General features: G+C 51.0%; 50 protein-coding genes (1 of these 50 running past the window's edge). 42 read left to right on the forward strand and 8 right to left on the reverse strand.

All coding sequences use genetic code 11. The annotated features are described in order from the left end of the window. The 3 genes from ABEW34_RS02285 to ABEW34_RS02295 all read left to right on the forward strand — a co-directional run. Nucleotides 1-288 carry the 3' portion of a hypothetical protein gene (locus ABEW34_RS02285; protein ID WP_046230588.1) on the forward strand. It extends 150 nt beyond the left edge of the window, so the window shows 288 of its 438 coding nt (coding positions 151-438); the start codon falls outside the window, past its left edge; it ends in the stop codon at nt 286-288. 159 nt (nt 289-447) lie between these two features. Further along, a complete protein-coding gene (locus ABEW34_RS02290; protein WP_341282344.1) occupies nt 448-1,359 on the forward strand; it encodes a selenium metabolism-associated LysR family transcriptional regulator in 912 nt (303 codons plus the stop codon). Between the two features lie 11 nt (nt 1,360-1,370). Then, entirely contained in the window at nt 1,371-2,234 is an 864-nt protein-coding gene (locus ABEW34_RS02295; RefSeq protein WP_430154486.1) for a PHP domain-containing protein, read from the forward strand. A 147-nt stretch (nt 2,235-2,381) separates the two neighbouring features. Here ABEW34_RS02295 and ABEW34_RS02300 read toward each other — a convergent pair whose 3' ends face one another. Further along, the gene (locus tag ABEW34_RS02300) at nt 2,382-4,175 is read right to left on the reverse strand and encodes an Rqc2 family fibronectin-binding protein (protein WP_430154487.1); all 1,794 of its coding nucleotides are present in this window, start codon (nt 4,173-4,175) and stop codon (nt 2,382-2,384) included. A 189-nt stretch (nt 4,176-4,364) separates the two neighbouring features. Between ABEW34_RS02300 and ABEW34_RS02305 the strand changes: the two genes are divergently transcribed. The 16 genes from ABEW34_RS02305 (at nt 4,365) to ABEW34_RS02380 (ending at nt 22,770) form a co-directional block, all read left to right on the forward strand. Next, nucleotides 4,365-7,157, forward strand: a complete 2,793-nt coding sequence (locus ABEW34_RS02305; RefSeq protein WP_430154489.1) for a calcium-translocating P-type ATPase, SERCA-type — start codon at nt 4,365-4,367, stop codon at nt 7,155-7,157. Nucleotides 7,158-7,277: 120 nt separating this feature from the next. Further along, a complete protein-coding gene (gene dapF / locus ABEW34_RS02310; protein ID WP_430154490.1) occupies nt 7,278-8,108 on the forward strand; it encodes a diaminopimelate epimerase in 831 nt (276 codons plus the stop codon). Between the two features lie 13 nt (nt 8,109-8,121). Beyond that, nucleotides 8,122-10,017, forward strand: a complete 1,896-nt coding sequence (locus ABEW34_RS02315) for a bifunctional homocysteine S-methyltransferase/methylenetetrahydrofolate reductase (protein ID WP_430154492.1) — start codon at nt 8,122-8,124, stop codon at nt 10,015-10,017. A gap of 435 nt (nt 10,018-10,452) precedes the next feature. Further along, a complete protein-coding gene (gene remA, locus ABEW34_RS02320) occupies nt 10,453-10,713 on the forward strand; it encodes an extracellular matrix/biofilm regulator RemA (protein ID WP_005548256.1) in 261 nt (86 codons plus the stop codon). A 13-nt stretch (nt 10,714-10,726) separates the two neighbouring features. Further along, nucleotides 10,727-11,344: a guanylate kinase gene (gmk, locus tag ABEW34_RS02325; protein WP_430154493.1), complete on the forward strand. Its 618-nt coding sequence runs from the start codon at nt 10,727-10,729 to the stop codon at nt 11,342-11,344. Between the two features lie 15 nt (nt 11,345-11,359). Continuing rightward, nucleotides 11,360-11,569, forward strand: coding sequence for a DNA-directed RNA polymerase subunit omega (gene rpoZ / locus ABEW34_RS02330; RefSeq protein WP_341282351.1), 210 nt, complete (start codon nt 11,360-11,362; stop codon nt 11,567-11,569). A gap of 163 nt (nt 11,570-11,732) precedes the next feature. Next, on the forward strand, nt 11,733-12,665 hold the full coding sequence (locus ABEW34_RS02335; RefSeq protein WP_430154495.1) for an alpha/beta fold hydrolase: 933 nt from the start codon (nt 11,733-11,735) through the stop codon (nt 12,663-12,665). Between the two features lie 249 nt (nt 12,666-12,914). Continuing rightward, nucleotides 12,915-14,984 carry a bifunctional aldolase/short-chain dehydrogenase gene (locus ABEW34_RS02340; RefSeq protein WP_430154497.1) on the forward strand — a complete coding sequence of 690 codons (2,070 nt, stop codon included), beginning with the start codon at nt 12,915-12,917 and terminating at the stop codon, nt 14,982-14,984. A 22-nt stretch (nt 14,985-15,006) separates the two neighbouring features. Beyond that, nucleotides 15,007-15,378, forward strand: a complete 372-nt coding sequence (locus ABEW34_RS02345) for a sensory rhodopsin transducer (protein WP_341282353.1) — start codon at nt 15,007-15,009, stop codon at nt 15,376-15,378. A 32-nt stretch (nt 15,379-15,410) separates the two neighbouring features. Next, nucleotides 15,411-16,631: an L-rhamnose isomerase gene (rhaI, locus tag ABEW34_RS02350; RefSeq protein WP_430154499.1), complete on the forward strand. Its 1,221-nt coding sequence runs from the start codon at nt 15,411-15,413 to the stop codon at nt 16,629-16,631. Continuing rightward, nucleotides 16,628-18,094, forward strand: coding sequence for a rhamnulokinase (locus ABEW34_RS02355; RefSeq protein ID WP_430154501.1), 1,467 nt, complete (start codon nt 16,628-16,630; stop codon nt 18,092-18,094). Before rhaI ends, ABEW34_RS02355 begins: the two co-directional genes overlap by 4 nt. A gap of 26 nt (nt 18,095-18,120) precedes the next feature. Next, nucleotides 18,121-18,879: a DeoR/GlpR family DNA-binding transcription regulator gene (locus tag ABEW34_RS02360; protein WP_430154503.1), complete on the forward strand. Its 759-nt coding sequence runs from the start codon at nt 18,121-18,123 to the stop codon at nt 18,877-18,879. 162 nt (nt 18,880-19,041) lie between these two features. Further along, on the forward strand, nt 19,042-19,770 hold the full coding sequence (locus tag ABEW34_RS02365) for a (Fe-S)-binding protein (protein ID WP_430154505.1): 729 nt from the start codon (nt 19,042-19,044) through the stop codon (nt 19,768-19,770). Then, complete coding sequence (locus ABEW34_RS02370) at nt 19,767-21,293, forward strand: LutB/LldF family L-lactate oxidation iron-sulfur protein (RefSeq protein WP_430154507.1); 1,527 nt, start codon at nt 19,767-19,769, stop codon at nt 21,291-21,293. Before ABEW34_RS02365 ends, ABEW34_RS02370 begins: the two co-directional genes overlap by 4 nt. Beyond that, entirely contained in the window at nt 21,286-22,014 is a 729-nt protein-coding gene (locus ABEW34_RS02375; protein ID WP_430154509.1) for a LutC/YkgG family protein, read from the forward strand. The genes ABEW34_RS02370 and ABEW34_RS02375 overlap by 8 nt, the downstream gene beginning before the upstream one ends. A 54-nt stretch (nt 22,015-22,068) precedes the next feature. After that, entirely contained in the window at nt 22,069-22,770 is a 702-nt protein-coding gene (locus ABEW34_RS02380) for a FadR/GntR family transcriptional regulator (protein WP_430154605.1), read from the forward strand. A 628-nt stretch (nt 22,771-23,398) separates the two neighbouring features. Here ABEW34_RS02380 and ABEW34_RS02385 read toward each other — a convergent pair. Further along, entirely contained in the window at nt 23,399-24,304 is a 906-nt protein-coding gene (locus ABEW34_RS02385) for a J domain-containing protein (protein ID WP_430154510.1), read from the reverse strand. Nucleotides 24,305-24,644: 340 nt separating this feature from the next. Here ABEW34_RS02385 and coaBC point away from each other — a divergent pair, with 340 nt between their 5' ends. The 12 genes from coaBC (at nt 24,645) to spoVM (ending at nt 38,035) form a co-directional block, all read left to right on the forward strand. After that, nucleotides 24,645-25,868, forward strand: coding sequence for a bifunctional phosphopantothenoylcysteine decarboxylase/phosphopantothenate--cysteine ligase CoaBC (gene coaBC / locus ABEW34_RS02390; protein ID WP_430154512.1), 1,224 nt, complete (start codon nt 24,645-24,647; stop codon nt 25,866-25,868). Beyond that, a complete protein-coding gene (priA, locus tag ABEW34_RS02395) occupies nt 25,865-28,360 on the forward strand; it encodes a primosomal protein N' (RefSeq protein ID WP_430154514.1) in 2,496 nt (831 codons plus the stop codon). The genes coaBC and priA overlap by 4 nt, the downstream gene beginning before the upstream one ends. A 27-nt stretch (nt 28,361-28,387) precedes the next feature. Continuing rightward, on the forward strand, nt 28,388-28,873 hold the full coding sequence (gene def, locus ABEW34_RS02400; RefSeq protein WP_430154516.1) for a peptide deformylase: 486 nt from the start codon (nt 28,388-28,390) through the stop codon (nt 28,871-28,873). A 4-nt stretch (nt 28,874-28,877) separates the two neighbouring features. Further along, nucleotides 28,878-29,855: a methionyl-tRNA formyltransferase gene (gene fmt, locus ABEW34_RS02405; protein ID WP_430154518.1), complete on the forward strand. Its 978-nt coding sequence runs from the start codon at nt 28,878-28,880 to the stop codon at nt 29,853-29,855. After that, nucleotides 29,852-31,456: a 16S rRNA (cytosine(967)-C(5))-methyltransferase RsmB gene (gene rsmB / locus ABEW34_RS02410; protein ID WP_430154520.1), complete on the forward strand. Its 1,605-nt coding sequence runs from the start codon at nt 29,852-29,854 to the stop codon at nt 31,454-31,456. The genes fmt and rsmB overlap by 4 nt, the downstream gene beginning before the upstream one ends. A gap of 104 nt (nt 31,457-31,560) precedes the next feature. Further along, on the forward strand, nt 31,561-32,607 hold the full coding sequence (gene rlmN / locus ABEW34_RS02415; RefSeq protein ID WP_430154522.1) for a 23S rRNA (adenine(2503)-C(2))-methyltransferase RlmN: 1,047 nt from the start codon (nt 31,561-31,563) through the stop codon (nt 32,605-32,607). 6 nt (nt 32,608-32,613) lie between these two features. Further along, a complete protein-coding gene (locus ABEW34_RS02420; RefSeq protein ID WP_430154524.1) occupies nt 32,614-33,396 on the forward strand; it encodes a Stp1/IreP family PP2C-type Ser/Thr phosphatase in 783 nt (260 codons plus the stop codon). Continuing rightward, nucleotides 33,383-35,587 (forward strand): Stk1 family PASTA domain-containing Ser/Thr kinase, encoded by a 2,205-nt coding sequence (gene pknB, locus ABEW34_RS02425; RefSeq protein ID WP_430154526.1) that lies wholly within the window; start codon nt 33,383-33,385, stop codon nt 35,585-35,587. The genes ABEW34_RS02420 and pknB overlap by 14 nt, the downstream gene beginning before the upstream one ends. Further along, on the forward strand, nt 35,508-36,512 hold the full coding sequence (gene rsgA, locus ABEW34_RS02430) for a ribosome small subunit-dependent GTPase A (protein WP_430154528.1): 1,005 nt from the start codon (nt 35,508-35,510) through the stop codon (nt 36,510-36,512). The genes pknB and rsgA overlap by 80 nt, the downstream gene beginning before the upstream one ends. A gap of 7 nt (nt 36,513-36,519) precedes the next feature. After that, nucleotides 36,520-37,164, forward strand: coding sequence for a ribulose-phosphate 3-epimerase (rpe, locus tag ABEW34_RS02435; protein ID WP_430154530.1), 645 nt, complete (start codon nt 36,520-36,522; stop codon nt 37,162-37,164). Between the two features lie 125 nt (nt 37,165-37,289). Next, entirely contained in the window at nt 37,290-37,571 is a 282-nt protein-coding gene (locus ABEW34_RS02440) for a hypothetical protein (RefSeq protein ID WP_430154532.1), read from the forward strand. A 383-nt stretch (nt 37,572-37,954) separates the two neighbouring features. Continuing rightward, on the forward strand, nt 37,955-38,035 hold the full coding sequence (gene spoVM, locus ABEW34_RS02445; RefSeq protein ID WP_040711006.1) for a stage V sporulation protein SpoVM: 81 nt from the start codon (nt 37,955-37,957) through the stop codon (nt 38,033-38,035). Nucleotides 38,036-38,142: 107 nt separating this feature from the next. On the opposite strand, the gene rpmB is transcribed toward spoVM, so the two are convergent. Continuing rightward, nucleotides 38,143-38,331, reverse strand: coding sequence for a 50S ribosomal protein L28 (rpmB, locus tag ABEW34_RS02450; RefSeq protein ID WP_046230617.1), 189 nt, complete (start codon nt 38,329-38,331; stop codon nt 38,143-38,145). Between the two features lie 395 nt (nt 38,332-38,726). Between rpmB and ABEW34_RS02455 the strand changes: the two genes are divergently transcribed. The 10 genes from ABEW34_RS02455 to ABEW34_RS02500 all read left to right on the forward strand — a co-directional run bounded on the left by ABEW34_RS02455 (nt 38,727) and on the right by ABEW34_RS02500 (nt 52,174). Then, nucleotides 38,727-39,086 carry an Asp23/Gls24 family envelope stress response protein gene (locus tag ABEW34_RS02455; protein WP_046230618.1) on the forward strand — a complete coding sequence of 120 codons (360 nt, stop codon included), beginning with the start codon at nt 38,727-38,729 and terminating at the stop codon, nt 39,084-39,086. Nucleotides 39,087-39,104: 18 nt separating this feature from the next. After that, nucleotides 39,105-40,904, forward strand: a complete 1,800-nt coding sequence (locus ABEW34_RS02460) for a DAK2 domain-containing protein (RefSeq protein WP_430154535.1) — start codon at nt 39,105-39,107, stop codon at nt 40,902-40,904. 56 nt (nt 40,905-40,960) lie between these two features. Beyond that, entirely contained in the window at nt 40,961-41,815 is an 855-nt protein-coding gene (locus ABEW34_RS02465) for a DegV family protein (protein WP_430154537.1), read from the forward strand. A gap of 12 nt (nt 41,816-41,827) precedes the next feature. After that, entirely contained in the window at nt 41,828-43,879 is a 2,052-nt protein-coding gene (recG, locus tag ABEW34_RS02470) for an ATP-dependent DNA helicase RecG (RefSeq protein WP_430154607.1), read from the forward strand. Nucleotides 43,880-43,950: 71 nt separating this feature from the next. Then, a complete protein-coding gene (locus ABEW34_RS02475; protein WP_430154538.1) occupies nt 43,951-44,238 on the forward strand; it encodes a stage VI sporulation protein F in 288 nt (95 codons plus the stop codon). Between the two features lie 151 nt (nt 44,239-44,389). Then, the gene (locus tag ABEW34_RS02480; protein WP_430154540.1) at nt 44,390-45,724 is read left to right on the forward strand and encodes a DUF2515 domain-containing protein; all 1,335 of its coding nucleotides are present in this window, start codon (nt 44,390-44,392) and stop codon (nt 45,722-45,724) included. A gap of 324 nt (nt 45,725-46,048) precedes the next feature. Beyond that, nucleotides 46,049-48,322, forward strand: a complete 2,274-nt coding sequence (locus ABEW34_RS02485) for a helix-turn-helix domain-containing protein (RefSeq protein ID WP_430154542.1) — start codon at nt 46,049-46,051, stop codon at nt 48,320-48,322. 350 nt (nt 48,323-48,672) lie between these two features. After that, the gene (locus tag ABEW34_RS02490; protein WP_430154543.1) at nt 48,673-50,295 is read left to right on the forward strand and encodes an extracellular solute-binding protein; all 1,623 of its coding nucleotides are present in this window, start codon (nt 48,673-48,675) and stop codon (nt 50,293-50,295) included. A gap of 43 nt (nt 50,296-50,338) precedes the next feature. Beyond that, on the forward strand, nt 50,339-51,250 hold the full coding sequence (locus ABEW34_RS02495; RefSeq protein WP_430154545.1) for an ABC transporter permease: 912 nt from the start codon (nt 50,339-50,341) through the stop codon (nt 51,248-51,250). Nucleotides 51,251-51,274: 24 nt separating this feature from the next. Further along, the gene (locus ABEW34_RS02500; protein ID WP_430154547.1) at nt 51,275-52,174 is read left to right on the forward strand and encodes a carbohydrate ABC transporter permease; all 900 of its coding nucleotides are present in this window, start codon (nt 51,275-51,277) and stop codon (nt 52,172-52,174) included. A 117-nt stretch (nt 52,175-52,291) separates the two neighbouring features. On the opposite strand, the gene ABEW34_RS02505 is transcribed toward ABEW34_RS02500, so the two are convergent. From ABEW34_RS02505 to ABEW34_RS02515, 3 genes are read right to left on the reverse strand one after another with little or no spacing between them, the layout of a single operon-like run. Continuing rightward, nucleotides 52,292-52,786, reverse strand: coding sequence for a hypothetical protein (locus ABEW34_RS02505; protein WP_430154549.1), 495 nt, complete (start codon nt 52,784-52,786; stop codon nt 52,292-52,294). Next, nucleotides 52,783-54,051, reverse strand: coding sequence for a DNA polymerase IV (locus ABEW34_RS02510; RefSeq protein ID WP_430154551.1), 1,269 nt, complete (start codon nt 54,049-54,051; stop codon nt 52,783-52,785). The genes ABEW34_RS02505 and ABEW34_RS02510 overlap by 4 nt, the downstream gene beginning before the upstream one ends. Next, complete coding sequence (locus ABEW34_RS02515) at nt 54,048-54,419, reverse strand: hypothetical protein (protein WP_430154553.1); 372 nt, start codon at nt 54,417-54,419, stop codon at nt 54,048-54,050. Before ABEW34_RS02515 ends, ABEW34_RS02510 begins: the two co-directional genes overlap by 4 nt. Before the next feature lie 231 nt (nt 54,420-54,650). Between ABEW34_RS02515 and ABEW34_RS02520 the strand changes: the two genes are divergently transcribed. Further along, a complete protein-coding gene (locus ABEW34_RS02520) occupies nt 54,651-55,865 on the forward strand; it encodes an MFS transporter (RefSeq protein ID WP_430154554.1) in 1,215 nt (404 codons plus the stop codon). A 187-nt stretch (nt 55,866-56,052) separates the two neighbouring features. Here ABEW34_RS02520 and ABEW34_RS02525 read toward each other — a convergent pair whose 3' ends face one another. Further along, nucleotides 56,053-57,027 (reverse strand): aldo/keto reductase family protein, encoded by a 975-nt coding sequence (locus ABEW34_RS02525; protein ID WP_430154556.1) that lies wholly within the window; start codon nt 57,025-57,027, stop codon nt 56,053-56,055. Between the two features lie 56 nt (nt 57,028-57,083). Then, nucleotides 57,084-57,638 carry a helix-turn-helix domain-containing protein gene (locus ABEW34_RS02530; protein ID WP_430154558.1) on the reverse strand — a complete coding sequence of 185 codons (555 nt, stop codon included), beginning with the start codon at nt 57,636-57,638 and terminating at the stop codon, nt 57,084-57,086. Nucleotides 57,639-57,671 lie beyond the last annotated feature (33 nt).

Here is a 57,671-nt window from a genome sequence, read left to right on the forward strand (position 1 = left end):
ATCGCAGAATTTTTGTGGGAATGCTTGAAGCAGGGCAGAATCGAGTCGTATTACCGCAATGAACAGGATGTTTATTTAATTGACAATGATTTGGTGTTCGTAGCCGAATTTTCGCCTTCCCTGACAGATACGGACATCTTGGGGAACCCGCTGCACAAAATGATTATCGTGACATTTCTTGGCCGCATGTCGGAGACGATGGAGCTTAGAGATTTGAAATCCTATTATTCCTGGCTGCGCCATTCCCGACGAATGACGCTCGTTAAAAATAGCCGCAAGAAAAAATAATCTGGCCCTTAAACTTAATTAAAAATGAAAGCGCATCTTCGATTCACAAGCATGGTGAAGCAGCAGCTAGCCGTGCGATGAACGAGAGCTGCGCTTTTTCGTGCGTTTTGGCCTAGCCATATAGTATAATATAGGGCAAAGGAAAGGGTGGTCGGCCAGATGGCGCTTAATTTTCATCAACTGCATATTTTTTATACCGTCGCGGAACGAGGCAGCTTTTCAGCTGCGGCGCAAGCGCTCCATATGACCCAGCCAGCCGTGACCATGCAGGTTCAGTCGCTGGAGGATTATTTTGGCACGAAGCTGCTGCTGCGTTCGACAAAGCGAATCGAGCTGACGGAAGCGGGGCAGGAGCTGATGCCGTATGCAAGACGCAGCATTGAGCTAATTAGAGATACAGATCAAGCGATGAGCTTGTTTACGAAGCAATTAAAGGGACGGCTGCTGCTTGGTGGCAGTCTGACGATAGGTGAATACATACTTCCGCGGCTGCTTGGCCCTTTCGGTCAAGCTTATCCGGACATTGCCATCAGCATGAAGGTGATGAATACGGCGCAAATTATGGAGGATATCATCAATCATCAGCTGAATTTTGGACTCATTGAAGCGCCCGTCAATCATCCGGATATGCAGATGGAGGCCGTCATGAGCGATGAGCTGCATCTCGTAGTGCCGCAGGGCCACCCGCTAGCGGGGCGGACGGATGTGACGCTGACTGAGGCGGCAAGCTATCCCTTTGTGCTGCGTGAGCAAGGCTCTGGAACGAGGCTTGTGATGGAAGAGCAGTTGAAGCGCAAAAATATTGATCCTGCAGGTCTTAAGGTCGTTATGGATCTTGGAAGCACCGGTGCGGTAAAATGTGCGGTAGAAGCGGGATTAGGCATTTCTTTTCTGTCCTCCTCATCGACCAAGCATGAAATTGCGCTTGGCTTGCTGCATAGCGTGCCGATTGTAGATACGAAGTTTAAACGGCAGTTTTATTCGATTTATTTAAAATCCGCGCTGCTGCCGATTTCTGCGGTCACTTTTTTAACATTTCTTAGAGAAAATGATTTGAGAAAATGGCTATGAGGAGCAGTGAGATGAGACAAGCTGATTTGCATACACATACGACGGCTTCCGACGGTACAGGCTCTCCAAGCCACAATGTGCAGCTAGCAAAGGCAGCAGGGCTGGCAGCTATTGCGATCACCGACCATGATACGATGGCTGGGGTGGAAGAGGCGCTGGCGGAAGGCGAGCGATTAGGCATCACGGTGGTGCCAGGAGTAGAGCTAAGCACGGTCGCAGATGGTCAGGATATACATGTGCTCGGCTATTATGCGAATTGGCGGGATGAGTTGTGGCAGCAGCGCCTTACGGAGCTGCGTTCAGTTCGTGACAAACGCAATGAGCTGATCGTTGCCAAGCTGGTAGAGCTGGGCATCGACATAACGCTGGAGGAGGTTACAGCGGTCGCGCTGGAGCACTCTGGCGATGTGGCGGGCGGGAAGACGGTAGGCCGTCCGCATATTGCGGAGCTGCTCATTCGTAAAGGGGCAGTTTCCACCATGCGGGAGGCGTTCGACCGTTATCTGGCTGCGGGAAGCGCAGCCTATGTCAATCCGCCCCGCGTGAATCCTTATGAAGCGATCACGTGGATCAAGGAAGCGGGTGGCGTGAGCGTACTGGCTCATCCAGGCTTATACAGCAACGATGAGCTGGTGGAGGAATTGATCCGCAGTGGCGGCGTTCAGGGCATTGAGGTTTATCATTCCGATCATGGCCCGCAGGAGGAAGCGAGATATTTGCAGCTTGCGGAGCAATACGGCTTGATTGTATCCGGAGGCTCTGATTATCACGGTGAACGGGAAGGCAAAGTATTTCACGGCGCAATTGGCAGCCGGACGGTGGATGCGGGCGTCTTGGAGCAATTGAAATCTGGATTGAACGATGTGAGTTCGTAAAGATAGGTCTTTTTAAATGAAAAGGACGTGACCAGCTGTGCTTAGCAGCGGGTTCACGTCCTTTTTATGGCATGCAGGCAATTTAGGCCATGTAGGGAAGGTCAGGTTGTACAGATGAGGCTGGCCTTTTGAAGCCTACTGCTTTAATTAGGTGATTTTTGAAGGCAGTGCTTTAATGCGCTGTTCGTCTGGCGTAATGAAAAGCGTCTTCTGATGATCATAGATGACGAAGCCGGGCTTGGCGCCGCTCGGCTTATGCACATGGCGAATCAACGTGTAGTCTACCGGAATCATGCTGGACGATCTCGCCTGACTGTAATGCGCCGCGAGCATAGCCGCCTCTTCAAGTGTAGCATCGCCAAAGCTGCCGCCGCGAATGACGACATGCGAGCCCGGGATGTCCTTCGTATGCAGCCAAGTATCGGAGGATGAGGCGAGACGGTTCGTCAAATATTCGTTTTGCGTATTGTTTTTGCCTACGTAAATCGCAATATTTTCCGAAGAGGTGTAACAGAGCAGAGAAGGCTGTGCCGCTTTTTTGCGTTTAGGTCCGCGCTTGCTGCTGCGATCCCGCAGATAGCCCTGCGCAACGAGCTCCTCGCGAATTTCCTCCGTGTCGGCAAGCGACGCATTGTCGAGCTGCTGAAGCAGGGAGGACAAATAATCAATTTCGGCCTTGGCCAGCTCCATCTGCTCGCCAACGACAGCGATGCTGTTCTTATGCTTCGTATAGCGGCGGAAATAGCGCTGCGCATTGTCAGACGGTGTGAGCTGCGGATCAAGCTCTATCGTGACCGTCGCTTGATTTTCATCATAAAAGTTAACCAATGTCGCTACCTTATCCCCACGCTGGATTTGATGCATGTAGGCGGTAAGCAGTTCACCAAGGACGCGGTATTTATCGGCATCATGCGCGTCAACCAACGTTTCTTCCAGCTTGTCGATTTTTTTAATGTTTTTGGCTTTTTCGTTTTGCACAAAACGGATTAGATCGGAGGCGCGCTGCTTCACCGTATCCCGCTCGGCTTTATCGCCATAGAACGCTTCGAGCATTTCGCTGACGTTAGGGAAGCTTGCGGTTTCCCCTTCCAAATGAGTGAGCGCCGTGATGGAAAAATAAGCTTTGCCTTTAGCGTTCGTTACGATGGCGGGCTCAAATTCTCCCCGCTTTGCTTTGTCCATCAAAGCAGAAAAGCTCGGCCATAAGGCATCTGCTGATTCATTAGCGCGGTATGCAATCTCCTTGGCAAGCAGCGGACTCAAACCGCTGAAAGCTTCTACAAGCTGCTGAAAAACGGGAGTATCTGCACTAGCTTGCTTCTCTATTGCTGGTGTGCTGTCAGCTTCATCGCCAGCTGCTTCCGTATGAGCCGTCTCCGGCTTGCGAAGCGCTTCGTGGAACTGGTTCTCTTCGTTAATAGCAAATGGATCAAGCTTTCCTTGGTCAGGGGGAGAGACGTAGCTGCTGCCCGGCATGACGATGCGGAAGCTGCTGATGGAAGGCGTGACATGATGGATGCCGTCATGGATGATGCCGGTAGCCGGATCCAGCAAAATAATGTTGCTGTGCCGCCCCATAATTTCAATAACAATGCGTTTCAACGATAAGTCGCCGAGCTCGTCGCGGTGCCGGATGTCGATATGTATAATTCGTTCCCGTCCGATTTGGCTGATTGCTTCAATGACGCCGCCCTCGCAGTATTTGCGCAGCAGCATGCAGAACATCGGGGCTTCCATTGGATTGACGTATGTGCCCGTCGTCCAATGAAGCCGCGGATAGGTAGGATTGGCGGACAGCAGCAGCTTGCCGCTCATTCCGGCTCCACGAATACTGAAGATGAGGTCGTTTGCAGTGGGCTGATGGATTTTATGAATGCGGGCGCCAATGCAGCGCTGCAAATCATCGGTAATTGCATGTATGACGATGCCGTCTAAGGCCATAATTTGCTAGCTCCTTTATGTTTCAGGTCACTGAAGGGCTCCTGAAATCGGTACGTATCTCTCTATCATGCCATAGTTGAAGCAAAAACTTAACCCCTTGTTGGGATATTTTGCGGGTTGTCCGAATACATTTAGGCTTGAGAGGCTGTCCGAGGGGCGCTGAGGCATATACGGGAGGGAAAAGAAGCGATGGAACAATTGAAATGGCATCAATTGGGTAAAGGGGAGCTGACGCAAGCGCTGAACAGCATCCCGGAGCAGGGGCTGGCTGCCGCTGAAGCGGCGGAAAGGTTGCAGCGAGATGGGCACAATGAGCTGACCGAGGGCAAGCGGGTATCGCCGATCATGCTATTTCTCAATCAGTTCAAGGATTTTATGGTATTGGTGCTCATGGGCGCTACTCTTATATCAGGGCTTTTGGGCGAATATTTGGATGCGGTAACGATTATCGCCATTATCGTCATTAATTCCGTGCTCGGCTTCGTGCAGGAGTTTCGGGCGGAAAAGTCGCTGCATGCGCTAAAAGAAATGTCGGCCCCGTCGGCCAAGGTGCTGCGCGGTGGGCAAATGATGGACATTCCAGCCAAGGATCTGGTCGTTGGTGATGTCATTATGCTGGAGAGCGGGGACCGGATTCCTGCCGATGTGCGGCTGCTTGAGGCGAACAGCTGCTATACAGAGGAGTCTGCCTTAACGGGCGAATCCGTGCCAGTCGGCAAGCATGCGATGGCGATTTCCGAAGCGGATTTGCCGCTCGGTGATCAGCGCAATATTGGGTTTATGGGCACGATGGTCACACGGGGCACTGCGAAGGGAATGGTCATTCGTACCGGAATGAAGACGGAGATGGGCACGATTGCCGAGCTTATCCAGCAGACGGAGTCGATGGAAACGCCGCTGCAGCACAGGCTGGAGCAGCTGGGCAAAATTTTGATCGCCGTCGCCATTGGTCTGACGATTATCGTTGTTGTAGCAGGGATTTTGCATGGACAGCCTGCTTATGGCATGTTTCTGGCTGGCGTCAGCCTTGCTGTAGCCGCTATTCCCGAAGGACTGCCCGCTATTGTGACGATTGCGCTCGCGCTTGGCGTGCAGCGGATGATCAAGCGCAAGGCTATCGTCCGTAAGCTGCCGTCGGTAGAGACGCTCGGCTGTGCCTCGGTTATTTGCTCAGACAAAACAGGCACGCTGACGCAAAATAAAATGACCGTCACGACCATTTGGATGGGTGGTCGGCGCCTGGATGTGACCGGGCAGGGCTATGAGCCCGTCGGAGCGATTTTGGAGGGCGGAGAGCCCGTCGATATGAAGCATGACGCCTCACTAAAACGGCTGCTGCAAATTGCCGCGCTGTGCAACAATGCTTCGATTTATCAGGTGGAGCCAGAGGATGGCCGCAAGCGCAGCAGCAAAAATGCAGAGGAGGCCAAGCAGGAGTGGGTGCTCAATGGCGATCCGACCGAAGGAGCGCTCGTCGTGCTGGCAGCGAAGCTCGGCTTGACCGCCAAATCGCTGGAAGGGCTGTACAAGAGGGAGCGGGAGTTCCCGTTCGATTCGGAGCGCAAGCTAATGTCGGTATTGACAGCCCATCAAGGAGGGCGCGTCATTTATGCAAAAGGCGCTCCAGATGTGCTCATGCACCAGTGCAGCTATGTGCTGTGGGATGGCAAGGTTGTACCGTTTACAGGGACGCTTAAGCAAAAATATGCCGAGGCCAGCGAAGAGATGGCCCAATCAGCGCTGCGCGTGCTCGGTCTCGCCTATCGCGATCTGCGGGCGGCGGATAAATGCAATAGCGAAGCGGAGGCGGAAAGCCAGCTTGTATTCGTCGGGCTAACGGGCATGATTGACCCGCCGCGCCGCGAAGCGAGGGAAGCGATCGCGGTATGCCGCCGAGCAGGCATTAAGACGGTGATGATTACAGGCGATCACCAGTTGACTGCGGAAGCCATTGCTGGGCAGCTGGGCATTATGCCGCGCGGAGGCATTGCAATGAGCGGCAAGCAGCTGGAAAGCATGAGCGATGAGCAGCTCGATCGACTCGTTGACAATGTATACGTTTATGCCCGCGTATCTCCAGAGCATAAGCTGCGCATCGTCAAATCGCTCCAGCGCCAAGGGCATGTCGTTGCAATGACGGGCGACGGGGTAAATGATGCGCCAGCAATCAAAGCGGCTGATATCGGCATATCCATGGGCATTACCGGAACGGATGTATCCAAGGAAGCGTCCGCCCTTATACTGAGCGATGACAATTTCGCCTCGATTGTTTCGGCCATTGAGGAGGGGCGGAATATTTATGAAAATATTCGCAAATTCATCCGCTATTTGCTAGCCTCAAATGTCGGCGAAATTATGACGATGCTGCTTGCGATGATGGTAGGCTTGCCGCTGCCGCTCGTGCCGATCCAAATTTTATGGGTCAATTTGGTGACTGACGGGCTGCCGGCGATGGCGCTAGGCGTTGATCAGGCGGAGAAGGATTTAATGAGCCAGAAGCCGCGCTCGGCGAAGGAGAATATTTTTGCCCGCCGCCTTGGCTGGAAAATCATTAGCCGCGGCTTGCTGATCGGCTTTTGTACGCTTGGGGCATTCTGGATTACGCTGATTGAGGCGCCGGGAAGCACGGAGCATTTGGTTAAAGCGCAAACTGTCGCGTTTGCAACACTCGTTATGGCGCAGCTCATCCATGTGTTTGACTGCCGCAGCTCGCGTTCGATTTTTCACCGCAATCCTTTGCAAAATCGATATTTGGTGCTCGCTGTATTATCGTCGCTCATCATGATGCTTGGCGTACTGTACATTGAGCCGCTGCAGCCTATTTTCAAAACGGTGCCGCTTGGCCTGCGCGAATGGTGTCTCGTCTTTGTTGCAGCGGGAATCCCGACGTTCCTTATGGGAATTGGCAGCGTGCTAGGCACTTCCAAGCCTAAAAACAAACCCGGCAAGCTGACGTTTGGCTCCAAAATGTCGACCAGATGACATAAAAGTACAAATGTTGATGTATTTAATGAATAGTGTTTATCCAAGCTTTGCAGTATGCTATCATTAATCAGAATCTTTTATTTATCAATGATAGCCGCGGCAAAGGAGCGTACACATATGAACTTCACGAAAATGCATGGATTAGGAAATGATTTTATCGTTATTGCGGGCGAGCAGCAGCTGCCTGATAACGCAGCTCGGCTTGCTATCGAATTGTGCAACCGATTTTTCGGTATTGGCGCAGACGGTCTCGTATACATTTTGCCTTCGGAACATGCGGATTTCCGCATGCGCATCATTAATTCGGACGGCTCCGAAGCAGAGCAATGCGGCAACGCGATTCGCTGCGTCGCAAAATACGTGTATGACAACGGCTTAACCAATAAGGAACTCATTACAATTGAAACGCTTGGCGCAGGTGCACAGGCGGTGCAATTGAGGGTAGAGGGCGGCAAAGTTCAAAGCGTTCGCGTTGATATGGGCGAGCCGATTTTGAATGGCCTGGCGGTTCCGACAACGGTAGACCAGGAGCAGGTCGTGGAGCATCCGATTGAGGTTGACGGCCATGAGTTCCGCTTTACTGCTGTATCGATGGGCAATCCGCATTGCGTTATTTATGTAGAGGATGCGGCTAATTTCGACTTGGCTGCATGGGGTCCCAAGCTGGAGACCCATCCGATGTTCCCGCGCAAAATCAACGTAGAGTTCGTAACGGTTAATTCCCGCGAGCATACGGAAATGCGCGTTTGGGAACGCGGTGCAGGCCCGACGCTTGCTTGCGGTACAGGAGCCTGCGCGACGGTCGTTGCTTCGGTGCTGAATGGCTACACAGACCGGACGGCAACGGTGTCGCTGAAGGGTGGCGATCTGCTCATTGAATGGAATGAAGCGGACAATCACGTATATATGACAGGGCCAGCGGCAGAAGTTTTCCGCGGCTCATTATAAGGCGGATACGGCTATGGGAGAGATGAACAGCAAACCGGATTTGCGCTCAGCAATCGCTGAGCGCATCTTAACTGGGGACGGCGCAATGGGAACCTTTCTGTATCAGATGGGGTTCCCTGTCGGCGTTTCGTATGAGGAATTTAATATTTTGCGTCCTGACGTTATTGAAAATGTTCACCGCCGCTATTATGAGGCGGGAGCACAGGTCATTGAAACAAACACCTTTTCGGCAAACCTGGAAAAACTTTCGATTTACGGCTTGGAAGCGGAAATGGAAGCGATTAATCGTGCTGGTGTCCGTATTGCCCGCGCTGCATCCGGTCCGGATGCTTACGTTGTAGGGGCGGTCGGCTCGATTCGTGCCGGAAAGCTTAAAAACACAAGAACCGTCCGCGTCAGCGATGCATATGAGCGCCAAATGGCTGCGCTGCTGACAGAGGGCGTTGATGGCTTTATGCTTGAAACGTTTTACGATCTTGACGAAATGCTGCTGGCACTGCGGATTGCCCGCAAGCTTACGGATATTCCGGTCATCTGCCAGTTTGCGGTTGAAGACGTTGGCCGTACGCAGGATGGCGTAAGCTTGAAGCAGGCGTTCGACCAGCTTACCGAGGAAGGCGCAGATGTGGTTGGTTTCAATTGCCGAAGCGGCCCGAACGGGATTATGCGGGCGATGAAAGCGATTGAAGGGGAAGCCACATGGCCTTTGTCGATTTTTCCTAACGCTGGTATTCCCGACTATGTAGATGGCAAATATACGTATGCGGCAACGCCGGAATATTTTGCAGCGTCTGCCCGCGAATTTGCGGATTACGGAGCGCGCATTGTCGGTGGCTGCTGCGGTACGACTCCTGAGCATGTCGCTGCTATGGCAGCGGCGCTGAACCACTATTCACCGCAAAGCGGTTCACAGGCAGCTGGAGACAAAGCCGTAATGGAAGTCGAGACCATTGCTATTAATGAACAACCTCCAGTGAAGCTGGAAATTCCAGATGTACGTTTGCCAAGCGAGCCGAACATCGTGGATACAGTCCGCGAACGTCATACTGTAATTGTCGAGCTCGACCCGCCTCGCGATTTGGATATTAGCAAATTTATGGCGGGAGCAGCAGCGCTGAAGGCATGTGGAACGGACGCGGTTACGATGGCGGATAATTCACTGGCGGTTACGCGCATGAGCAATTTGGCGCTCGCAGCGCTCGTTCAAGAGAAGGTTGGCTTGCGGCCGCTCGTGCACATTGCTTGCCGGGACCGCAATTTGATCGGTACGCAATCCCATTTGATGGGCCTTGACGCGCTTGGCATTGACCATGTGCTTGCGGTAACAGGCGACCCGGCCCGTTTTGGCGATTTGCCGGATTCCAGCTCCGTCTATGACTTCACCTCCTTTGAGATGATCCGTATGACGAAGCAGCTTAATGAAGGCATTGCCTTCTCCGGCAAGCCGCTGAAGCAAAAAGCGAATTTTATCGTCGGTGCCGCCTTCAATCCAAATGTGAAGCATTTGGACAAAGCGGTGCAGCGTCTGGAGCGGAAAATCAAATCCGGAGCCGATTACATTATGACTCAACCAATCTACGATCCGGCTTTGATTAAACAAGTGGCAGAGGCGACAAAACATCTTCCGATTCCTGTGTTTATCGGTATTATGCCGCTTGCGAGCGGGCGCAATGCCGAGTACCTGCACAATGAGGTGCCGGGCATCCAGCTGTCAGATGAAGTACGCCAGCGGATGGCTGGGCTAGAAGGGGAAGCGGGGCGTGCTGAAGGCGTCCGTATAGCCAAGGAGCTTCTGGACGAGGCAGTTCTCCATTTCAAAGGCATTTACCTGATTACGCCGTTTATGTTTTATGATATGGCGGTACAGCTTACGGAATATGTTTGGAAGAAAACAGGCGTTCATCGTTAATAGCAACGAAATGAATAAGGGGAAAGTGCTGTTTTCATAAATATAAGCATTTGTAAGCTTCACATTTATAAATGGGCTTATATTTCACCGCGAAGCGTTAGCTTTGCCGCCAGAGGAAGGCGACAGCCGTTTCACCTTGGTAGAATTTGCGCTTTGCCCTTGTTCGTTGCGCCAAAATCATTTAAGATGTATACTAATGAGTACTGCCTCCCTGACTTGTTGGAATAGCAAGGCGAGGACAGGCTGTCGTACAGTTCGGATGTTGTCTATACGTCCGCCTAGCGGAAAACGTATGCCCCGGACTTTTTTCGTCAACAATAATGCAATAGTTCTGCCGTTATTTGGCAGGTGGAGTGCATTCATCGTCCAAATACTTATACTTAATATCTTGTTTATTCGGGCAGTTGCACGAGGGAGACCGGAGGGGGAGCTTACTTGGCTATTAAATTAATTAATATTGGCTTTGGCAACATTGTGTCGGCCAACCGCATTATTTCAATCGTGAGCCCCGAATCGGCGCCGATTAAGCGGATTATCCAGGAAGCGCGCGACCGTCATATGCTTATTGACGCCACATATGGAAGACGTACGCGAGCGGTAATTATTACGGACAGCGACCACGTTATTCTATCAGCAGTACAGCCGGAGACGGTAGCACACCGTCTTTCCACTAAGGATGACGATAACGACGAATAGTACGGGGAGTCTTATGAATAAGGGATTGTTAATTGTATTGTCCGGTCCATCCGGCGTAGGTAAAGGGACGGTATGCTCCGTTCTGCGGAAAAAGATGCCTAATCTCGTATACTCTGTCTCGGCGACAACTCGCTTGCCGCGGCAAGGGGAAATTGATGGCGTAAACTATTTTTTTAAGACCCGAGAGCAGTTTCAGGAAATGATGGCTTGTGATGCCTTGCTGGAGCATGCGGAGTACGTCGGCAATTGCTATGGCACACCGCGCGATTTCGTTGAACGGACGCTGGCAGGCGGTCAGGACGTCATTTTGGAAATTGAAGTTCAAGGTGCTTTGAAGGTTAAGGAAAAGTTTCCCGAAGGGGTGTTTATTTTCCTTGTGCCGCCATCTTTGGATGAGCTGAAGCAGCGCATTACGGGGCGTGGCACGGAGACGCAGGACACGATTAATCACCGGATGACGGTGGCGGAAGAAGAGATGAATCTGCTTAGCCATTATGATTATGCGGTCGTGAACGATGAGATTGAGGCCGCTTGTCACCGGATCGAGAGCATCCTTACCGCCGAGCATTGCAAAGCAAGCAAATATTTATCAGAGCTGGGCGAGCTGCCAGCTGCAATCGAGAAAGCCTAAGCGAGGAGATGGAACATGTTATACCCTTCTATTGATGAAATGGTTAAGAAAGTCGACAGCAAATACTCGCTAGTCGTTGCAGCATCCAGACGCGCACGCATGCTGCGCAATGGGGAAAAATCCGAGCTGAAATCGCCAAGATCAGCAAAATTTGTCGGTGTAGCGCTTGAAGAGATTTACGGCGATATCGTTGTCGTAGAATCGAAAGAACCAATCGACGAGTAGGCTGCTGGCCTTTTAGTCAGCTTATATGGCATTTAGGAGAGCAACCGTCATTTATGGCGGTTGCTTTTTTTGTTTAAATAAAGGAATTTATATGTTTCATCTTGTGAGATTGTGGTGTTACCTTTGTTTTTTAACCTTTTATTGGTAAAATGGAGTGGTGTTCATGCTAAAAACCTCAACGAAGGAGGAGACTTTCATAAAAATATTTAAAAGCAAAACGGGTGAAGAACAAATATTGCAATCATATAACCATCTTCTTAAGATGTGGTTAACTGAATATACAGAGGTGGATATTAAAACGAAATACGGTATAACGCATTGTATTATAGCTGGTCATAAGACTAACCCGCCGCTGCTTCTGTTTCATGGGGTTGGGGATAATTCAGCGGTAATGTGGTTGTTAAATATTCAAAAATTATCGCAATATTTTTATTGTATTGCCGTTGATACGATTGGTGGGCCTGGGAAAAGCGTTCCTAATAAAAACTTTAACAAGCAGATGTTTAATCAAGTGAGTTGGATCAATCAAATAGCAGATTATATGGAGTTGGACGAGTTTAACATAGCCGGCGTATCCAATGGTGCCTATATGGCTTTTAATTATGCAGTCAATGAAACGGAAAGAGTAAACAAGGTTGTTTGTATGGAAGGAGGGATGGTTACGACACCAGTCAAAACGATGCTGAATACCCTTCTTATGATGTTCCCGGAAATGTTGATCCCGACCCGCAATAATCTGCTTAAAATATTAAAGAAGCTAAGCTCGCCGCATTCCCATGTTTTTGACAAGCATCCTGAAGTAGCGGAGCATCTCATCCTTTTAATGAAAAACCATAACCAACAAGCGATGTTCACTCATAAGCTTCAGAAGTATGACAAAGAGAAGGCGGTTGCGATTAGCGACAAGCTTTATTTTCTGTTAGGGGGGCATAAGCTTAATTTTAAAAAGAATTTTATTCGCATATTAGAGGACGGAAATTTTCTATACAAAATTATACAAGAGGCTGGCCACGGGATTAACCATGAGCAGCCCGAGACCATCAATCAGGAAATTGTCAATTTCCTGATTGATGGTCATGCTGCACAGCCATTATAGGGAATTTAGCAAATGCTGAGTTTAAATCAATCATAGGTAATGAGTGGACCATCCTTCGTGCAGGATGGTCTTTTTTTTATGTGAGAGGCCAAGTGAAGGACTTAGCATGAGAAAATCATGTTGTTATGGCCTTGTGTAATTAATCGCATACAAATCTTTGTTTTTGTTTGAAATATGTATATTCAAAGACAAACAAATATGATAGTATAAAAACAAGCAAAAACAAATATGATTTCGGAGGTTTGCAAAATGGTACAATCTTTATGGAATGCCTCACTTGCAGCAGAAGTTGAAGCAGGTTTAGGTGAACTCGTATACCGTTCTAATATTATTGGCGCTGATCGCCGTGTATGTAACTGGGGAGGCGGCAACACTTCCTCGAAAACAATCGTAAAGGACTTCCGCGGCCGTGAGGTGGAAGTGATGTTCGTTAAAGGCAGCGGCTCCGACCTTGCGTCCATGAAAGCAGGCAATTTTACAGGCCTGCGCATGGAAGATATTCGTCCATTGTTCGAGCGCTCGGAAATGTCTGATGAGGATATGGTCGCGTATCTGGTTAACTGTATGATTGATTCCAAGCACCCGCGCGCTTCTATTGAGACGCTGCTGCACGCGTTCCTGCCGTTCAAGCATGTGGATCACACGCATCCGGATGCGATTATTAGCTTATGCTGCGCAGACAACGGCAAAGCGGTAGCGAAAGAAATTTTCGGAGACCGTTTCGTCTGGGTTCCTTATGTGCGTCCTGGCTTTACCCTTTCCAAAATGATCGCGGAGGGCGTGCTTGCCAATCCGAAAGCTGAGCTTGTGCTGATGGAGAAGCACGGTCTGGTTACTTGGGGCGAGACTTCAGAGGAGTGCTACGCAAAAACAATTCAAATCATCAGCGAGGCAGAGGCTTACATTGAAGCTCGCGTTGATGAAGCGAAGCTGTTTGGCGGCGTGAAGCATGAGGCACTTTCGGCTGATGTTCGCAGAAGCATTGCGGCACAAGTGATGCCGACGATTCGCGGAGCAGTAAGCGACGAGAAGAAAATGATTTTGACATTCGATGACGAAGCCGATGTGCTGCAATTTGTGGGCGGACAGAGCTCCGGGGTCGTTTCCCAAGTAGGTGCTGCTTGCCCGGATCACCTCGTTCATACGAAGGTTGTTCCATTGTTTGTAGATTGGACGCCTAACGCGGACGATGTAGAAGGCCTTAAAGCGAAGCTGAAAGAAAGTGTTGCTGCCTATAAAGAGCAATACAAAGCGTATTTTGAACGCAACAAGCATGAAGGCGATGTTATGTTTGAAGCCGCTCCACGCGTTATTTTGATCCCGGGTGTCGGCATGATCAATACAGGCAAAAGCTGGGCCAACTCCAAAGTCAGCGGCGCGCTTTACCACCGTGCGATTGCGGTTATTAGAGGAGCGACAGCTCTGGGCGAGTTCGTATCGCTTAGCGAAAATGAATCCTATAATGTTGAGTACTGGCCGCTTGAGCTTTACAAATTGTCGCTTGCTCCTGCGGAAACCGAATTTTCCCGTAAAGTGGCGTTTATTACGGGCGGTGCTGGCGGCATCGGCAGCGAAACAGCTCGTCGCCTCGTTTCTGAAGGCGCGCATGTGGTGCTAGCGGACTTGAATCTGGAAGGTGCTGAGAAAGTAGCAGCCGAAATCAATGACAAGTATGGCGAAAACAGGGCGATTGCCGTTAAAATGGATGTAACGAGCGAAGAGCAGGTTACTGCTGCTTATGCGGCTACTGCGCTTGCTTTCGGCGGCGTTGATATTATTGTCAACAATGCGGGTCTCGCTACATCCAGCCCATTTGACGAAACGTCGCTCAAGGAATGGAACCTGAACATGAACGTGCTGGGCACAGGCTATTTCCTTGTTGCTCGTGAAGCGTTCAAGCAAATGAAAACACAGGGCATCGGCGGCAACATGGTATTTATCGGCTCGAAAAACTCGGTATATGCAGGTAAAAATGCATCGGCTTACAGCTCCGCTAAAGCACTTGAAGCACATTTGGCCCGCTGTATTGCAGCTGAAGGCGGCGAATTTGGTATTCGCGTCAACACGGTACTGCCGGATGCTATTTTGCAAGGCTCGGCGATTTGGAACGGCAGCTGGCGCAATGAGCGCGCAGCAGCTTACGGTATTGAGCCGGATCAGCTGGAAGAGTATTACCGCAAGCGTACGACGCTGCTGGTTAATATTTATCCGCGTGATATTGCCGAGGGCATTGCTTTCTTTGCTTCATCAAAATCGGAGAAGACGACTGGCTGCATGCTGACGATTGACGGCGGCGTTCCGGCAGCGTTTACCCGCTAAATTTATTAGGAGAGATGCGGATATGTATAAAGCTCAGGGAGAAAAGCATTGGTTTATACCGGACGGTTACATTCCAGAGACGAGCTCCGGCTCGCTGCCTAGCCATGAGTCCATCTGCGTACTGAATACTTCATCGGAAGAAGCATTGCTGCGGATTACGATCTTTTTCGAAGATCGAGACCCAATGAACGATATTCTTGTCGTGATTCCTGCCAGACGTACCAAGCATGTCCGCACCAGCTCTTTAGGCAAAAACGGAGTGCCGATTCCAATCGGCGTTCCGTATGCCATCGAGCTGCAAAGCGACATTCCGGTCATTGTACAGTACAGCAGGCTCGATTCCACGCAAGCGGAAAATGCATTAATGTCAACGATGGGTTATCCCATCAAATAATATAATATTTTATAGTGGAAGGGTGTTTGAACATGTCCGATCGCGCGTATCAGCTATTGGAAGAACAGCAGAAGGCTAGAGGGATTAATCTGAATGCCGTCAAGGAGCAATTGAAAACGCTTAAAATCGAAACGCCTTCATGGGGTTATGGCGATTCGGGTACACGCTTCAAGGTTTATCAGAAGGAAGGCGTTCCACGTACCCCATTTGAGAAAATCGAAGATGCAGCGCAGGTTCACCGTTACACTGGCCTTGCGCCATCGGTGGCTATCCACATTCCTTGGGATAAAGTAGATGATTACAGCAAGCTGAGAAGCCATGCGGAAAGTCTTGGCCTCAAGATCGGCGCAGTTAATCCGAACTTGTTCCAGGAAGATGAGTACATGCTCGGCAGCGTAACGAATGCAAATGAAAAAATTCGCCGCAAAGCGACGGACCATTTGCTGGAATGTGTGCAAATCGCTAAAGAAACAGGCTCGCGCGATATTAGCCTCTGGTTTGCAGACGGCACGAACTATCCGGGTCAAGGCGATATTCGCAAGCGTAAAGCATGGATGCAGGAATCGCTTGCTGAAATGTACCGTGCACTTGATCCTCATATGCGGATGCTGATTGAATATAAATGCTTTGAGCCTGCTTTCTATCATACCGATCTCGCAGATTGGGGCATGTCATATAACTTGGCGATGAAGCTTGGACCTCAGGCCGAGGTGCTTGTGGATACCGGGCATCATCTGCAAGGCGCGAACATTGAACATATCGTTGCTTACTTGATTGATGAGAAGCGTCTGGGCGGCTTCCACTTTAACAGCCGCAAATATGCGGATGATGATCTCATTGTAGGAACGACGAATCCTTATGAGCTGTTCCTTATTTTCTATCAAATTTTGCTGGCTGGCCAAGATAATGATGAGGCGATCCGCAACAACGTCAGCAATATCGCCTATATGATCGACCAATCGCACAGCATTGAGCAGAAAATTCCAGCGATGCTGCGATCGGTACTGAATGTACAGACGCAATTCGCGAAAGCACTCCTAATCAATCATGATGAAGTAACAGATGCGCAAAACCGAGATGATGTGCTTGGCGCTGAAGATGCGGTTCGCAAAGCGTTCGAATTCGACGTTACACCGCTGCTGCACGCGGTACGCGAGGAGCAAGGCTTGCCGCTAGATCCAATGCGCGCGTATTTGGACAGCAGCTATGGCAAGGATATTTTAGCGAGAGGCAAGGGCGGTGCCAGCTGGTGACCATTCTTGCTTACGATTTAGGGGCGAGCAGCGGAAGAGCGCTGCTAGGCCGCCTCGTCAACAACAAAATCGAAGTGGAAGAAATACATCGGTTCTCGAATGATCCGGTACAAGTAGGAGAGCGTCTGCATTGGGACGTTCTTCGCTTGTATTATGAGATCAAACAAGGCTTGGTTAAAGCCAAGCAGTTGAAGGTAGAGCCGCAAAGCATCGGCATTGATACATGGGCTGTAGACTTTGGCCTTATTGGAAGCAGCGGCGAGCTGCTGGGAAATCCTTATCATTACCGCGACCGTCATACGGATGGCATGATGGAGAAGGTTTTTACGGCGATTCCGCAGACGGATATTTTCGAGCGGACGGGCATTCAGTTTTTAAGCTTTAATACGATATATCAGCTGGCTGCAATGCAGCAAAATGGATCGCCGCTACTGAGTGAGGCTCAGCATTTTCTTATGATTCCAGATTTGCTGCGGTATTATTTGACGGGCGATATGCTTAATGAGTTTTCCAATGCGACAACGACCCAGCTATTTAATCCGCTAACAGGGAATTGGGACGGCGAACTGATCGAACGTCTTGGGTTGAATCGCGGCATGTTTGGTCAGGTCGTTCAGCCTGGAGCGGATGCCGGACGTATTCGTTCCTCCGTGAGCGCCGAGCTTGGCGTTGGGAGTATCCCGGTAATCGCCGTTGCTGAGCATGATACAGGATCTGCGGTTGCGGCTGTGCCAGCCCTGCAGCGTCCATTCGCTTATTTGAGCTGCGGTACTTGGTCGCTGATGGGGACAGAGGTAGAGCGTCCAGTCATTAATGAGACAGCCTACCGCCTAAACTTTACGAATGAAGGTGGCGTAGACGGTACGTACCGACTGCTCAAAAACATTATGGGCCTCTGGATTGTCCAGGAGCTGAAGCGCGAATGGGATCAAGCGGGGCATGACCAATCCTTTGCTGAGCTTGTAAAGCTGGCGGGAGAAGCGAAGCCTTTCACTGCTTTCATCGATCCGGATGCAGCGGTATTTTTGCCTCCAGGCGGCATGGAGGCGCGCATCCGCGCCTATTGCGAGCAGACAGGGCAGCAGCTTGAGCGCAGTCCGGGCGCAATTGTGCGTTGTGTATTGGAGAGCCTCGCGTTAAAATATCGTTATGTGCTGGAATTAACGGAGCAGCTTTCCGAGCAGCAGTTTAACGGTCTGCATATGGTAGGCGGCGGCATTCAGAATAAGCTGCTATGTCAGTGGACGGCTAACGCTATCGGCAAGCCAGTATGGGCAGGTCCGGTTGAGGGCAGTGCAATCGGCAATATGATTGTGCAATGGATTGCCCGCGGCGAGCTGGCCGATATTTGGGAAGCTCGCAAGGTGATTCGGGATTCCTTCGAAGTGGAGCATTACGAGCCGGCGGAGCAGCAAGCATGGCAGGATGCTTACGGCCGATTTACACAGGTGACGGGGCTGTAGTTTTGTGAAAGAAAGGAGGGCGGCTTATGCTGGTTGCGGAGCGTTATGAAAAAATCGTACAGCTGGTGAATGACAGAGGCAGTATAAGAGTGTCCGAGCTCAGCGAGCTATGCGGCGTAACGGAGGAAACGATACGGCGCGATTTGGATCGTTTGGAGCAGGCAGGCAAGCTGCGGCGTTCGCACGGCGGCGCGGTGAACGTGAAGGATCAGCAGCCGGAGACGCCCTTTACCGAACGGGAAATTACCCATGCGGAGGAAAAACGGCAAATTGCACAGGAAGCGATTAAGCTTATTAAGCCTAAGGACCGGATCGTACTCGATGCCAGTACGACGGCTTGGTATATGGCTTCGCATTTGCCGGATATACCGCTCACGGTATTGACCAATTCCATTAAGGTCGCGCTGGAGCTGAGCACGAAGGAGAAGATTGAGGTTATCTCCACCGGCGGGCTGCTCGCTTCGCGCTCGCTGTCCTACGTTGGTCCGCTCGCGGAACGCTCGCTTGATGCGTATTACGTCGATAAGCTGTTTTTATCGTGCAAGGGCGTGCATTTGGAGCGGGGGATCAGCGAATCGAGCGAGCTGCAGGCGCGCATTAAGCTGAAAATGATCGGCATTGCCGATCAGGTCGTATTGCTGGCTGATTCCAGCAAGTTCGGCGTACAAGCTTTTACACAGGTGGCAGAGCTGAGTGAAGTCCATTCCATTATTACAGACAAACGGATCGGTGCGGACACCGTTGCCGAGCTGAAGGCAAGATCAATGGATTTGACGATTGTGTAAGGTGCTGTTCTAGCAAACGGGACTTGTTACAAGGCTGTTGGGAAGTATTTGCAGCATGCGGATTCTTTCCCGACGTTTTGCAGTCCCGCTTGCTTTGTCCAACTTGTCTGACAACCTGATATTATACATTTGTTATTCATCCGAGCAAAAGAGGTGCTAAAGGTGAAAGTATCCTTATTTATTACATGTTTGAGTGACGCGATGTATCCTAGAGTCGGTGAAGCGATGGTTCGGCTGCTGGCGAAATACGGCGTACGGCTTGATTTTCCAACGGTACAAACCTGCTGCGGCCAGCCGGCCTTTAACAGCGGCTATTGGAAGGAAGCGCGGGAATCAGCGAAGACGATTTTGGACGCTTTTGAAGACAGTGATTTTGTCATTTCGCCATCCGGCTCCTGCACAGGAATGATTCATCATTATCCGAAGCTGTTTGAAAATGATCCTGTCATGCTCGCACGAGCGAATAAGCTCCAGCAGAAGTCTTATGAATTCACGCAGTTCCTCGTTCAGGTGCTTGGGGTGAAGGATGTAGGAGCGGTGTACCCGCACAAGGTGACCTATCACCCATCCTGTCACGGCAGTCGCCTGCTTGGCATTAAGGAAGAGCCGATGGAGCTGATGCGGCACGTCAAAGGTATGGAGCTTGTGCCGCTGCCGTTCGCAGAGGACTGCTGCGGGTTCGGGGGGACGTTCGCCGTCAAGATGGCGGATATATCTGGCGCAATGGTGACGGAGAAGGCAGACCATGTGCTGGAAACGGAAGCAGAGGTGCTCGTCGGTCTTGATCTTGCCTGCCTGATGAATATTGCCGGAAATTTGCGTTACCGCAACGAACCGGTGAAAGTGATGCATTTGGCTGAGCTATTGTATGAAGGGGTGAAGCAGGCATGAGTGCACCAGCAGGATCGAAAGTGCCGGCTACGGTCAAAGGCCGGGCAGATCTGGCGTTAAACGACGAGTTTTTGCGCAAGGCCGTTAAATTTACGACAGAGCGTCTTCGCAACGGCAAGCATGCCGCTACAGCCGAGCATGGCAACTGGGAAGATTGGCGCGAACGCGGACGGCAAATTCGTCTGCATACGATCGCCCATCTGGACTATTATTTGAATTTGTTCGCTGACAATGCAAGGGCGAATGGCGTTCATGTGCATTTTGCTTCGACGGCGGCCGAGGCGGTAAAGGTTTCACTTGCGATCGCCAAGCAGGTAAAGGCGAAATCGGTCGTAAAGTCCAAGTCGATGGTTACGGAAGAGCTGCATCTCAATCATGCGCTGGAAGGGCTTGGAATTGAAGCGATTGAAACCGACTTGGGCGAATATATTATTCAGCTTGCGGGCGAGACGCCTTCGCATATTATTATCCCAGCCATTCATAAGAACCGCTTTCAAATTGCGGAGCTGCTGTCTAAAGAAGCGGGCGAGACGCTTGAAGCGGATACGACGATATTGGCTGGCTTCGTCCGCAAAAAACTGCGGGAGAAATTCCTTGAAGCCGACATCGGCATGACGGGCTGTAATTTTGCAATTGCGGAAACCGGGTCGATGGTATTGTTTGAAAATGAAGGCAATGCGCGTATGGTGACGACGGTACCGAAAACGCAAATTACGCTCATGGGCATGGAACGGATTATTCCTTCCTGGTCGGATCTCGAAGTAATGGCGACGCTGCTGCCGCGTTCAGCAACTGGGCAGAAGCTGACGATGTATATGTCCGGCATTACTGGACCTCGCCGCGAGGTGGACGCCGATGGGCCAGATGAAATGCACATTATAATTGTAGATAATGGGCGTTCGAACCAGCTTGGCGACCCCGAGTTTCAGGAGCTGCTCAATTGCATTCGCTGCGGTGCCTGCCTTAATGCTTGTCCGGTATATCGCCACATTGGCGGTCATGCCTATGGCGGAACGTACAGCGGCCCTATTGGCGCGGTGCTTACGCCCGCGCTCCAAAAAAATGTCGGCGACTGGGATGATATCGCCAACGCCTCCAGCTTGTGCGGCGCCTGCTATGAAGCATGTCCGGTCAAAATCCCGCTGCACGAAATGCTCATTTATTTGCGCAGGCGCAAGCAAGAGGGCGGACATCGCGATTTGGCGGAAGCGGGAGGCATGAAAGGATTTTCGGCCATTATGGGCAACTCGGGCCGCTTCAAGGGCGTAGTCAAGCTGGGCAAGCTGGGACAGAAGCTCGTTTCACGCAACGGCGAAATCCGGCTTAAGCTGGGGCCGCTGAAGGGCTGGAACAGCTACCGGGTTACGCCAAGCCTGCCGAAGCAGTCATTCCGCGATAAGTGGGGTACGCTCGAAGAGGAGCTTCGCCATGGTCTGAATGAGCTGAGCCCAGATGCGCGCAGCCGGATGGAGCAGCTCGTTCGCAATAGAGAACAAAATGGAGGAGGCCACGGGCATGGCTGAACAGACGCATGAGCAATGGCTGGAGGAGCTTGCAGCGGATTCCCGCCGCAAGCAGGAAGCTTTTATGAATGATATCGCAAATAAGCTGGGACGTCCGCGCGTACTAGAGAAGCCGGTACATCCTTTCCGCGGTGCCCCGGACTTCTGGCAGGAGTACGAATGGACGCTGGAAGAGCGAATTGAGCGTTTTACAGCGAATTTTCATAGTAATGGCGGTCATGTCAGTCATTTGCCTACAATGGACGAAGCGAAGCAGTTCATTAAGGATAAGGCAGAGGAGCTTGGGGCGCGTTATATCATTAGGCAAAATCAGCCGGAGCTTGCCGAGATGAAGCTGGAAGAAGCACTTCCTGATGTGAGCTTAAGCGTGTGGAACAGCGATGAAAATGAAAACTGGAAAGCGCGCGCGGCAGAAGCGGATTTTGGGGTTGTTGTAGCTGATTATGCGGCCGCCTATACGTCATCCATTGCCGTTTTGTCAGGAAAGGACAAGGGGCGCTCAGTTAGCCTGCTGCCAACTGTTCTCATCGTCATTATTCCACTTGAGCGGCTGAAGACGAAGCTGGGTGAAATTTTAATTCCGATGGATGAAGCAGGCCGCGAAAGCTTGCCGGCGGGCGTTCATTTTATTTCCGGGCCAAGCCGATCGTCCGATATTGAAAACGACCTGACGATTGGTGTTCACGGTCCCGGCGTCGTTTATGCGCTGCTGGTCGGATAGGATTTTGGGCTATTTTTCAAGTGAGCTTAGGTAAAGGAGGCGGGTGGCTTGCAAGTGACGAAGCTGACAAAGCGGAACCATTACGAGGAAATTACGGCGCAAATTAAACGTATGATCGTGGATGGAGAGCTTAAGGTCGGAGACAAGCTGCCTTCCACTAAGGAGATGTCCGAGCGCTTTGGAGTGGGGCGGTCTACGACTAGGGAGGCGCTCAGTGCGCTTAAAGCGATGGGGCTGATTGACATTCGCCAAGGTGGCGGCTGTACGGTCATAAGCACGCTGCCTGTGGAGTTCGAGCTCCCCGAGCTGCAATCGCTGCGTATGAATCGCCAAACCCTGTTGGCGCTGCTGGAGGCACGCCAGTCCTTCGAGGTATCAAATGCCGCTATCGCTGCGTCTAAACGGACGGAGGAGGATCTGGTTGTATTGAAGGAGCTTGTCGTCCAAATGAAGGCAGCCGCAGGCAATGATCTGGAAGGGGAGCGCACTGATCTGCTATTCCATTTGACGCTTGTAAAGGCGACGCATAATACGATTTTGGTGCAGCTTTTTGAGACGGTCATGAACCAGGTGGAAACCGCCATTCGTGAAATTCGCAGGGTGGAGCTGTATGCGAACCGCTCGGTTGCGGAGCAGCTTTATGAGGAGCATTTGGCCATTTATAAAGCGGTCGAAGTACAAGACGCCGAAGCGGCGTCGCTGTCGATGCGGCAGCATTTGCACCACGTTGAAAGCATTTTGATGAAATATGTGTGACCAGCAGCGGTAGCTCTGGCAGGTACAATCGTCCAGCGAAGTCGACAGCCGGACGTTCCAATCCATTACTTATGCTTACAGTCAAGTAAAGTTCCCTTCAGAAGCAAAGGCTAAAAGCGAAGCGTTACTATAGAAGTGGAATGAGCAAATCGTTCCGATCAAATACAAAAAAAACGAGCCATAGATGAGAGATAAATTGTGCCCTATGTAAAGGGCATTTCAAAAAAAGCTAGGCAAATTGAAGGAGGTGCTGTCTGTATTGTGCAGGCGGCATCCTTTTTAGGTTCCACAGCGTTTCCAATCCATTTCATCTTTTAAATGACCAAAGAAGGACTCTTGTGGTGCATGATCCCAACCCAACTTTTGAAATATAGTTTTCAATCATCTGTTGAATGAGTTGGAGTTTTTGTTTCGCTACACGTTTGATTTCTTCTGCAACATCCGCCTTTCAATTAGATCGAGCTTGGCTTTGTCACTAATTGCTTGAACATGAGGATTACATTTTAATGTAAGAATACCCTACAGGATAGACTTTTTTCAAAGTGTCTATTCTATAGGGCACAGTTTAAGATTCTATAGGCTCGTTTTTTTTTGATTATTATTCGAAAATTTATTTAGGGGTGGACGGTTATTTGGCTTGCAAAAACTTGTCGATAAATTGAATCGCTTTATCCGTGTTCTCGCTGTTCACACGGACGCCCACGATATAGTTTTTCGGCGTAAGCACGGAGAGATTTTTCACCAGCGGGCTATTGCTAATATCGATGCCGTATACATGCTCGGCTGGTTCATCCTCCGTCGTTTTTTTGACCAGCTCGCTCTCGGTAACCGAGGATTTCAGCTTGCCGCTTACAGCATCATCAAGGCTTTGAAGGATGCCCTGCGGGCTAATCCAGTTGAAGCTGGCTGTATCGAGAATATAAATATCCGGCTTTTCCGTTGCCAGCACAACCATCGCTTTTTGCTGGGAAGCCATATCGACCGCATCTTTAGCATCAAGCGGCACATAGGTCAGGTTAACTTTAAAACGTTTCCATTCGGGGAACTTGTCCAGCAGCGATTGCTCGAGAACAGCCATATCCTGCTTATTGTCTTCTGTAAAATACTCGCCAAAATACATGACTGACAAATCCACCGGCGGCAGGCTGGCCAGGTAGCGCTGCTCCTCGCGATGATCCATATAAGCAATAACGCCATAGATAATGAGAGCAATTGCCACAATGCCACCGAAAACATGGTATTTATAGTAGCGCCAGAAATGGTCGGTTTTCTCGGCGGCAGACGCCATATTTTTAAACTTTCCATATTCCTTCTCATTGAACGCTTGCTTGAACTTCTGGTCCTCCGCTTCAAGTATCCGTTTATAAGCGGCGGTCACTTGGCTGAATTCATCTGCCGTTGTCCCCTCATTGTCTGCGGTTTGTGCGCGGGAGCGGGATTGGCGGAGCAACAGGGTATAGCGCTTCTCGACCTCTTCTTTTGAAGCGTTTTCGGGAAGGCCCAGCTTCGCGTAGGCTTGTTTTACATCTTCCATGGGGTCACCTCGACTATTATTTAAAAATATCAGTATAAATCCTACCCTCTAGTATACGGATTTAAGCGGATAAATGCCAATTTTCGCGGTTGTCCGCAGACGGGAGAGCAAATGTTGGCCGAAAAGGCGCTGGCATTGAACAGACTGCGAATTCAGTGCTCATATGGTATGATAGGAAAAAGCTAGCTTCAAAACTAGCGTCTTGGGTGCGGCCATACGCCATCATACTTGAAGAAAATAAGCGGCTGCCTTACGCTTGAAAGCAAATATCCAAGGAATGGGCTGGCACAAATCAGTCAATACCATAGATTAAGAGCATTGTTGTAATGGGGGATAGGCTATGCTTACAAATAAAACAATTATATTAGGAATCACGGGTGGTATCGCAGCCTATAAAGCGGCTACGCTTTGCAGTCGGCTTGTGCAGGCAGGGGCTAAGGTGCACGTCATTATGACCGAGTCAGCAGCCCGCTTCATTACGCCGCTGACGCTCCAGACGCTTTCGCGCAACCCGGTGCATATCGACACCTTTGATGAGAGGGACCCGGCGGTCGTATCCCATATTCATTTGGCTGATCATGCCGATCTCATTGTTGTCGCACCAGCCACTGCAAATGTGATTGGCAAAATGGCAAATGGGCTTGCCGATGATATGCTCAGCACGACCCTGCTGGCGGCAACGAGCCCGGTGCTTGTGGCTCCAGCTATGAATGTGCATATGTATGAGCATCCGGCCGTGGCGCAAAATTTACAGACATTAGCGGATCGCGGTGTTTTGTTCGTGGACCCAGGCGAGGGACAGCTCGCATGTGGTTATGTGGCGAAAGGGAGGCTTGCGGAGCCAGAGGAAATCGTACATGCGATCGAAGAGTGGTTCAGCCGCAGCCGCAAGCTTGCAGGCAAGCATGTTCTGGTTACCGCAGGCGGCACGGTGGAGCGGCTGGATCCCGTGCGATATTTGACCAATGATTCTTCGGGCAAAATGGGCTTTGCCATTGCGGAGGCAGCGCTGCTGATGGGCGCAGAGGTTACCGTTGTTGCTGGGCGGACGAGTGTAGATCCGCCTGCAGGCGTGAAGCTGGTGCGAGTTGAATCCGCTCAGCAAATGCTGGATGCGGTCACCGCGCATTTTGAATCGGCAGACATCGTCGTTAAAGCGGCGGCTGTTGCCGATTACCGTCCAGCTCAGCAACAGAAGCAGAAACTGAAAAAGACAGGCGAGACGCTCACGCTTGAGCTGGAGCGCACGGTGGATATTTTGCAGCTGCTTGGCGAGCGCAAGACGCATCAACTGCTCGTGGGTTTCGCTGCCGAAACCCAGCAGATCGCGCATTATGCGATGGATAAGCTGGCGCGCAAACACTGCGATCTCATCGTAGCCAATGATGTGAGCGCGGAAGGGGCAGGCTTCAACGGCGATACGAATGTTGTGCAGCTGTTTGGCAAGGAAGGCTTGATCGAGGCGCTTCCTTTATTGTCCAAACGCGAGACGGCAAGGCGTATTTTGGAAGTCGCGGTGCAGCGGCTTTCACAGCTCCCTATCCAAAGGAGCTATGGCGAATGATTGCCAGAGTGATAGTAGATGTGCCGAGCCGCCAGACGGACCGGCCATTCGATTATGAGGTTCCTGCGGAAATGTCCGGCTGGATTGAAGTGGGAAGCCGGGTTGGCGTGCCATTCGGCGGCCGCGTGCTGCAAGGCTTCGTTGTGGAGCTGGCGGAAGAGGCGGAGGTTGACAGTCGCCGCCTCAAGGCGGTTGCCGAACTGCTTGATCCGCTGCCGCCGCTGCTTCCTGACTTGATCGGACTAGCCAAATGGATGAGCGACAAATATTGCTGCTCTTGGACAACCGCGCTGCAAGCGATGATACCCGCTGCGCTTAAAGGCAAGGCCGAGCGTTATGTGTCGCTGAACGAATCGCTGGGTGAGGAGCTGGAGCAGCTGGCAAGGCGCTTGCCGCAGGAGCTGCTGGATATGCTCTCGCGGCAGCGGCAGACGAAGCTTGAATCGCTGAAGGAGCGGTTCCCGCAATACGCGCCGGATATTAAAGCAGCGCTGGAAGAAGGCGTGCTGCTTGAGCAGACAGCAATTCGCGACCGTCTGGCCATTCGCAAGGTGCTGACGGTGTTGCCGCCAGCGGATAAGGAAGCGGCCGCAGAAGCATTGGCAGCATGGCCAGCAAAGGCCGGCAAGCAGCGCGACCTGCTTGCCTTCATGCTGGAGCGAGACGAGCCCATTGCGCTGCAAGCGCTGCTCGCAGAAGCAGGCGGATCACCGGCGAGCGTACGCGCGATTGCAGGCAAAGGCCTGCTGGAGCTGCGAGAAATCGAGCAGCAGCGCGATCCTTACGGAAGCCGCGAGTTCGAGCGGACGGTTCCACTTCCGCTCACGGAGGGGCAGCAGAGTGTGTACTCCCGCATAGCAGATGCGGTCACGCGCGGCGAGCCGCAAGTTTTGCTGCTGCATGGCGTGACGGGCAGCGGCAAAACCGAGGTCTATTTGCAAGCGATCCAGCATTGTCTAAAGCAAGGCAAGCAGGCGATTGTGCTTGTTCCGGAAATTGCGCTTACCCCGCAAATGGTCGAGCGGTTTAAAGGGCGTTTCGGCGATGCCGTAGCGGTGCTGCATAGCCGCTTGTCCAATGGGGAGCGCTACGATGAATGGCGCAAAATCAGAAGCCGCAAAGTACAGGTAGCCATCGGCGCCCGCTCGGCGATTTTTGCCCCCTTTGAGCGCATTGGCCTCGTCATAATTGATGAGGAGCATGAGTCTTCCTACAAGCAGGAAGAGAGCCCGAAGTATCATGCCAGAGATGTATCTGTCCAGCGGGCAAGGCAGCATGGCGCGGCTGTCGTATTAGGCTCGGCGACGCCGTCGCTCGAATCGTATGCGGCGGCGAGCAGGCGCCCGGCAGAAGGGCGCGAATCGTCGCTGCTGCCGATGCCAGACCGCGTGGGGGGCAGACCGCTGCCGTCCGTAACGGTTATTGATATGCGTGCGGAGCTTGCGGCCGGCAATCGCTCGATGTTCAGCCGCAAACTGCATGAAGGGCTCGTACAGCGGCTGGAGCGCGGCGAGCAGACGGTGCTGCTGCTCAATCGGCGCGGTTATTCGACCTTCGTCATGTGCCGTTCCTGCGGCTACACGGCGCTTTGTCCGCACTGCGATATTTCGCTGACGTATCATCAGAAGTCACGGGCGCTGCGCTGCCATTATTGCGGTCATGCCGAGCAGGCGCCGCAAACCTGTCCGTCCTGCGAAAGCGAGCATATCCGTTTTTTTGGTACGGGCACCCAGCGTGTAGAAGAGGAGCTTGCGAAGCTGTTTCCCGGCATTCGGGTCATTCGAATGGATGTGGACACGACGACGGAGAAAAACGCGCATGAGAAGCTGCTGAAGCGCTTCGGCGACCGTGAGGCGGATGTGCTGCTTGGCACGCAGATGGTGGCGAAGGGGCTTGATTTTCCATACGTTACGCTCGTGGGCGTTATTGCAGCGGATACGTCGCTGAATTTGCCGGATTTTCGCTCAGCGGAACGGACGTTTCAGCTGCTGACACAGGTGGCAGGCCGTGCTGGCCGCCACCAGCTGCCAGGGGAGGTCGTTGTCCAGACGTATTCACCCGAGCATTATGCGGTTACAACCGCGCAAAAGCATGACTACGTTAGGTTTGTTGAAGAAGAGCTCAAGCATCGCAGAGTGATGGGCTACCCGCCTTATTGCCGGCTGGTGCTGGTCACGATGTCGCATGAGCAGCTTGCGCTGCTGTCCTCGGTGTCAGAGCAGTTTGCGGAGCGGCTGCGCGAGCAGGCGGCTGACGAAGGCGTATTAGGGCCGCTTGGTGCGGGTTTGCCGCGTGCGCTTGAGGTGCTTGGACCAGTCGCATCGCCTATATCGAGAATGAAAGATCGCTACCGTTTTCAATGTGTGATAAAATATCGGGGGAACATTGATGTGCCTGCGCTTCTGCGCGGTGCGCTTGCGCCATTCATTGCAGGCTCTCCTCAGAAGCTTGTGCAGTTCAGCATTGATGTAGATCCGCAAGTCATATTATAGATTTCGTCGTAAAGGAAGGGAACGGCAATGGCCATTCGTATTATTGTAAAAGATCCTGATCCCGTATTGCGGGAGCCAGCAATGGTAGTTACTAAATTTAATTCCAACTTAAAAAAGCTGCTTAAAGATATGGCGGAAACGATGTATGACGCTGATGGCGTCGGTCTAGCGGCTCCGCAGGTCGGCATTTCCAAGCGTGTTATCGTGGTGGATATCGGCGATGAAAATGGACTGATCGAAATGGTCAATCCGGTCATCGTGGAAGAAGAAGGCGAGCAGCTCGGACCTGAGGGCTGCCTGAGTATTCCGAATTTAAACGGAGATGTGATGCGTTCAGACCGCATCGTCGTCAAAGGTCAAAATTCCGATGGCGAGACGTTTACGGTTGAAGCGCAAGGCTTCCTCTCGCGCGCGTTCCAGCATGAGGTTGACCATTTGAACGGCATTTTGTTCACGGATCTCGCAGAGAGCGTGTACGATATTTCCGAAAGACAGAAAAAAGGCGGCGAATAAGGCCATGCGTATTGTATTTATGGGGACGCCGGAGTTCGCCGTCCCTTCTTTGCAGTTGTTAATCAATAACGGCTATGAGGTCGTGGCAGTTGTCACGCAGCCGGATCGTCCAAAGGGGCGTAAGCGGACGCTTACGCCTCCGCCTGTGAAAGAAGCGGCGCTGGCTTTAGGCTTGCCGGTATTGCAGCCTGAGCGAATGCGCAGCAGCGAAGCGGTCCAGGCGCTGGCGCAGTATCGCCCTGATTTAATTGTGACCGCAGCTTATGGGCAGATTTTGCCGAAGGGTGTGCTGGAGCTGCCGCGACTTGGCTGTATCAACGTTCATGGCTCGCTGCTGCCTCGCTATCGCGGGGGCGCGCCGATTCAACGTGCGATTATTAATGGCGAGACGCTAACAGGCGTAACGATTATGTATATGGCTGAAGGACTGGACACTGGCGATATGATCAGCAAGGTCGAAGTTGCGATTACCGATGAGGATACATCGGGCTCGCTATTTGAGAAGCTGAGCGCTGCTGGAGCGGAGCTGCTGGAGCAGACGCTGCCGGGCATTATTTCTGGTGCTGTGACAGCAACGGAGCAGCAGCATGAGCTGGCAACTTACGCGCCGAATTTGTCGCGTGAGGATGAACGAATTGATTGGGCGAAATCTGCCCGCCAAATCTATAATCAAGTGCGCGGCCTGTCGCCGATGGCCGGTGCATTCACTTATTTGAACGGCGAGCTGTTCAAAGTATGGGCTTGCGCCAAGCCTGCCGAGCCGGCTGGAGCTGGAGCTGCTGCTGCAGCGCTGCCGGGAACGGTGCGCGAAGCAAGTGGAGCGGGCATCACCGTACAGACGGGTGATGGCGTAATCGTGCTTACGCAAATTCAGCCAGCAGGCAAAAAAGCGATGTCAGCGGCTGACTGGCTGAAAGGCTCACGGCTGGCTGAAGGTACTGTCTTCGGCGAAGCGAGCGAGACAAGTGGTGAAGAGCAATGAGTGAGCAAAAGCAAGTTAAGCCTGCAGAGCCAGCAGTAAAGCCTGGACGGCCGCAGCAGAAAAATTCAGCGGCGCCTTCATCGAGGGCTGCTGTGCAAGGACGTCGCCCGCAGGGTGGGGGCAAATCAGGGGGCAAATCCCGCTCTGCTGGATCGGCTGGAGGACAAGCGTCCAGCCGGAGCGACCAAGCGGCAGGTCAAGCGGGAGCGCGCAAAAGCGGCTCGTCACGTGTACCTCGTACGCCAAGGGAGCTGGCGCTGGATATTTTGGTAAGCGTTGCTGGCGCCGGTGCCTACAGCAATCTCAAGCTTAACCAGTCGCTGCAGGATGCTAATCTATCTCGTGCGGATGCGGGTCTTGCTACAGAGCTGGTATACGGGACGATTCAGCATCAGCGCACACTCGATTATTGGCTGGCGCGATTTGTAGCGAAGGGCTTTAATAAGCTGCAGCCGTGGGTGCATCAATTGCTGCGGATGAGCGCATATCAGCTGCTGTATTTGGACCGGATCCCGGTTCATGCCGCAGTTAATGAAGCGGTTTCCATTGCCAAGAAGCGGGGGCATCAAGGGATTTCCGGCATGGTCAATGGGGTGCTGCGCAGTATGGATCGCAGTCGTGCAGAGCTTGTACCGTCTGCAATTAAAGCGGGATCGCCGGCGGAAAAACTTGCGATCCTCCATTCCTATCCCGACTGGCTCGTTAAGCGCTGGCTGCTCGCTTACGGCGAGCATACGACTGAAGCTATTTGCGCGGCTGGCAATGATTCTCCGCATGGAAGCGTAAGGGTCAATACCATCCGAGGAACAAGGGCGGAAGCGATTGAGCAGCTTGCTGAGCTTGGACTTGACGCCGAAGCATCGCCGCTTGCTTCCGCAGGCATTACGACTCGCCGCGGCGGAAGCTTGGTGGATACGGACGGCTTCCGGGAAGGGCTGTGGACGATGCAGGATGAAAGCTCCATGCTCGTAGCCGAGGTCGTTGCACCAGCAGCCGGTATGCAGGTGCTGGATTGCTGCGCAGCTCCGGGCGGCAAAACGACGCATCTGGCCGAGCTCATGGGCAATAAAGGCAAGGTGTGGGCAAACGATTTGCACCCGCATAAACGGCAGCTAATTATTGACCAGTCTTCGCGGCTCGGTTTGACGAACGTGGAGGCCATAACAAGCGATGCAGCGCAGCTGTCTGAGCGTTTTGCCAGCGGTTCGATGGATGCTGTGCTGCTGGATGCGCCTTGCTCAGGCTTTGGCGTCATTCGGAGAAAGCCGGAAATCAAGTGGACGAAGACGGCTGCAGATGTAGCCGCTATAGCGGATATTCAGCGCGAGCTGCTTGAAGCGGTGAGCGGCCTTGTTAAGCCGGGCGGTGTGCTCGTCTACAGCACGTGCACGATTGAACGATCCGAAAATGAGGATCAGGTGGAGCATTTTCTGCGGGCACATCCTGAATTTGAGCTGGACCGCAACTGGCCGGAATCTGTTCTCCAGGCGTTGCAGGAGGCTGGAGCGATCGATGAGGCGTTTAAGGGCTATGCGCAGCTGCTTCCGCAGCATTATGGCAGCGATGGTTTCTTCATTGCCCGCCTGCTGAGGCGCGCCTAATCGTTGCTTGTGGTTCATGATGGACGTTTGTGGTAAAATAAATCATCAGCGGCGCAGGCAGAGAGCTTTTGCCGCGCTATTATACAGTCAGGTGTGATAATTTAATGAAACCATTTATTTACGACTATACGCTCGAACAGCTGCAAGATTGGATGAAAGAGAATGGCGAGCCAGCGTTTCGCGCTGGTCAGCTGTACGATTGGCTGTACGTTAAGCGTGTAAACAGCTTTGAAGAGATGAGCAACTTGTCCAAATCGCTCAGAACGAAGCTGTTTGACCAATTTCAATTTGTAACGCTCTCCGAAATAACGAAATTCGAATCCAAGGACGGAACCGTCAAGTTTCTGTTCGGGCTGCATGATAACCATGCAATCGAGACGGTTATTATGCGCCATAACTATGGAAACAGCATTTGCGTGACCACGCAGGTGGGCTGCAGGATTGGCTGTACTTTTTGTGCGTCGACGCTCGGCGGTTTGAAGCGGAACCTAACGGCAGGAGAAATTATTGCTCAAGTTGTTGTAGCACAGCAAATGCTGGACGTTACGAATGAGCGCGTATCAAGCATCGTTATTATGGGTTCCGGCGAGCCGTTTGAAAACTATGATGCGACGATGATGTTTTTGCGCACGATGATTCATGAGAAAGGTCTCAACATCGGGCAGCGTCATATTACCGTTTCGACGAGCGGGATCGTGCCAAGCATGTACAAATTTGCCGACGAAAATACGCAAATCAATCTGGCGCTTTCCATACATGCGCCGAATGATACGCTGCGCTCCAAGCTGATGCCGGTTAACCGCCGTTTTCCTTTTGACGATGTGATGGAGGCTTGCCGTTATTATTTGGCCAAGACAGGTCGCCGGATTTCGTTTGAATACGCCTTGATCGGCGGGGTTAATGATCGTCCCGAGCATGCGCAGGAACTGGCAGATGTTCTTAAAGGACTGCTGTGCCACGTCAATTTGATTCCGGTCAACCATGTGCCGGAGCGAAATTATGTGCGTACGCCGCGGGAGGATATTTTTGAGTTCCAGCGTATACTGGAGAAAAACAAAATAAATGCAACGATTCGCAGGGAGCAAGGGCATGACATTGCCGCCGCTTGCGGGCAGCTTCGTGCGAAGCATATGGAGTCTACGACGAGGTGATAACGGTTGATTACGGCAAACCTGAGCGATATCGGAAAAGTTCGTCAAGTCAATGAAGATCATTCATGGGTAGGACAGCTGGATAATGGCATCACGTTTGCTATAGTCGCTGACGGGATGGGCGGCCATCAGGCGGGCGATGTAGCGAGCCAGCTGGCAGTGAATACATTCCGTGAAATGCTGGAGCCCATTGCGGCGAGACCTGACTTTTCTATTGAGGAAGGCAAAGCATTTTTGCGCAAAGCCATTGTAGGCGCCAATGATGTTGTTTATGACATGGCATCACGCAATGAGCAATATTATAATATGGGCACTACGATAGTTGCTGCCATGTTTCAAGGGCGGGAAGCCGTCATCGGGCATATTGGCGACAGCCGCGCTTATGTCATTTCCAAAAGCTGTATTGTACAGCTTACGGAGGATCATACCCTTGTCAATGAACTGCTTAAATCAGGGCAGATCAGCGAGAAGGAGGCGGCTGTCCATCCACGGCGCAATGTGCTTACCCGTGCGGTGGGCACCGATGCATCTGTTGAGGTGGATATACAGACGATTTCCTACTCGGCCGATGATTTCATCCTGCTGTGCAGCGATGGGCTGACGAACATGGTCAGCGATGATCAAATAATGCATACTGTAACGAAGGGTGGAGCGAGCCTGAAAGATAAAGCGGAGCATCTCATCCATTTGGCGCTGCGCGCCGGCGGGGACGATAATGTGACCGTCGTGCTGCTGCAAGTAAATTCCAGCGCAGATCGAGAGGAGTATACAGCTGATGATAGGGCATAATTTAGGCGGTCGCTATGAAATTCTGACTCGCATCGGCGGAGGCGGCATGGCGCTTGTCTATAAAGCCCATGACGTCCTGTTGAACCGCAATGTAGCGGTTAAAGTGCTGCGCCAGCAGTTTGTGCATGATGAAGAGTTTATTCGCAGATTTCGCCGTGAGGCGCAGTCGGCAGCTGCGTTATCCCATCCCAATGTCGTTAGCATCTATGATGTAGGACAAGAGGAAGATACGCATTATATCGTTATGGAATATATCGAAGGCAGCAATCTTAATGAGATTATTGTGGAGCGTGCCCCGCTGCAGGCGGATGAGTCGGTTCGTATTGCCATTCAAATCTGCGATGCGCTTGGTCATGCCCATCAGAATCATATTATTCATCGCGATATTAAACCACATAATATTTTGATCGGTAAAAATGGTAGGGTCAAGGTAACCGATTTCGGTATTGCCCGTGCGGTTACTTCTTCTACAATTACCCAGACAGGCTCGGTGCTGGGCTCGGTCCATTATTTTTCTCCCGAGCATGCGAAAGGGGTAAGTGCAGGCGAAAAATCCGACCTGTATTCGCTGGGTATTGTACTCTATCAGATGCTGACCGGCAATTTGCCTTTTTTGGGAGAAAGCCCAATCAGCGTAGCTTTGAAGCATTTGCAGGACACCTTTGAGGAGCCGCGTGTTGTGAATCCTCATATTCCGCAAAGTGTGGAGAACGTCATTTTACGGGCGATGCGCAAAAATCCAGGGGAACGATACCATTCGGCCCAGGAAATGCTGAACGATCTGGAAACCTGCCTTGCGCCTGATCGGAGGGACGAGGAGAAGGTTTCATTTGCCCATGTGAATGATTTGGATGAAACTCGTGTCATGCCAGCCATTCGCGGCAGTGATATCCGTCCTATTCGCCAAAGCGAGTCAAGCTATGACAAGGCGGAGGTCTCTTCGGGACAGACGGGCCGGCAGAGAGATAAAGAAGTTCTGAATAAGAAAGCAAAAGGCTGGAAGCGACCGACGATAATCGTGGCTAGTACGCTGGTTGTCCTGGCATTCATTATATGGGGATTCGTGACACTGCTCGACCGGCTGGATGTAGAGGAAGTGGATGTGCCGTACGTTGTTGGTCTCGATTTGGAGCAAGCGACGGCAAAGCTTAAAGAATTAGGGCTGAAGGTGCAGGAGCCGACGATACGGGAGTTCCGCGACGATATACCGATCAATCAGGTATTTGAGCAGACGAAGAGAAATATGCGCGTCAAGCAGGGCTCGTTCATACAGCTTTCTGTGAGTGATGGGCCGATGCTGAAGCAGCTTGGCGATTACCGGGGCAAGACGCTGCAGGCGGTTAAAGATGAGCTGACTGCGCTGGGCATTAATCCAGATACGCAAATCGATGCTGAAGAAGTATTCAGCGAGCAGGAAGTGGATACGGTTGTGACACAGCAGCCGGAGCCAGGAACGAATTTTGATCCGAACACGGTGAAGTTCCAGTTTATGGTCAGCAAAGGCATGGAAACGATAAAGATGCCGAATTTAATTGGCAAAACAGTAGCTGAGGCTAAAGATATGGTGAAGGCAAATGGACTGACGCTTTCAGACGATGATATTTTGTATGAGCCGAGCTATGTGCAAGCCAAGGGTCTTGTACTGAATCAGGATCAATACAAGCCAAATGATCCTGTTCCAAAAGGAACAAAAATCACCATCCGAGTCAGCTCAGGTCCTTCTGCGGAAGCGAAGGAGCATCAGTTCAATGTTGTCATTTCGCCAGCGAAGGCTGGAAAAACGAGCGAAGTTCGCATCGTCTATACCGACTCCAGAGGGCAAAACATTGAATGGGGCAGAAACCAAATTCAAGATACCCAGACATTTCCCGTAACCGTTATTCTGGCACCGAATACCGAGGCCATGATTACGATTTATCGGGACAGTCAGTTTGTCGACACGAAGTCTGTCACTTACGATCAACTGGCACAAAGCAGCAGCTCATCTACCGTGACGGTGCCGGGCGAAGACGAACAGGTGACAACGCCTGTTACAGAAGAGCCGGAAGTATCGGAATCGCCAGCTCCTGAACAGACAGTGGAGCCGGACCAATCGGAGGTTAACAACAGCAATGACCAAGGAAGCGAACAGGGAGAAGCGGAAGGAAAAGGCAAAGGAAAAGGAAAAGAAAAAGAAGAGCAGCAGCCATAATCACGCATCTCTTGAGCTTCGCGGGCGCATTGTGAAGGCGCTCAGTGGCTATTATTACGTACTGCCTGATGATGCTGAATCTCAGGATGCAACGGTACAATGCCGCGGGCGCGGCGTTTTGAAAAATAAAGGAATTACGCCACTAGTCGGCGACGAAGTGGTTTACAGCCTTACGGAGAACGGCGAGGGGACGGTGGAGCGTGTTTTGCCTCGCTCATCCGAGCTTATACGCCCTCCGGTGGCTAATATTGATGTGGCTATGCTGGTTTTCTCCGTAACGGAGCCAGCGCTCAATTTGACGCTGCTGGATAAGTTTCTTGTGCATATCGAGCATGCGGAAATCGAAGCGGTGCTGTGCCTTAGCAAGCAGGATTTGGAGCATGATGGCGAGGAGACGGAAGCTGCTGCTGAGGCTGCTGCTTCCGTCAATCGCATTTATTCCGCTATTGGCTACGAGATATATGGGACAAGTTCCAGACAAGGCAAGGGTATTGAGGAGCTTGGGCAGCGGCTGCAAGGGCATTTGGCGGTTTTTGCCGGACAATCCGGTGTAGGTAAATCTTCGCTGCTTAATGCGATTGTTCCGGGGCTGCAGCTTGAGACGAATGCGATCAGCAACCGTCTTGGACGGGGCAAGCACACGACGAGGCATGTGGAGCTGATTGAAATTGGCGGTGGTTATGTAGCCGATACGCCTGGCTTTAGCCAGCTCGATTTTACCGAGCTTGGCATTGAAGATTTAGGCTACTGTTTTCGGGAAATTCGCGCGTTGTCTCCGGATTGCAAATTCCGTGGCTGCACGCATGTGCAGGAACCGGGCTGCGCCGTCCTTGCTGCTTTGGCAGAAGGGAAAATCGAACCAAGCCGTCATGATAATTACTTGCAGTTTTTAAATGAAATGAAAGATAAAAAACGGAGGTACTGACAAACCCATGACTATAATAGCACCCTCTATTTTATCGGCTGACTTCAGCCGGCTCGGAGAAGAAATTTCCGGTATTGAGCAGGCAGGAGCGGACTGGATTCATGTAGACGTTATGGATGGACAGTTCGTGCCGAACTTAACCTTCGGTCCTCCTGTTATCTCAGCTGTAAGACCCGCAACAAAGCTGCCTTTCGATGTTCATTTGATGATCGAGCGTCCGGAATTGTCTATCCCGCAATACGCAGCTGCTGGTGCTGATCGCATTACGGTACATGCAGAAGCATGTGCGCATTTGCATCGTACGATTTATCAAATTAAGGAGCTGGGACTTCCGGCCGGTGTAGCCATCAATCCAGGAACTCCAGTATCTGTGCTGGAATCTGTGCTGGGCGATGTGGATCTCATACTGGTTATGACGGTAAATCCGGGCTTTGGCGGACAGAAGTTTATCCCGTATTCCCTGAACAAGCTGCGTCAAATTCGCACCATGCTAGTGGAGCGCGAACTACAGCATGTTCATGTGCAGGTGGATGGCGGCATCAATGAAGAAACGGCTAAGCTTGTGACGGAGTCGGGCGCGAATGTACTTGTAGCCGGTAATGCAGTATTTGCCCAAGCAGATCGCGCGGCAGCTATATCGGTTTTACGCTAGGGATGCATATCTTAAATTAAGTTACATAGTTGCTGCAAGGGTTGCGCGGTGAACGGACTTGTATTTCGATGTGGAACGCTGTTGGCTGCTATAGCGGCACAGCTGTTTGCACTTGGGAGGCTGTAATGGAAGAATACGAGACATCTCGAGGAAAGACATGGCTGTGGGTGCTCCTATTTGCGCTCGGCATAGGCTTGCTGCTTGCGGCCTTTTCTATTGTGACTGTGATGATCAAATACGTTTTTTCTTTGCTTGCTTTGTATTTAATTTTTCAATTTTTCAAAAGGGTCGAGAAGCTGTGGGCACGAATAATGGTAATCGTGCTGGGGCTGCTGTTTTATTTCTTGGCCGTATTGGTTTATACGGCAATCCAGTTCATCAATGAGAATCCGCCGCCACTGGCGTGAGCATCGTAAAGATGGGCTTTCCACACTCGTTCATATATGGAATAGGACAACGGTAAAGTGCATAGGATGGTTACATGAACGCAGGTTCGTGTAGCCATTTTTTTTGAAATATAGGGAAGTATATCGCAGCACTATCCTTTCTCTATATTTCTCGGAATGAAACGTGCCGTGCCCCAAAGGATGGCTTTCGGCTGTTTCACCTTGAAATATAGGAAAGCATATGATGTTTCTATCCTTTCTCTATATTTCTCGGAATGAAACGCGCCGTGCCGTCAAAGGATGGCTTTCGGCCGTTTCACCTTGCATGAAACATAGCATGTGTTTGCGGGAAGAAAAAGCATGTAAGTCACCATTTCGATGAGCGTGTCTGAGGAGGGATGGGCATGAAATTTTACACGATCAAGCTGCCGAAATTTTTGGGCGGGTTCGTAAAGGCGATTTTGAATACCTTCCAAAAAAGTTAGTTCCTTTGCAGCCGCCTTCGAATGATCGTGGTTTATGTGAACAATAAAAAGCACCTGAGCCCAGGTGCTTTTTGTCTACCATACAGCACAAAGCTGCAGGAGATGAATTATACGCGAGTTACTTTACCGGATTTCAGAGCGCGCGCGCTGACATAAACACGTTTCGGTTTACCGTCAACTAGAATGCGAACTTTCTGAACGTTTACTCCCCAAGAACGACGGTTTTTGTTGTTAGCGTGGGAAACGTTATTGCCTGTACCAGGGCTTTTGCCTGTTAGAAAACATTTGCGGGACATGAGTACACCTCCTTCAAGTAGTGCTGAGCTAAAAGCGCATTGTTAGCATAAGCTGTCAGTTATTGCATAAGCAAAACCGCATCGTAGCATAAGCTCCCGGTTCTGCGTGAGCAAAACCGCTTCATTGGCTTGAAAAAGCGTCGAAGAAGCCTGCACATAAACATACTTTGATATCGTATCATAGTTGTGGGGTCTGAGCAACTAAAACTGTTGTTTTTTATGGCGATTTGCCCAAGGTTGGCACCGTCTGCCCTTCTATAACGTAACAGTTTATAGTACAATAATAATTAGTCAAAGATTTTATTGCAGCTTCAGCAGCATTTGACTTTAAACGGGGTAATTCATGCTAGACGGGGAATAGCTGTGAGATCTACACGATAAAGGAGTGAATTTCCATGCCACTTGCGCTCAGCACTGAACTTGGCCAAATTTTCATAACAGAGGAATGCATTGCCGTCATGGCAGGTTCCGCTGCGCTGGATTGTTATGGCCTTGTCGGGATGGCTTCTCGTAAACAATTAAAGGACGGCATAGCTGAGCTTCTGGGCAGAGACAATCTGGCCCGCGGCGTTGAAGTTCGCAGAGAACAGGATAAACTTTATATTGACTTGTATATTATTGTGAGCTATGGCACGAAAATTTCAGAAGTAGCGCATAATATTCAGACGAAGGTAAAATATGTAATGAGCGATGTTATTGGTCTTAACGTGGACCAGGTCCATATATTTGTGCAGGATGTAAGGGTATCTACATAGCAGGAAGGGGAATTTTCATTGAGTAAGGGCTTCATTAACGGTTCCGATTTTACCGCCATGGCCGTGCTGGGCGCTGAGTTGTTAAATCAAAATGTCGACAAGGTAAATGCGTTGAATGTTTTCCCTGTGCCTGATGGCGATACGGGAACGAATATGAATTTGACGATTGCCTCGGGCATTCGTGAGCTGCGCAGCAAGCCGTCCGACCATTTAGGCAAATCGACGGAAGTGCTTTCCAAAGGTCTTCTGATGGGGGCTAGAGGCAACTCAGGCGTTATTTTGTCACAGCTGTTTCGTGGTTTTTCGAAGGGACTTGCAAACGCTGAACAAGCTGGTCCTCAGCAGATTGCAGCGGCGTTGCAGCATGGTGTAGATCTTGCTTATAAGGCTGTTGTGAAGCCGGTGGAAGGAACGATTTTGACGGTGGCGAAGGAAGCAGCGAAGCATGCGGTTACTTATGCACGCCGTACGAATGATGTTACTGAGCTGATGAAAGAGGTATATGAAAAAGCGAATGAAACCCTCCAGCGCACACCGGATATGCTGCCTGTGCTTAAGCAGGTTGGCGTTGTAGATTCTGGCGGACAAGGGCTAGTGCTTATTTATGAAGGGTTTGTGCGTTATCTAGTTGAAGGCGAAGGTGCATATGAAAGCTATTTGCTACTATCTGAAGCAGCGCCACCTGAAGAAGTAAGTGTCCCGACGGCACAGCCAGCTTCAGCTCCACGGAAGGCAACGCATTTTGCTGCACAATCCCGTCTGGAGACGGCGGATATTGAATTTTTCTATGACATGGAGTTTTTTATAAATCGCAAGCCTGGGGGCAAAGCTGCGCCGTTTTTTGATGAATACGCTTTCAAGAAGGCGCTTGGCAAAGATGGGGACTCCATACTCGTCATTGCTGAGGAAGATATCATTAAAGTTCATGTGCATTCCCGCAGGCCGGGTGATGTGCTGAATTTGGCGCTGCCGTATGGCGAGCTGACGAACCTGCATATTTTGAACATGCGTGATCAGCATCGTGAGCTTCTAGAGGAGGAAGCAGCGATTCCATCCTACGCAGTGCTGCCTGATTATGCGCTGTCGGGAAGCATTTCCTCGCCAGAGCTGCTGGCGGGAACGTCGGGAGCGGCCGTACCGCCTGGACAAGTTCATGAGCTGGCGCCATTCGGCATTATTGCTGTAGCGCTGGGCGAAGGCATTTCGAACATTTTTCTGGATAATGAAGTAGATATCGTGCTGTCCGGTGGGCAGACGATGAACCCAAGCACGGAGGATTTCGTCAAGGCGATTGAATCGCTCGTCGCGGATCATATTTATTTGCTGCCGAATAACGGCAATATTATTCTTGCTGCTGAACAGGCGGCGGAGCTTAGTGAACGCAACGTGACGGTTATTCCGACAAAAACGATTCCGCAGGGGCTTGCAGCGGTACTGGCTTTCAAAGAGGATGAGACCGCCTCGCGCAATACGGATTGGATGAAAAATGCTGCCGGGCAAGTCGTTTCTGGCCAAGTGACGCATGCGGTTCGCGACACGACGATTGATGGCGTGAGCATTCGAGAAGGCGATTTTATCGGCATTAAGGAGAAGGCTATTGTTGCGGCACATGCAGATTTGGCCGAGACTTGCCGTCTGCTCATAGCTGAGCTTATGGCTGACGGCGGCGAGCTCATTACGGTGCTGACCGGAGCAGAGGCGAAGGCTGAAGATACGGAAGCGCTGAAAGCATGGGTGGCAGAGGCTTATCCGGATGCAGAGCTTGAAGTTCAAGAGGGCGGACAACCGCTTTATCCCTATTTGTTCGCAGTGGAATAAGGATGGGGAACTAGTGAAATCGCAATCGTTTATAGGGTATGAAAGGGGTGGCGAAGATGGGAAACATTCATATTATTACCGACAGCACTTCCGATATTCCGGCTGAACGATGTGCAGAGCTTGGCATTCAGGTTATTCCCCTGAAGGTGCTGTTCGGTGAAGAAACCTATTTGGATGGCGTGACAATTGGGAAAGAACAATTTTATGAAAAGCTGATTGCTGCTCCTGTACTTCCGACGACCTCACAGCCGTCTCCGGCAGAGTTTCTTGAAGTATATGAACGGATTTTGCAGGAGGACCCGCAAGCGATTATTATTTCTATTCATTTGGCTTCTGTACTCAGCGGTACTTATCAGTCTGGTGTCATAGCTAAGTCGATGCTGGATGAGCAGGCGGACGTAACGGTCATTGACTCCAAGTCGGCTTCGTATGGCTATGGCATTCAGGTGGTTACGGCAGCACGGATGGCTCGCGAAGGCGCCTCTAAAGAGGCGATTTTGGCAGAAGTGGCTCGTCTTCAACAAGAGCTCAGCCTTTATTTTCTGGTTGGATCGCTGGAATTTCTTCAGAAGGGTGGCCGAATCGGTAAGGCTGCGGCGTTGTTTGGCTCGATTTTAAATATTAAACCGATTCTTTCGCTGGATCAGGAAGGTACGGTTCAGTCTGTCGATAAGGTGCGCGGTACGAAAAAAGCGATGCAGCGCATCATGGAAATGCTCGACAAGGATTTTGGCAGTGATCGCGTTGGGGCAACGATTGGCTGGACGCATGGCGAGCAGACGGCGCAGGAGCTTGCGGCGCTGCTGAGAGACAAGCCTAATGTGGCATTCATTGATTTTATAACGATTGGTGCGACGATTGGCACTCATGTGGGACCAGGTACATCGGCCGTATTTATGTATAAAGTGTGAGGAATGATTATGATGACGCTGGAGCAATATTCCGTCCGGCAAATTAAAGGCGTGAGCGCTCCGAAGGAGCAAGAGCTTCACGCCTTTGGCGTTCATACCGTTGCCGATTTGCTGGACTATTTTCCATTTCGTTATGAGGATTATCGCGTTCGCGCTCTATCGGATGTCAAGGATGGAGATAAAGCTACCGTGCAAGGAGTTGTGCGGGGCATGCCTGTGCTGCAGCGTTACGGGAAAAATAAATCGCGGCTCACTTGTAAAATGGAGATCGATTTTTTGCTCGTTACGGCGGTGTGGTTTAACCGCCATTTTCTAAGGGATCAGCTGACGCCTGGCCGTACGATTATTTTGACGGGCAAGTGGGAGCAGCATCGCCAGCAGATGACCGTCTCGGAGTCCGAGTTTCCGGAAGGGGCCGGCTCTGCCAAATCAGGGACGCTGCAGCCGGTGTATTCCGTCGGTGGGGCGATTACGCAGCCATGGATGCGCAAGACGATTAAGCAGGCTTTGCAGCAATATGGCGCGATGATCGAAGAGGTGCTGCCGTTTGAGCTTTTGGAGCGGCACCAGCTCATTCCTCGCCGTGATGCGGTGCTGCACATTCACGAGCCGGGTGATATACACGAAGGTCTCGAAGCGCGGCGGCGGATGGTTTATGAGGAGCTGTTTCTATTTCAGCTGAAATTGCAGGCGTACCGAATGCTCAGCCGCAAGCGGGGCGATGGCATCGCTCATTTGATTGAAGCGGAGACGATTAGGCAATTCGCGGCTACGCTGCCATTCGAGCTGACGGATGGGCAAAAGAAGGTCGTAAATGAGCTTTTGGTCGACATGCGCCAGCCTGCGAGCATGAATCGGCTGCTCCAAGGCGACGTCGGCTCGGGTAAAACGGTCGTTGCCGCTATTGCGCTGTATGGGGCAGTGAAGTCCGGCCATCAAGGCGCGCTAATGGTTCCGACGGAAATATTGGCGGAGCAGCATATGCGTTCCTTGACGAAGCTGTTCGAGGGCATGGATATAGAGGTTGGACTGCTGACGGGAAGCATGACGGAGCGCCGCCGCCGCGATGTATTCGCTGGCCTGCAGATGGGCCTGATCGATATTGTCGTCGGTACGCATGCGCTTATTCAGGAGACGGTCTTTTTCCGTAGTCTCGGTCTGGTTGTAGTGGACGAGCAGCACCGCTTTGGCGTAAATCAGCGCAGCGTCTTGCGGCGCAAAGGAATGAATCCCGATGTGCTGACGATGACGGCGACGCCGATTCCGCGAACGCTGGCCATTACCGCTTTCGGGGATATGGATGTATCGACGATTCGCGAGCGTCCGCATGGGCGCAAGCCGATTAAGTCGTATTGGGTCAAGCATAGTATGATGGACCGCGTGCTTGGTTTTATCCGCCGTGAAGTAGGAGAGGGCAGACAAGCCTATATGATATGCCCGCTTATTGAGGAGTCGGAGAAGCTGGATGTACAAAATGCCATTGACCAGTATTTGCAGGTTCAGCAAGCTTTTCCTGATCTGAAAATCGGCCTGCTGCATGGGCGCCTAAGCGCGGCTGAGAAAGAGCAGGTCATGAGCTCTTTCGGCGCGAACGAGCTGCATGTACTCGTGGCTACGACCGTAGTTGAGGTTGGCGTCGATGTTCCGAATGCAACGCTGATGATCGTCATGGACGCCGAGCGGTTCGGCTTGTCGCAGCTGCATCAGCTGCGGGGCCGGGTTGGCCGTGGTGCTCATCAATCTTATTGCGTGCTGGTCGCCGATCCAAAGTCGGAGACAGGGCGCGAGCGCATGAAGGTCATGACGGAAACGGATGACGGCTTCGAGGTGGCGCGCCGTGATCTCGAAATCCGGGGGCCGGGCGATTTTTTTGGAACGAAGCAGAGCGGTCTGCCAGAATTTCGTGTCGCGGACATGGCGGCGGATTTCGAAGTGCTGGAAATGGCGCGGGATGATGCGGCTGAGCTGTGCGCCCGCGATGATTTTTGGGATAATCCGGCTTATGCAAGAATACAGGCTAAGCTGAATCGGGATCAACTTTTTCAAGGAGAACAGCTTGATTAGGCAATTTCCGGGAATCTCCGGCATATAGTTAAACGTGAAAACGGTATGCCAAGATGGAGGTGTCTGGAACATTGAGCTACCAAAAGTACGGTATTCGCCCGCAATTGGTCGAACGTATTAAAGCAAAGCTGAAAAATCCGCTTTTAAAGGACCGCGTGCGCCTGATGCTCGCTAATGTCACTAAATTCGACTTGCAGGATCGCGTCAAAGTTAGAAAGCTGGTGAAATCAACCGCTAGCATCTTGCAGGAGCCGCTTACGGATACGCAGGAGGAGCAGATCGTCGCGTTCGTTCTCGCCCAGAAGATCGACCCCAACAATACGTTTCACTTGCTCAAGCTTTGGGGCATGTTTCGCTGACCGTCTGCGGTCAGCTTTTTTTAATATAAGCGGATTTAAGTTTTTCTTGCAGCTGCGCTGCTAGTGCGCTTCTTTTCCGGCTATACTATCTTTTTAGCATCATTGTGGCTTTTGGAAAATGGCGTTCGTGAAAAAGGTTGGAGGGGAGCTTATGGGAGGCGTTGGCGGAAAGCTTGTGAGCGGTTTTAGAGCGTGGCTGCGGCGTTGTATCCAGCTGCCGGCAGACGCCTTTCTGTATGCAGTTGGCAAATGGCATAGCTTTGGCGAGTCGCAAAAAATGGCTGCTGCGGCGCGCCCGCTTGTGATGCAGCCCGCAATCGTTGCTAAGCTTGCAGCCTCATGGACGCTGCTTGAGCGGGAGCAGGAAGCGGGCGGCTCCAATGCCAGCCCCAATGCTAAACCAAATGCGATCTCTAATGCCAGTCCTCCTGTGAATAGCGCTGCCGTTGCTGGCTCAGCCGAGCATGCGCTGCTTGCAGCGATTCGAGCGGACGCCGTTCATTTGAATCGCAACAATGTGACGAGAACGGAAGCTTATTTGGCGATCTATGAACGCAGGCCCGAGCTGCACTGGGCGCTGCTGGCGCATTTGGTTTCGCGTAATGGCGGCTGGAATATGACCGATTTACAGGGAGAGTGGCTGCCGTATTTGCTGGGCCGTTCCGCCCGCGAGGCCGTATTCCGCTTTTTAGAGCGCGCGAATGCGTTGATTTTTCAGGATGCTTATCCGCAGCTGCTGCTGTATGAGGCAAGCTGCAAAGCTGGGCGTCCGTTGTTTCATTTGCTGCCGCAGCTTGGTGTTTCCCGCTTTATGGTCCCGGTCTGGCAAACGTTTTGGGAGAGCCGCGATTCCGCTATTTTGTCGGTGGCGCTGATCGTGAATGAGCAAAATTACATTGAAAAGCGAATTGTGCAGCATCCCTTTTTCCGCAAGGAGGTGCTGGATACGGTGTTTTTTGGCTTGCAGTCGTTATTACAGCTTAATGCGGTTGTGTTTTGTTATCGCTCCGGGGGGGAAGAAATGAAGCTGGCGGGGCTTATTTTGGAAAACTTTGATAATCTTAAAGAGCGAATTGAGTTCGGCAAACGGCTGTATGCGCTGTTATTCAGTGTGCCGGAGGTGTATGGCGGCGCCGTTGCTTTCGTGCGAGCCATTCGTCACACGGGTTCACGTGCGGATTATGCCCCTCATTTGTTTGCAGTAGTCAGGCGTGATCCGCCAAAGAAGCCTTACAGGGAGCGGCTATCGGGGAGACGGCTGGCGCCTGGTGCCGCTCCTTTATTCAGTCCGGAGCTGAGCGGCGTCTGGCCGGATCGAGCAGTTGAGGCGCCTGAGCCTGGCGATTGGTTCCAGCAGGCAGCGCAGGTGCTTCCTTATTTTCAAAAACTGCCGCTGCCGCAATCCTTTGAAATGACCAATGAATACAGCCTGCTGCTGAATAAAATTGAACTGGCTGTGCTGGCTTCACAGCAGTGGAAGCCCTAATCGTGCTAATTAATAAATTCGCGGCCAGAACCATTTTCTGGAGCTTATTTTAATATGTCCAGACTTATAAAGCTTTTAAGTTACTTTATAACCTGGACATAGCGCTTGTATATGTGAACGAATGGTTGAAAGGGTAAAGCCGATCCTATAAAATGAGAAAGAAGCGGCCGCGAATTCCACATTGGGAATACATAGGCAAGTTGAAGTATGGAGAGGCTGGTTTCCTTTTTTGATTTGTAAGCGTTTTCTAGATTCGTCGATATGGACAAAAGCCTTGGGGCAAGCCGTTTAGTTCATAGGGAAGGTACGGAAGGGCGGGTCTGCTTGAAAAAAATAAAAGTGAACTTATTGGCCAAATTTCTAATTTCATATGTGCTGGTGCTGCTGCTGCCGATCGTCAGCATTTTGCTCTACTATTATCCTCACTCGACCAAAGCGGCCAAGGAGAAGGAAATGGAATGGAATGCCCATGTGACGGAGCAATTCATGACCTCTCTCGATATTTTTACCCGCTATGTTTATGATCTGCCCTCGGAATTAATGCGCAATGGGGATATGAGAATGTACATGGCGATGGAGGACGATTATCGGCGTATCGTCATTGCCAATGAGATGCGCAAATATAATGCAACCGATGCTTTTATCTACAACACGCTATTATATGTCAAAAATATCGGCTACCTGTTCGCCAAAACGGGCAGTGTCTACAGTGTAGATGATTTTGCTAATCGTGGCGTCGGCTATTATTATGAATCATGGCCTCATAATGAAATGTTTCAGGAGCTGGACAAGCTCACCTTGCCTTCGGTCAGACCGGCCGAAAATGTCATCGTTCCGGGCAACAATGGCATCAGGATGCTGACCTTTATGCTGCCGATGCCGCTGGGCGGGGAGCATTCGCCAGCTTCGGTGCTCATTCTCGTGAAAGAGGAAACGATTATTCGCATGATGAATGCGGTATCCGAATCGTATAATGGCGAGTTTTATATTTTTGACCAGAAGGGAAATAAGCTGGTTGCATCTAAAGAAGCGGCTTACAGTGAGACGGACGATTTCCGCCAGATGGTTAAGCAGCTTGGTGCAGGCGAAGCAGGGTCAACGATTCAGACGATTGATGGCAAATCCTATATCGTTTCACACAATGTATCGGACAAAAATGGCTGGCAATATGTCAGCATGCTGCCCGTTACCGAATCTTTGCAGGATATTCGCTCCATCCAGTGGAATACGATACTTATTCTTCTGCTGATCCTTTTTATAGAGGGGATCGTTATTTACATTTCGATTCGCAAAAACTATCATCCGATCAAGCGGCTTGTGGGCTTTGCCACAGAGGTTTTCAAGCATAAGGATAGCAGTCCAGGCCGGATGAACGAGATCGATACAATTCGTTACGCCTTGGATGAGCTTTCCTTAACGAATACGAAGCTGGATGAACGGGTTCAGAGAACGCTGCCGATTTTGCGCGACAATGTGCTGTTTGAGCTTGTCAGCGGCCATTATGCGACTTGGGAGGCTTTTCATTCGCAAGGGGCGGATTACGGCGTATTTAAAAACCGCGATGCGGTAACGGCTGCTGTTCTATCTTTCGATGCGAGCAAGGAGGATAGGGAGGAAGTATCCGAATTTTTGCGGCAGGAGGAGCAGCAGCTGCCTGAAACGTTAGAGGGTCATTTCTTCGCAAGTATCTACAACCAAGAATGGATATTTGTCTGCTCGCATCAGGAGGGCGTTGCCGTCAAGACGTATTTGTCCGGCGTGCAGAGCAAGCTGAAGGAGCAGCTGGGGCGGGAGGTGTTAATTGGTATCGGCTTGGCTGAGAGCGGGTTATCTCCTGAAGGTATGCATTTGTCCTATTTGCAGGCGGTACGTGCCGGTGAATATTTGCGTATTCGTCAGCAGGACGAGCTGCTAGCGTTTGGCGACATCGAAATTTCGCAAAATGGGATGGTTTCTTATTTTGCCGAGCTGCTGCAATCACTGGAGATGGCGATTCTCAAAAACGAGCCTAACGTCGTGCAATCCGTGCTTGAGAAAATCATCGATTATCTCGTTAGCAGCGGCATGCCGCCGCATATGATCAGAACGGTTTATTCGAATACGATCAGCGTTATTTTGGGCGGGCTGCAAAGGTTCCGTCACGATGGTGGCCATTTGCTCAGGCTTACGGATGCGGCCTTTCAGCACCGCTATACAATTGAGCAGATGGTGGGCATTATGCGGGAAAGCTGCAGCAAGCTATGCGATATTATTCGCGAGACGCTGCCTGCTGCCCGCGTCGCAACTCAAGAGGAGATTTTGGCCGTCATTGCGGAAAAAGGCTTTGACGCTAATTTTTCGCTGCAAATGTTCGCTGACCACTTCAGCATGTCGCAGTCGGGCTTCAGCTATCATTTCAAAAAAACAATTGGCCATAATTTTAAAGAATATATTGACAGACTTCGCATTCAGAAGTCGATCCAATTGCTTCGCAGCACAGGAGGGACACTGGATTCTATCGCCCAGCAGACAGGCTACTCGAACACATCGAGCTTTATTCGATCCTTCAAGAAAATGGTTGGAACAACTCCCGGCCAATACCGGGACTCTTGCAAATAAGTGTGATAAAGCTGCTGCTGTGCCGTCTTGGCATGGTGGCAGCTTTTTTGAAATACACGTCCAAATGGAGTAGTCTGACGCAGACCATTTTTGTAGGTAGAACGTACACTTTTTGAGCATATGCAAAATTTCAAAAAGAGTATATGCCTATTTTGAAATCGCTTACAAAATCAGTTATAAAGCGCTCTCAAAAAGTGTTGATTGGTCAAAAACTGTTTGTATACAGGTTCGCAGCAGAACGGTTAGAGTAAGGGGGCCGAGAAGATGCAGACAGCAGTCTTGCTCCTTGAATCCGGGAGTAAGCAGTATAAACGGGTCGGCAGACTAAAAGAATATCGGGGGTAATGCACATGAAGAAGCAGATCATTACGATGTTGTCGTTGTTGGTGGTCGGGACGACGCTCTTGGCAGCATGTTCCAGTTCTAATGAAGGCAGCGCAAGCGACCCGAGCGGAAGTGCTGGGCAAAGCGGCTCGAAGGTTAAGCTGACTGGTGTTATCGTCAAGCATCCGCTAACGAAGCCGCTTGCCGAGATGGAATGGCTTCAGCAGATTGAGGATGCGGCGGGCGTAGACATCCAGTGGCAAGAAATTACCGCGGATTGGGGGCAAAAGAAAGGAACGATGCTTGCCAGCGGTGATGTTCCAGATTTATTCGTTGGCCCGAATGTGATTACAGATGCTGATTTTGCCCAATTCAAGGGATTATTTCAGGACATGAGCGAGTTAATGGAAGGCGCTCCCCATGTTCAGAAAATGTTCGAAGAGAAACCGGAAACCAAGCAAATTTCCACCCAGCGCGATGGTCAAATTTATGGACTTGCGAAGTACCAGCGATTTTGGCCGGATACGGTTAACAGACAATATATTAATCAGACTTGGCTGGACAATCTTGGCCTAGATATGCCTACTACATGGGATGAGCTGTATGATGTGCTGGTCGCCTTCAAGGAGAAGGATGCGAATGGCAACGGAGATCCTAATGATGAAATTCCGATGGACTGGTCGGGCGGAATCGGCGGCTTCTTTAATCCAGCTGTGCTGCTAGGCGGTATGGGCATTAAGCTGTCTTCCGATGTGAGTGGGCAAGGCTACTTCGTTGAGGACGGCAAGGTGAAAAATTTCCTGACCGACGATCGCTACAAGGAGCTCGTTATGTTCCTGAACAAGCTATACAAGGCGGGGCTCATTAACCCGGAGGTGTTCACTCACGATTATACGAAGCTGCAGGCTGTTGCCCGCGGGGAAGGGGATATAGCCAAAGTTGGCTTTACGTGGGGCTGGGTAGCATCAGATCGGTTTGGAGAACAGCTTGCTCCGCAGTATGCGTCGATGTCGCCGCTTAAATCCTCTGCGAGCTATTCGGGCCCAGTGTCGTGGAGCTATGACAGCTATACACTGAATTATGGCGCCAATAATATTGTGATGTCGGCCAAAACGAAAAACAAGGAAGCAGCTATGCGCTTCATTAATGAGCTGTATAAGCCGGAAATTGGCATTCAAGTGCTGTTTGGCTCGATTGGCCCTAACATTGAGGACAAAGGCAATGGCTCCTATGCGGTGCTTCCACCAAAAGATTCGAAGATGGACCCCGGCACATGGAAATGGACGTCTACTTGGGCAGATAATGGCGCTTTCTATATTTCGGATACGATCGACCTGACGCTCGGCAAAGATATGCAGGAGGTGCTGACCCAGTCAGAGCCGCTTAAAGATGCACTTGCACAAGTAGATTCCCAGATCGATATTTATCCGGGCACCTTCGTTAAATATACGAATGAAGATAACAATGCGATGAGCTTAAACAATACGAACATTATGAACCTGGCCGATACGACGTTCGCCAAATGGGTTACGAAAGGCGGAATCGAGGCGGAATGGGACGCTTATGTGAAGGAAAGCCAGAAGGCCGGCCTTGATAAAAATGTGGAAATTATGCAGAAGTATTACGATGAATTTGTAAGCAAGCTGTAGCGGAGGCTGTTGTGCAGGTTTACTCATGAAAGGAGGCGCGGCGATGCGTACAGTAACGAAGCTTGGCACCGTCAAGCGTGACTATCAGCTATGGCTGATGATTTTGCCGGCGCTTGCCACTATTTTTATCTTCAACTATATTCCGATGTATGGCGTACAGCTGGCCTTTCGCGATTACGATTTCAGCAAAGGGCTGACTGGCGGAGAATGGAAGGGACTATTCTACTTTCAGCAGTTTATCGAAAGCTATCTGTTCAGCGATCTGATGCGAAATACGTTTTTGATCAGCCTCGCGACCATTATTATCGGGTTTCCGGCTCCGATTATTCTCGCGCTCGTGTTGAACCAGATCCGTCGGAAATCGTTCAAAAATATGATGCAGACGACTGTCTATTTGCCGCATTTTATTTCGGTCATCGTGCTGGTTGGCATGTTGAACGTGCTGCTTTCCCCTGAGACCGGCATCGTCGGCCATTTGATGAAAGCGATAGGGCTGGGGCACATCAATTTGCTTGCCTCAAGCAATACCTTTATACCTACCTATGTGATTTCGGATATTTGGCAGCATTGCGGCTGGAACAGCATTATTTATTTAGCGGCGCTCTCAAGTGTCGATCCCCAGCTTTATGATTCGTCCAAAATAGACGGAGCAAACCGCTGGCAGACGATCCGTTATATTGATTTTCCGGCGCTGATGCCAACGATCGTCATTTTGTTCATTTTAAGCATGGGGGGCATTTTGAGCACGGGTTTTGAAAAAATATTTTTGATGCAAAATGCATTGAATTTGCCTGTATCCGAAGTGATTGCGACCTATGTCTACAAAATGGGGATTGTGTCTAATCAATTCAGCTATGCTTCAGCTATCGGCTTGTTTAATACGATCATTAATTTTATATTCCTGTATACGATGAACGCCATTTCTAGGCGTGTGTCCGACACCAGTCTGTTCTAGCCTACGGCGGAAGGAGGGAATACAATGGAAAAGATAAGGCCGCGTCTTGGCGGCGGTGAAATTTTGTTTAGAATCATGCTGGTCATCGTATGTGCCGTTATTTTCCTGACGGTTGCTTACCCGCTCTATTTTATTATTATCGCCTCGGTAAGCGACTCGACACTCGTCTCAACCGGTAAAGTGCTGCTGTTCCCCAAGGGAACGAGCTTCTTCGGCTACGGGGAAATTTTTAAGGATGAACGCATATGGACCGGCTACCGCAATACGTTGTTTTACACATCCGTTGGTACGCTAGTCAATTTGCTGTTCACGCTGCCTGCTGCCTACGTGCTGTCACGCAAGGAGTTTAAGGCAAGAAAATATATGATGTTTGCATTTGTGTTTACGATGTTTTTCAATGGCGGGCTCATTCCAACTTATTTGCTAATGAAGGATCTGCATCTTACAAATACGCCTTGGGTATTTATCGTACCGTTTAGCGTTAATGTTTTTTATTTAATTATCGCTCGTACTTTTTTTGAATCGACGCTTCCTTCGGAGCTCTACGAGGCGGCTGCAATGGACGGCTGCTCGCATTTCGTCTATTTCGTAAAGGTGGCGCTGCCGCTGTCCAAAGCCTTGATCTCCGTCATCGGCCTGTATTATTTGGTCGGGCACTGGAATGACTTTTTCACTGCGCTGATTTACATTCGGGACAATGAGCTGAAGCCGCTGCAAATTATTCTTCGCGATATTTTATTATCGAACCAGGTGTTTGCAAGCGGGGCGGGGACAGGCGGCGACTCCGGCGGCTACGCGCAGAAATACGCAGATCAGATTAAATATGGCGTCATTATCGTGTCTACGCTGCCGATTTTAGTGCTGTATCCGTTTTTGCAGAAGTATTTTGAGAAAGGCGTTATGATCGGTTCGATTAAAGGGTAAAAGCGGAGGACCACTGCGGCAGGCTGCTGCCCGGTGGTCCTTTCTGATTGAATGATTGTAGAGGCGTGCTGCTGAATAAATTTGAGCCGACATCTATCCATCCATCCATTCATCCATTCATCCATTCGTCCTTCCAGCACTTGTAATGGTTGTCACAAGACCATCCACATAACGTCCTATTCGAATGCTGATCTCGGCACGCATGTAGTCTCTGGTGATGGTGAAATGATCTTCATATTCCCGGCAAATATAGCGGTAACGAGCCTCTTGATGATTTTTCTCCTCTTCAAAAACGCGAATGCCTTTCTCCGTCAATCCTCTCTTTAATTGGGTTAAGTCGTCATGGACATTTCTAGCCAGCAATTGGGCCGCTTTAGAATAGAGCAATCTTAGCGTTTCTGAGGATTGCTCTGCCTCGCTGGCTTTTTTGACGATGATCGCATGCATGATCGGCAGCAGTACATAATCTTTCATCATAAGAATCTCTTCCGCTGTTGGACGAACAGGCTGAAGGGCTTGATTTTGAAATCTGTTCTGAAAAGCCTCCTTATGCTGTGGAAGCATCATTCGGCTAGATTCCCAGAGCCCGTTCTTTTCAAGTTTTTTGCTCATTTGTAGTGCCCCCCGATTTTTATGGACCTATCCGCTGCTTGCCCTGCGGCAGTAAGGGATGAAGCTCTTACAATTGCGGTGCTTCCGTAACGATTTTTGATGGCGTCTGTCACTTTTTCCAGCGCTCTAAGCTTGATCTGATCCTCAAAGAGGGTGAGCTGATAGTTTTGATCGTCCATGAGCTGGCTGATGGTCACACCGACCCGGCGCACAGGCATGCCATCCCAAAATTTATAAAACAGCTGCTTCACCGCTTCAAAAACCGTTTTGGTGTGGTTAGTGGGATCGAGCAGCTTCATTTGGCGTGAAAATCCGGTGGGCGCTTCGTAAGGGCTGCACATGCAGTTGACCGTAACGACATGGCCCATATATTGCTTGCGGCGGCAATCGCGGCAAACCTCCTCGGTCAGCTCTAATAAAACGGTATCTACCTCCCATGGCTCCATATAATCTCTTGGCAAAGTCATCATATGGCCAACCGATTTTGGCGGGGTGTTGAAGGTCTCGGGTGTAACCGGGCTGTCATCGATGCCGTTGGCCGTCCGCCACAGCACCTCGGCATGAATATCGGATTGCTTGCCAAAGCGAAAGCGAAGCCGATCCTTGAGACGAGGAAGCGGCGTTTTGGCAATATCGCCTATGGTATGCATGCCAAGCCGGGTGAAATGGGTGGTCATGCGTGAGCCGACCCCAAACATTTTTTGAACCGGCTGCGGCCACAGCAAAGCTTCGACTTCTGTTTTAGGGAGGGTAAAGATGCCATCCTTATTCTTTTTTGCCCAGATGTCCGTGGCCATTTTAGCAAGCATTTTATTGGAGCTTATGCCTACCCTTATCCACACGCCTGTCTGCTGAAGAACCTTCTGTTGAAGGGCTTTGGCTATCGTAACCGGGTCTCCGAAAAGAGGGAGGCTTGCCGTAATGTCCAGAAACTGCTCATCGATGCTAAAGATTTCAACCAGATTCGTAAACTCCTCATAAATGCCCGTAATCATCATGGAGGCATCAATATAATGCTGCATGCGGGGACGCAGGACGACGAGCTCCGGGCATTTATTTAATGCGATTCCGAGCCGCTCGGCTGTCGTGATGCCGTATTGCTTGGCAATGGGGCAAGCCGCTAAAATAATGCCTGATCGGCGCTCAACAGAGCCGGCTACAACAACGGGTTTATTTTTACACTCCGGATGGCTGGCTTTTTCAATACTTGCGTAAAAACTTTGACAATCTGCGAGCAATATAACCCTTTCAGCTGTTTCCCTCATTCCAACCGCCTCCGCATATTCATCAGCATGGTCATTAGCTCGGCTTTCACTAAGCTTCTCAGCATGGTGAAATGGTGGATATAACCGCGAACTTTATATTCAACATGGACCCCCCGCGCATTCATCTCGGTGTTTAACGCTTTAATATTCCGCTCTCTCATTTTTTTCTTAATGGTTTGCAGTTCAAGATAGATGCTTTGCTCCATTTCATTGAGATAAAAAAGAATATGATTATAAATGATTTTATTTCGATACATTTTTAATTCGTTGATGTCTCTGGCTAACATATCGAGAAGGATCGGCAGCAAGGTATGTTTCTTAATAATTTGCAGATCCTCTTCCGTTTCGATGATTGAATGGACACTCATAGCTACACCACCATGACGCGAACGTTTATTCGTATTACGTATTATATACCGAATGTATGTTCTCTATGCAAGGTTTCTTGGGCAGGTAATTTCGACCAGCTTGGGTTTTGCTTCAGGAAGGGACAGGGGGCTAGCGTTTTGCGAGGGCGGTTATAATAATGATGCTTGTCCAAAAGGTCAGAAGATGCGATGATAAATAAATCACATGCTTACATAAGGAGCTAAAGCATAATGAAACAGGCATCATTGCTGCAAGACAAAAAACAACGCAAATTGCTGTTCAGCGCTGGGCTCAGCTGGATGTTTGACGCGATGGACGTCGGCATGCTGTCCTTTATCGTGGCTGCGCTGAGCGTAGAATGGGGGCTAGGCACCGAGCAGATCGGACAGCTGACGGCTATTAATTCCATCGGCATGGCAGTGGGAGCGGCAGCAGCGGGTGCGCTTGCGGACCGCTACGGACGCCGGACGATTTTGCTGTGGACGCTGCTCATTTTCTCGGCGGCGAGCGGCTTGTCGGCGCTGGCGGGTACCTTTACCGTGCTGTGCCTGCTGCGTTTCGCTGGCGGCTTTGGACTTGGCGGCGAGCTGCCCGTCGCTTCGACGCTCGTGTCCGAGTCGGTTCCCGTGAAGGATAGAGGCAGAGCGATCGTGCTGCTGGAAAGCTTCTGGGCAGGCGGCTGGATTGTCGCTGCGCTCGTCTCGTATTTTGTTATACCGGCCTATGGCTGGCGAGCGGCATTTATTATTGGAGCGGTTCCAGCGCTGTACGCGCTGTATTTGCGAAGAGCCATTGAGGATTCACCGCGTTATGTGGCGCAAAAGGGGGAGGTTTTACCGCTGCGCCAGCGGCTTGCGGCGATTTGGTCGCCAAAGCATCGCCGTTCGACCATTATGCTGTGGCTGCTGTGGCTAACGGTCGTCTTCTCGTATTACGGCATGTTTCTGTGGCTGCCGACCGTCATGGTGCTGAAGGGATTCGGACTGGTCAAAAGCTTTCAATATGTGCTGCTCATTACACTTGCGCAGCTTCCGGGGTATTTTACAGCGGCCTACTTTATCGAGAAGCTGGGGCGCAAATTTGTGCTGGTCACCTATTTGCTGCTGACGGCGGTAAGCGCCATGTGGTTCGGCAGTGCGACGACAGAAGGCATGCTGCTTGCTGCCGGAGCTTGCCTGTCCTTCTTCAATCTGGGCGCTTGGGGAGCGATGTATGCTTACACGCCGGAGCAATATCCGACGGCGGTACGCGCAACGGGAGCAGGCTTTGCCGCCTCCTTCGGCCGGATCGGCGGCATTGTCGGCCCTTACATGGTAGGGATGCTCGTGGCAGGCGGTACATCGATTCAAACGGTATTCATCATTTTCTTTGTGGCAATCGTATGCGGTGCGCTGGCGGTTGCTTTTCTGGGTAAAGAAACCAAAGGGATCGATCCTGACCTTTAAGTGGATAAGCTTGTCATAATAGGGAGGGCGGGGCGAGAAAGAGTAGGAAACGCGCCGTTCTCTAAACACAAAAAGCCCCTCTCCTGAGCTATAGCAGTTCCGGCAAGCCGAACGCTGCTCGATCAAGGAGAAGGGTTCTTCTGTTGGAAAATATCCAGCAAGATGCAGGATTTAGCGCACGCAGCTGTTATCTAAGCGGTGCGAAATGCTTCACTTGCTCTAAAATAGTTTCGATTTCTTGGACGACATCTGCCGAAAGCTGCAGCTCGACCGCTTTGACGTTTTCGACGATTTGCTGCGGACGGCTCGCGCCAATCAGCGCGGAGCTGATGCCCGGCAAGCGCAGCACCCATGCCAGCGCGAGCTGGGAAATGGAGACGCCAAGCTGGCTAGCCAGCCCGTCAAGCTGTTCTACGCAATCAAGGACATCGTCCCGTAAATAGCTTTTCAGCACATGGTTGATCGAATCATTGGCAGCGCGGCTATCTGTAGGCAGTTGCTGGCCCTTTCTGTATTTTCCGGTCAGAATGCCTTGCGCCAGCGGCGAAAAGACGATTTGGCCGATGCCTTCCCGCTCGCTGACAGGGATGATCTCTTGCTCAATATATCGCTCAAACATATTGTAGATCGGCTGGTTGGAAATAAGCGGACGCAGGTTAAGCCGCTTCGCAATGCCAGTCGCATCGGCGATTTGAGCGGCGCTCCATTCGGAGACAGCGGAATACAAAATTTTGCCCTGTGCCGTCAAATCGTCCAGCGCCCGCAGCGTCTCTTCCAGCGGAGCATTTTGATCATAGCGATGGCAAAAATAAATATCAATATAGTCTGTGCCCAGACGTTTCAAGCTGGCATCGCACTGCTCCATAATATGCTTGCGCGATAAGCCGCCGTCATTGGGGCCGTCCCCCATATTGAAGAAGACCTTCGTCGAAAGCACGTAGCTTGCGCGCTCGAAAGGCCGCAGGGCAGCGCCGAGCGCCCGCTCGCCTTCGCCGCGATTATAGGCATTGGAGGTGTCGAAAAAATTGATGCCGCTTTCAAAGGCTTGCTGAATGCAAGCGTCAGCCGCTTGCTGCTCGGTAGCTGTTCCATAAGTGAGCCAGCTTCCAAGACCGATTTCGCTTACTTTAATGCCGCTTGAACCGATGCGTCTGTATTTCATACCCTAATTCCTCCGCTTTCGTTGAAAAAGTAAATGCTCGTCTCTGGCCGCGGCCGTTATTGCTCCAGTGATTTTTGCGTAAAGATAGCCATATACGTCACTTCGTCCGATACGGGGCAGAGGAGATGCTCCTCCAGCGAATTGAAATAAAGCGTATCCCCCGGATGCAGCGAATATTCAGTCGCACCAACCTTATACGTCATCTCGCCGCTGATCATATAAATAAATTCCTCGCCCTCATGGGAGAAGCCGTGCGGCTTTACCTCGCCTTTACGGGCCGTAATCAAATAAGGCTGGACCAGCTTGTCTCTGCGCTCGCTGGCAAACGCGTAGAAGGAATACCCTCTGTCTGTCCGGAGCCAGCGGTCTTTATCGCTGTACTGCAGGCTAGAATTGAATACGGTCGCATTCGAACTCTGCTCTTCAATCAGGTCGGACACCCGGACGCCTAAAGCTCCGGCAATTTTCATCAGTGTCGCCACTGGAGGAGCGGATAGATCGTTTTCAATTTTGGACAGGAGACTCTTCGTAAAGCCGCACTGTTTAGCGATTTCTTCCTGCGTCCGCTTCTGTTCCATGCGGATCAGCCGGATTCTTTTGCCGAGGCTCATCAGTCACACACCTTTATTTGTCATACTTGCCCT

Origin of the sequence: Paenibacillus algorifonticola, from assembly GCF_050481745.1 — a bacterium.
Classification (GTDB): Bacteria; Bacillota; Bacilli; order Paenibacillales; family Paenibacillaceae; genus Pristimantibacillus; species Pristimantibacillus algorifonticola_A.

Bases quoted from the DNA above. Each gene is read 5' to 3' on its own strand.
- ABEW34_RS02480 (WP_430154540.1), top strand. From the start codon at position 44,390: ATGGGAGGCGTTGGCGGAAAGCTTGTGAGCGGTTTTAGAGCGTGGCTG.
- recG (WP_430154607.1), top strand. From the start codon at position 41,828: ATGACGCTGGAGCAATATTCCGTCCGGCAAATTAAAGGCGTGAGCGCT.
- ABEW34_RS02510 (WP_430154551.1), bottom strand. From the start codon at position 54,051: ATGAGGGAAACAGCTGAAAGGGTTATATTGCTCGCAGATTGTCAAAGT.
- ABEW34_RS02370 (WP_430154507.1), top strand. From the start codon at position 19,767: ATGAGTGCACCAGCAGGATCGAAAGTGCCGGCTACGGTCAAAGGCCGG.
- ABEW34_RS02490 (WP_430154543.1), top strand. From the start codon at position 48,673: ATGAAGAAGCAGATCATTACGATGTTGTCGTTGTTGGTGGTCGGGACG.
- ABEW34_RS02375 (WP_430154509.1), top strand. From the start codon at position 21,286: ATGGCTGAACAGACGCATGAGCAATGGCTGGAGGAGCTTGCAGCGGAT.
- fmt (WP_430154518.1), top strand. From the start codon at position 28,878: ATGCGTATTGTATTTATGGGGACGCCGGAGTTCGCCGTCCCTTCTTTG.
- ABEW34_RS02345 (WP_341282353.1), top strand. From the start codon at position 15,007: ATGTATAAAGCTCAGGGAGAAAAGCATTGGTTTATACCGGACGGTTAC.
- rsgA (WP_430154528.1), top strand. From the start codon at position 35,508: ATGACCAAGGAAGCGAACAGGGAGAAGCGGAAGGAAAAGGCAAAGGAA.
- coaBC (WP_430154512.1), top strand. From the start codon at position 24,645: ATGCTTACAAATAAAACAATTATATTAGGAATCACGGGTGGTATCGCA.
- priA (WP_430154514.1), top strand. From the start codon at position 25,865: ATGATTGCCAGAGTGATAGTAGATGTGCCGAGCCGCCAGACGGACCGG.
- rpe (WP_430154530.1), top strand. From the start codon at position 36,520: ATGACTATAATAGCACCCTCTATTTTATCGGCTGACTTCAGCCGGCTC.
- rpmB (WP_046230617.1), bottom strand. From the start codon at position 38,331: ATGTCCCGCAAATGTTTTCTAACAGGCAAAAGCCCTGGTACAGGCAAT.
- ABEW34_RS02465 (WP_430154537.1), top strand. From the start codon at position 40,961: ATGGGAAACATTCATATTATTACCGACAGCACTTCCGATATTCCGGCT.
- gmk (WP_430154493.1), top strand. From the start codon at position 10,727: ATGAATAAGGGATTGTTAATTGTATTGTCCGGTCCATCCGGCGTAGGT.
- def (WP_430154516.1), top strand. From the start codon at position 28,388: ATGGCCATTCGTATTATTGTAAAAGATCCTGATCCCGTATTGCGGGAG.
- ABEW34_RS02300 (WP_430154487.1), bottom strand. From the start codon at position 4,175: ATGGCCTTAGACGGCATCGTCATACATGCAATTACCGATGATTTGCAG.
- ABEW34_RS02530 (WP_430154558.1), bottom strand. From the start codon at position 57,638: ATGAGCCTCGGCAAAAGAATCCGGCTGATCCGCATGGAACAGAAGCGG.
- ABEW34_RS02290 (WP_341282344.1), top strand. From the start codon at position 448: ATGGCGCTTAATTTTCATCAACTGCATATTTTTTATACCGTCGCGGAA.
- ABEW34_RS02495 (WP_430154545.1), top strand. From the start codon at position 50,339: ATGCGTACAGTAACGAAGCTTGGCACCGTCAAGCGTGACTATCAGCTA.
- rhaI (WP_430154499.1), top strand. From the start codon at position 15,411: ATGTCCGATCGCGCGTATCAGCTATTGGAAGAACAGCAGAAGGCTAGA.
- ABEW34_RS02520 (WP_430154554.1), top strand. From the start codon at position 54,651: ATGAAACAGGCATCATTGCTGCAAGACAAAAAACAACGCAAATTGCTG.
- ABEW34_RS02295 (WP_430154486.1), top strand. From the start codon at position 1,371: ATGAGACAAGCTGATTTGCATACACATACGACGGCTTCCGACGGTACA.
- ABEW34_RS02385 (WP_430154510.1), bottom strand. From the start codon at position 24,304: ATGGAAGATGTAAAACAAGCCTACGCGAAGCTGGGCCTTCCCGAAAAC.
- ABEW34_RS02340 (WP_430154497.1), top strand. From the start codon at position 12,915: ATGGTACAATCTTTATGGAATGCCTCACTTGCAGCAGAAGTTGAAGCA.
- ABEW34_RS02500 (WP_430154547.1), top strand. From the start codon at position 51,275: ATGGAAAAGATAAGGCCGCGTCTTGGCGGCGGTGAAATTTTGTTTAGA.
- ABEW34_RS02455 (WP_046230618.1), top strand. From the start codon at position 38,727: ATGCCACTTGCGCTCAGCACTGAACTTGGCCAAATTTTCATAACAGAG.
- spoVM (WP_040711006.1), top strand. From the start codon at position 37,955: ATGAAATTTTACACGATCAAGCTGCCGAAATTTTTGGGCGGGTTCGTA.
- pknB (WP_430154526.1), top strand. From the start codon at position 33,383: ATGATAGGGCATAATTTAGGCGGTCGCTATGAAATTCTGACTCGCATC.
- ABEW34_RS02440 (WP_430154532.1), top strand. From the start codon at position 37,290: ATGGAAGAATACGAGACATCTCGAGGAAAGACATGGCTGTGGGTGCTC.
- ABEW34_RS02315 (WP_430154492.1), top strand. From the start codon at position 8,122: ATGGGAGAGATGAACAGCAAACCGGATTTGCGCTCAGCAATCGCTGAG.
- ABEW34_RS02305 (WP_430154489.1), top strand. From the start codon at position 4,365: ATGGAACAATTGAAATGGCATCAATTGGGTAAAGGGGAGCTGACGCAA.
- ABEW34_RS02505 (WP_430154549.1), bottom strand. From the start codon at position 52,786: ATGAGCAAAAAACTTGAAAAGAACGGGCTCTGGGAATCTAGCCGAATG.
- rlmN (WP_430154522.1), top strand. From the start codon at position 31,561: ATGAAACCATTTATTTACGACTATACGCTCGAACAGCTGCAAGATTGG.
- rsmB (WP_430154520.1), top strand. From the start codon at position 29,852: ATGAGTGAGCAAAAGCAAGTTAAGCCTGCAGAGCCAGCAGTAAAGCCT.
- rpoZ (WP_341282351.1), top strand. From the start codon at position 11,360: ATGTTATACCCTTCTATTGATGAAATGGTTAAGAAAGTCGACAGCAAA.
- ABEW34_RS02515 (WP_430154553.1), bottom strand. From the start codon at position 54,419: ATGAGTGTCCATTCAATCATCGAAACGGAAGAGGATCTGCAAATTATT.
- ABEW34_RS02360 (WP_430154503.1), top strand. From the start codon at position 18,121: ATGCTGGTTGCGGAGCGTTATGAAAAAATCGTACAGCTGGTGAATGAC.
- dapF (WP_430154490.1), top strand. From the start codon at position 7,278: ATGAACTTCACGAAAATGCATGGATTAGGAAATGATTTTATCGTTATT.
- ABEW34_RS02335 (WP_430154495.1), top strand. From the start codon at position 11,733: ATGCTAAAAACCTCAACGAAGGAGGAGACTTTCATAAAAATATTTAAA.
- ABEW34_RS02525 (WP_430154556.1), bottom strand. From the start codon at position 57,027: ATGAAATACAGACGCATCGGTTCAAGCGGCATTAAAGTAAGCGAAATC.